Below are 57,671 nucleotides of genomic sequence, written 5' to 3'. Positions count from 1 at the left end.
TGGTATGCCACGATGGTGCGTGATGGGGAGGGGGGCTCTCAAAACAAAGAAGAAGCCCGGGAATACCTTAAGCTTGCCGCAGATAAAGAAAACATGAAGGCGCAACGTGAGTATGCTAAGATGCTTTATCATGGCGAAGGTGGGGCTAAAGATCTAAAAAATGCCTATAAATACTTTAAATGGGCGGCTGACAAAGGGGATTCGGAGGCGCAGATTGGTCTTGCCAGAATGATGTATTATGGTGAATATGGATCGATTAACTTAGAGGGTGCTCGAAAATACAGCAAATTATCTGCGGATCAGGGAAATGCATCGGCGCAGAATGGTTATGCTATGATGCTTTGTGACGGAGAGGGTGGTCCTAAAAACCAAGCGGAAGCCCGTGCCTATTTTCAAAAGGCGGCTGATAACAATCATGTTCAGGCACAATTTAATTATGCCACGGTGATGCGTGATGGAATCGGTGGGGCTATAGATCTTGGGAACGCCATCAAATATTTTAAAATGGCCGCTGATCAGGGGGATTTGGATGCAAAAAATGATTATGATGCTCTTGTTGCGAAGAGCAAACCAAACCTCTATTAAGAAAAAATAAAAGGCGTTTATAGTGTTTTTCTACGTGATCAATAGAGAGATAGATTTCTGGATGGCCACACTCTCTTCGTTCGTTCGCCATGACGTCATAGCGAGGAGGGCAAGGCCCGATGGGACCATCCAAAAATCTATCCTGTTGTCTATTGACTTTTCAGGAAAATACTATAGTGAGTAAGCAAGATCAAACTTTATCGTTTACACGACGCGCAATGATGCTGCTTTCGATGCAGGGCGTGCTGACTTTGGGTTTGGTGGGTCGTTTGTATTATTTGCAAATTGCACAGGGGAAAAATTTCAAAATATTGTCCGACAAAAATCGGATCCAGACAATTTATACACCGCCCCGTCGTGGTTTTATTTATGATCGTTCTGGTATTATATTGGCCAACAATCGCATTACATATCGCAGTGTTTTGGATCCGGATGAAAAAGAAAACAGCAGGGAAATTCTTGAAAAGCTCAGGGGAATTCTGCAGTACGACGATGCGACGATTGCTGCCTTGTGGGAACAAATTAAAAAATCTAAACGGCGTTTGCCCATTTCCCTTAAGGATAACTTGTCGTGGGATGAGCTGGCTCAACTAGAACTTCACGCACCAGACCTTTTGGGTGTCACAGTTGAAAAGGATCAATCGCGTTTTTATCCCTATCCCCTTGAAACATGCCATGTCATAGGATACGTTGCGGCCGCATCGGAACGCGAGGTGGACACTGATCCAACAATCGGCATTACGGGGAATCGCATTGGGAAAAATGGGTTGGAAAAAACGTACGACACACACCTTCGGGGAAAGCATGGCCTGAAACAGGTGGAGGTTAACGCAACCCGGCGGGTGGTTCGCGACATCAGTTCCATTCCCAGTATTAGCGGGGACGACATCACCCTGACGATTGATTTTCCCCTGCAACAAGCTGTTCATGATATTTTGCAACGCGAAATCAGCGGAACCGGCATTGTCCTTGATGTCCATACGGGGGCCGTTTTGGCGGCCGTGTCCCATCCAGGGTTTGATTGTAATTTGATGACAACGCAAATTTCAAAGGGTGATTGGCAAAAAATTGTCCAACAACAGGGAAAGCCCCTTAATAATAAAATAATTTCGGGTCAATATTCGCCCGGGTCAACCTTTAAAATGATGGTGGCGCTGGCTGGATTGACCGCTGGCGTTATTGATGAGGATACTCAATTTTTTTGCCCAGGGCATTATGATGCGCATGGCCATCGATTTCATTGCTGGAATTGGAAACAAGGGGGGCATGGAACGATGGATTTGCAGCACGCATTGGCGGCATCTTGTGATGTTTATTTTTATTCCTTGGCCAGTCTTTTAGGGGTTGATAAAATTGCTGCCGTGGCCCAGGCGTTTGGATTTGGTGACTGCACAGGCATAGAATTAAATGGCGAAAAAAAAGGGCTTGTTCCCACAAAAAACTGGAAACGAATCGTTAAACAACAGGCCTGGTCACCGGGTGAGACGATCAATGTATCGATTGGCCAGGGATATGTTTTATCAACCCCTCTGCAGCTTGTTAAAATGATGGCGCAACTTGTCAATGGATTGCATCCGGTCACGCCGCATTTGCTAAAGGATCGCAAGAATCCGATCTTGCCCCGTTTACCCTATGATCCAGAACACATAAAAATCATTTTGGATGGCATGGAACAAACTGTGAACAGCCCCTGGGGAACGGCCTATGCGTCGCGTATTGCGACGCCCGGACAGGAAATGGGCGGAAAAACGGGCAGTACGCAGGTCAGCCGCATATCCCAACAGCAGCGCCAGGCGGGGACTGTGAACGATCGCCCCTATCATCTAAAGGAGCATTCTTTGTTTGTTGGGTATGCCCCCATTCAGTTACCCCGATTTGCTGTATCGGTTCTGGTCGAACACGGCGGTGGCGGCGCAAAGGTGGCGGCTCCACTAGCCAAGGAAATTATGATTGCTGCCCAACGCCTTGTACCTGTGGGTGTGTGATGAAATTCCGTCGCCTTTGTGCCCTCAACCCCTGGATTTTACTGCTGATTAGCACGATTGTCGGCGTTGGAATATTGATGCTCTATTCGGCGGCAGATGGCAGCATGCACCCCTGGGGCATTCGGCAATTGGGGCGCTTTGGTATTGGTTTTTTCGTTATGATCATTGTTTCTGTGACGGACATTCGCGGATGGTATGCTAGTGCCTATTTACTATATTTTATAGCGCTGGCTCTGTTGGTGGCGGTGGAGGTTTTGGGTTTCGTTGGCATGGGGGCGCAGCGTTGGATTGATTTGTATGTGTTTAATCTACAGCCGTCGGAATTAATGCGGGTTTGTTTGATCCTGGCGTTGGCGCGTTATTTTCATGATTGCACCTTGCAGGATGTTGCCCGTGTCCAAACCCTATTATTGCCGGCAGCGCTAATTATTGTGCCAACCCTATTTGTTTTACGACAGCCGGATTTGGGGACAGCCTTTATGTTGGTGCTAAGCGGGGCGGCCCTGTTTTTTGTGGCGGGCGTTAAAATCTGGAAATTTATTGTCGTTGGTGTTGGTGGCATCGCGGCCGTTCCAATCTTGTGGCCATTTCTCCATACGTATCAACAAAAAAGAATTCTGATTTTCCTTGATCCGGCAAGTGATCCAACAAATACGGGATATCATCTGACTCAATCAAAAATCGCCCTGGGATCGGGTGGATTATGGGGCAAGGGGTTTTTATGCGGCACCCAAAGCCATTTGAATTTCCTGCCCGAAAAGCAAACCGATTTTATATTCACCATGTTTTGCGAGGAATTCGGCATGATCGGGGCCATTGTCTTGCTGTGCCTTTATGCGACGTTGATTGTTTATAATTTCAATGTTGCCCAGGCTTCCCGAACACAGTTTGGAAAGTTGATTGCTATCGGCCTTGCGACGACGTTTTTTCTGTATGTTTTTATCAACACAGCCATGGTTATGGGGTTGTTGCCTGTTGTTGGGATCCCCCTTCCGCTGATTTCTTATGGCGGGACAGCCATGATCACGCTGTTGTTCAGCCAGGGCCTTATTTTTTCGGTGAAATTGCACAATGACATTCGTGTTGGGGGCTAGGCTTTTTTTGCTGCTGTGTTAACTGGTTTTTAATCTTTCGACGTTTACAATGAACCTAGGACAAAGTTTATTTAAACAAAGGAAACATATTATGTGCTGGAGCGGAGAAGCATCAACAGTATTAGCAACCATAGGGCTTAGCTCGTGTGCCTATGCGGCGTACAAAAAAGAACCAGCCGCGATATGGGTTTGTTTGGGATATTTTTCATTGATGGAGGCGCTGCAGGCGTATACATATTCAGTCATCGATCAATGTTCGTTGCCATCGAATCAAATCGCCACGCTTTTGGGGTATTTACATATCGCCTTTCAGCCATTCTTTATTAATAGTATTTCAATGTATTTCGTTCCGGATGCGGTTCGAAAGAAAATCCAAGGACCTGTCTTTTGCCTTTGTTTTGCAGCAGCCATCATTATGATTCTGCAGGTCTATCCATTCGATTGGGCCGGGACGTGCGCCCCATCAAGGGTTTTATGTGGAAAAAGTTTATGTTCCTTTCATGGAAATTGGCACATTGCGTGGGATGTTCCGGTTAATGGTATCTGGAATCAGGTGCTCGATATTCCTATTCTTAAACATATCCTTCATCATGGCTATCCATATATGCTTGTTGCTTTTTTCTTGCCTGTTATTTATGGATCATGGCGCATGACATTGTATCATCTGATTGCTGGGCCGACCCTTGCGCATTTGTTGACAAACAACAAGAATGAACAGCCTGCCGTTTGGTGTTTGTTATCCATTGGTTTTCTACTCATTCTTGTGGAAACACCACTTCGCAGAATCCTACATGTCAAAAAGTGGCCATTCTATCCAAAGCAGGCATAAAACATTGTGACAAAATAGTTTCCTGGATGGCCACGCTCGTTTCACTCGCTCGCCATGAACGCCACTGTTGTCATGGCGAGGAGGACGAAGTCCGATGGGACCATCCAGAAAATGTAATGGAGTCTATTGATCTGATGCCGAAGTGTTATAATTCGATTATGCACACAAATATTTCAGCGCCTCTACCCGATCATCAAAGGGGTGAATTATATCGCCAATAATTTGCCCCTGCTCGTGTCCCTTGCCGGCAATTAACAATACATCGCCTATCGCAAGATTTGTAATCGCATAGTGTATCGCATCGCTTCTGTTTTCAATATTTTTTGCCAGGGGACAAGATTTCAGGATCTGATCCCGAATGTCGTCAGCATTTTCATGTCGTGGATTATCATTTGTGACAATAACCATATCAGCAAGGGCGGCGGCAATGGCACCCATTTTGGGGCGTTTGGATGCATCCCGATTGCCCCCGCAGCCAAAGACTACCCATAATTTACCAAGGGTATGACGGCGTAGGCTTTTCAGGACATTTTCCAGGGCATCGGGCGTGTGGGCATAATCCACATAAACGGGGGCGTTATTTTTGCTGCCCACATATTCTAAACGCCCGGGGACAGTTAAAAGGGTCGACAGGGTTTTAAGGATTGCGGAAACTGGCAGCCCCGTTGCAATGGCCAACCCCATCGCACACAAAACATTTTCCAATTGAAAAAGACCAACCAGGGGAATGGCTTGTGTCGGATAAAATATTCCATCGATCGACAAATCAAATGAAATGGAGTGTTCGGTGGTTGCAATGTTTGTCGCCTGTAAAAACGCAGATCTGGTCAAGCTATACGAAATAACCCTGTGGTTCCTCCCCAAACAAAGTGTCGATAGCTTTTCATAAAATGGGGAATCTTGGTTCAAAACAACGGGGCTTCCATCGGGCAGAATCTCGGTAAACAGCTTGGCTTTTGCGGCGAAATACGCATCCAACGTCCCATGATAATCCAGATGATCGTGACTTAGGTTCGTAAAGGCAGCGGCCGACAGCGTAACACCATGCAGGCGGTATTGATCCAGGCCGTGGCTTGATGCCTCCAGCGCCAGATGCTGAATATCCCTAGTATATAATTCGGCCAGGGTTTTATGTAGAGTAAGCGGGTCTAGTGTTGTCAGGGATGGCAACGATATATCCAAATTTTTTGACGCAAGACCCAAGGTCCCAAGGCTTGCCGCACTGAATCCAGCCCCCTCCCAAAACTGACGAAGCATGTTCACAACGGAACTTTTTCCATTCGTCCCCGTTACAGCAACAAGGATGCGGGGTTGCTTTTTATAAAAAGCACCAGCCAACAGTGATAAAGCTAAACGTGGATTATCTGTTTTGATGAATCGGATTGTGGGATTTGATGCGGCCAAAGAATCGCACAGGGAAGGCACCGCCACGATTGTGGTTGCCCCTGCCTTGATTGCATCCTGTGCATTAGAAAGGTTCCGCGCACATGGAATCACCACAAACAAATCGGACGGCGACACAAGACGGGAATCACACGTGATGGTTTGTTTATGTGTTTCCATCAAGAATCCTGTTAAGTCGATCTGCTGACAATCCCGTTATTTGCGAGATGACAGTTTTCTCTAGGCCAGAATCGAACATCTTTTGGGCCATGGCTTGTTGAGCGCGCTTTTCGCCTTCCTCTCGACCTTCCTCTCGACCTTCCTCTCGACCCTTCTCAATACCCTTCTCAATACCTTCCTCTATTCCCTTTGCCATGCCCTGTCTGAATCTTTGATTCATAATGTTCCAATAGTCGGCTTCTATTTTTTCAGCCCGTTCATAGGCCTGCAATTCATCCTCGCTCCAGTCAAAGCTGTTCAATTCATGATATGCGCGCTGCAAGATTGCATAATCGGCAATAATCTTGGCTGTCTCATTCTTTGGTGCTGTGTCTGCATTGTTAAAGAAATAGGCCCATTTTTCGATCATTGTCATTGATTCATCAAAGGTTTTATTTTTTAGCTTTGGCAATTCTAGAAACGTAAAAGAAAAATCCCTCAGATCATGTTCGTGACTATTGCGGTCCAAAATAACATGGTCAGACTTATATGCCTTCTTGTGGGGAAACATAATAAAATCGGTGATGGCCAAAAAAATCACCTCTTTTAGATTGTGATATTCAGCTTTGATTGCCATTTGGGCGATGTATGCCTTTGCTGCATAATATTGGGCGCGCTTTTTAAAGCTCTCGTCCCAGGCTACCTGCATTTCAACGATCCATTTGTTGCCTTGTGGATCCTCGCACAGAATATCAACAATGCTTGTTTTTTGGATGGCGATCTCTGGTTCCTGGATCGTTTTTAGGAAAGTGACATTGGTCACAGGTCCGCCACCCCTGAAATCAATCATGTCATTCAGAAAGGCGATCAAGATATCCTTGTTCTTTTCTGTGCCAAAGATGCGCTTAAAAGCAATATCGTTTTTGGGGTTTAGGTATCTTGCGAACATAATGCCTCCCTAGTTTGTCAATTTATGACTTGTGTTAACCCATTGTGCCATGTTGGATGCCAGAGGATTTATGACCTCCTCGTAATCAGGTTGAACCCCCAAGATGGGGCCCATTCTGGCAATAATTTTACCGGCAGTTGGTGCCGCATTCCACCCGGCCGTTGCGTAACCATGTGTTGTTTTGGTGGGTTTTGGATCATCAAGCGTGATCAAAAGAACATACTGGGGTTCATCCAATGGGAATCCGCCAATAAACGTGGTCCAGCGAGATTTATCTTTGTAGCTTTTCCCCTTGGCCTGATAGGCGGTTCCTGTTTTGCCAAAAACGGAATACCCTTCGATGTCTGCTTTTTTGGCTGTTCCTTCGCCAACGACAAGTCGCATCAAATTGCGGATGGTTTTCGATGTTTTTTCTGACACGATTCGTTCTTTTTGTTGGTTGGCCGCAATCACTGCCTGGCGATCTGATGCATTTTTATACACAAAGGTTGGCTGACACGGAATTCCATTTCCCACAATATTATTAACCGTGGACAAAAGCTGAAGCGGGGTCACAGACACGCCATACCCATAAGATACTGTCATTGCGGTGACATCGGTCCAGTTTGCCGGAATCAGGGGCTGACCGATCTCTGGAACCTCTATGGTTGTGGGGGTTAGAATACCAAACTTTTTCATATAGGATTTTTGGGTTTTTGTTCCAAATTCCTGGGCAATTTTAATGGCCGCGATATTGGATGAATACACAAATGCTTCTGTTAGGGACAATTCACGGCCTTTCCCCTTGAAATCATTGACCTTAAAACGACCAATTTGAACCGCATGACGGGCATCATACCGACTGTTGGTTGTGGCGCTTCCGGCCTCTAACGCGATCGCAATATTCAGGATTTTAAAGGTGGAGCCCGGTTCGTATACACCAAGGGTATTTCGATTGTATGTATCTTTTGATGCCGCTTTATTATTCGCCGTATCTTGATTGGGCATGTTCGGATCAATGCCGGGCAATGACACCATCGCCAACATTTCCCCCGTTTTGGCATCCATAACCATGGCATGTCCACCGATAGCATTGAATTCGGCCATCGCATTGGTCAGTTCATCGTGAACAATATGCTGAACACGAATATCCAGGGATATTTTGAGCGGTTCTTTGTTTTTGCGGAGCTTAACATCAAAGAATTTTTCTGTGCCAGAAAGACCATTGCTGTCCACCCCGCACATTCCCAAAACATGGGACGCCAACGCCCCATAGGGATAAACACGCTTATGATCTTTTTGTAAATAAACACCCGGGATGCCCAGATGGTTGATTTGGTCCTGGAGCTTTGGGGGAACATGACGGGAAAGCCACACGAACCCCTTGTTTGATGTCAGCCGTTGAAACAACGTTTCGACCGTCACATTGGGCAGAACCTTGGCCAGTTTTTGGGCGGCTTCTTTGGCATTAATGATAACCTTTGGATTCGCATACAGCGATGCCGTCACCAAATGTGTTGCCAGAATTTCACCATTTCGATCAACAATGTCAGCGCGGGGCAACGTATTTTCATGCGTGATTGGCGCCTCATCAAAGGTCTTTTTATCGCGAAAAACCATCACATCGACAAGCCGAACGCATATTAATAAAAAGGCCAACGACATCAAGCCACTGGCAACAAGCATCCGCTGGCGCGCCATATCAAGCAGACCCCGATGGTGCAATGCCTCATGCCACAGGTTAAGATGTTTCGACAGTCGAACAAACGGACGTTTGATAAGATATTTCATTGAAAACGCCTAATCTTTATCATGTTTTGCTTGCGCATCATTGTTAATCGTGGCCTCTGCGATAAGGTCTTCCAGTGCAGCTTTGTCATATCCAGCCTCGCCCCCCAATAAGTCGTCGAACGAAATCAACTGCGCACTTTTCAGGGGCTTCATCCCTGGTAAATACTTTACAGCTAATCGTTGCAAGCGTGCCGGTTCGTTTAACAGGGCCCATTCGGCCTTTAAAATGTGGAGCGTTTCTTTTGTTTCCTGGATCGTTCGATTGATTTGACGATGCTGCAGTTCCAGGGCCATAACCTCGTACTTAACGCGAAATAAAATAAGCGCAATAAACAAACATAACCCTGTAACAAAAATCGTCGAACTCCGAATCATTTTATGCCACCACCAAATCGTGTGGGTACAAGGTGTGCAACACGCAATTTTGCCGATCGGCTGCGTGGATTGATCGTCATTTCGGCATCCGATGGGCGAACGACCTTGGTGATCAGTGGCTTTAATTCAAAGGATGCTTGTTCTACAGTCAGGACGCAACCGGACCGTATCCAATTTTTTACCAATCGGTCTTCTAAGGCATGAAAAGCGACCGTCACGATTTTTCCTCCGACAGCTAGCAGGGATGGGGTTTTTTTTAGGGCCTTATCTATCTCCATTAACTCATTATTTACAAAGATTCGCAAGCCCTGAAAGGTTAACGTGGCAGGATCTAAGCCATCTTTGCGTCTAACGATGCGTCTGACCAGTTCGGCCAATTCCAAAGTAGTCTCAAATAGTTTTTCTTGTCTTTTCTCCACAATGGCAGCTGCAATACGACGGGATTTTTGTTCCTCGCCATACGTCCAAAGAATGGCAGCTATGTCTTCCTGAGTGAACGTATTGACAACATCAGCGGCGGTTATGCCAGTGTCGGACATGCGCATATCAAGGGGGCCGGAAAAACGGAAAGAAAATCCCCGGTCTGGATCATCAAGCTGAAAAGATGACACCCCAAAATCAAAGACAAAGCCATTATATTTTTGGACTGGCAGAATTTGATCCAAATCCCCAAAGCAACCCGAAACAAAGTCAAATCGGTCACCGTACTGATCGCGAAACTGATTCGCGCGCTGTGCGGCTGCTGGGTCCCGATCGACGGCAACGACTTTGCAATCAGCAGCGTCCAAAATGGCGCGGGTGTAACTGCCACCCCCAAATGTTGCATCCACATAGGTTTCCCCCACAGTCGGCTGAAGCGCCGAAAGCATTTCTTTTAATAAAACAGGGATATGAGAAGTGGATACAATTTTAGTCAAAATATTACGAAGCCTTTACTTTATTCTTATGAATTATGGATGAACACCTGTGCCTAACATTTTTTTGGATAAAAGTCAAGAAATTTCCAAGTTTACCGCCCAGTCCATCCAAGCCCATGACTCTGACAGATAGGGCATAATTGGTGTACGTTTTGTTTTTTTTCAGGTATGCTTTTTACATTAACCATTTTAATTTGGAAGTTTTTATATGTTTTTTGCACATCTTATTCACCCTGAAGGCTGGCGTTTTGTTGCTATTTTTGCTGGTATCACCATATTGTTCTCTCTGTTCTCTCCGACTCTGGGATGGATTGGGGCGATCCTAACGGGATGGTGTTTTTATTTCTTTCGCAATCCTGCACGCGTTACACCGGCACGGGATGGCCTTATTATCAGCCCCGCAGACGGTAAAATTGTGGCCGTAAAGGAAATAGTCCCGCCGGAAGATTGGGACATCGGAACCGATCCACTTGTTCGCGTTAGTATTTTTCTGAATGTTTTCGATGTTCATATTAACCGCATCCCAATCAAGGGAACAGTTCGCAAGGTCCTTTATCATGCAGGAAAATTTTTCAACGCATCATTGGATAAAGCAAGCGACCTCAATGAAAGAAACGTGATTGTTCTTGATTTGGATGATGTAACAGATTGTGTAACCCTGGGTGCTGAAAAAATCCCTGCGGCCCCATCCAAGAAGTCAAAGAAAGCATCGGAGGCCCTAGTAGAACAAAAATCCGGAACAGAAGGCGATGATACATTGAACCAGTTCCTGAATTTAAACGATGGCGATGCGTCACAATCATTCGTCAGTGCAGAAACTGGACGCAGGTCTATGGCTTTTGTTCAAATAGCAGGCCTTATTGCACGCCGCATTCGATGCGATGCAAAAGAGGGCGACAAGGTCAACACTGGCGCCATTTATGGACTGATTCGATTTGGCAGCCGGATGGATGTTTATCTTCCAAAAGGTGCGAACCCGCTTGTCATAGAAGGGCAAAGAGTTCTAGCCGGAGAAACGGTTTTGGCCGACCTTCAAAGCAGTGAACCCGCACGACAAGGTCTTATTGTATAATGAGCAAAAAACACCGCCAGCACAACAGTGAGGGGCACAAAGGTCAAAGCGACCACGTGCCCGGTCATTTTAAACAGCGATTCAATCAAGCACAACAGTCGAAATACTTGTCTTTGGCTGCTATTGCACCAAATATGGTTACGGTCTTGGCGTTGTGTTGTGGAATGACCTCTATTTCCCTGGCGCTTTCAGAACGTTGGGATTTGGCCGTCATTGTTATATTGCTGGCTGGTTTTTTTGATGGCGTTGACGGACGTGTTGCCCGTTTATTGGGTAGCACAAGCCGCTTTGGGGCGGAATTGGATTCCTTGTCAGACCTACTGAATTTTGGGGCAGCGCCAGCCCTTGTTATCTATTTGCGCGGCCTTAATCAATTGGGGCGTGTGGGATGGGGAATCGTATTATTTTTTACGGTTTGCATGGCGCTTAGGCTTGCCCGTTTTAATACCCGCGATATAGAGGGTAATGCCCCAACCTGGTCACATGAATTTGCTACAGGTGTGCCGGCACCAGCGGGGGCGTTTCTTGCCCTGATGCCGATCATTATCCAGCAGGAATTCACGACTCCCTTTTTGTATTCACCCTATTTTTATGCAGTTTTTTTGGTTGCCACCGGTGGATTATTGGTAAGCCGAATCCCAACCTTTGCGTTTAAAAAAGTCCAAGTGCCGCACAGACTTGTTTTGCCGCTTATGTTGACCGTGTTGGTTGTGGCTGTATCGTTCTATAGTCAGCCTTGGCTTACATTGTTCGCCATTGGGTTGGCCTATGTTGGCCTGATCCCCGCAAGCATTCATGCCTATGGCAAGGTAAAGAAAGAAATGGAATCGGGGGAAGATAGTAAAATACCTGAACAAATGGTCGGGCAAATGGTCGGAACGGCGGGATTCGAACCCACGACCCCTATCCCCCCAGAATAGTGCGCTACCAGGCTGCGCTACGTTCCGACAGTGTTTAAATACTATCCTGAACGTTTAAGAAAGGCAAGCCTGTCTTTTCTGCTGCATTGGTCTTTTGCTTTACCCCTTGACGATTTTTAGCCAATCATCCTCTGTCAATACGCTGACCCCTAATTGTTGGGCTGTTTTTAGCTTGCTCCCCGAATCACTACCGGCCACAACATAATCCGTTTTCTTGGAAACCGACCCTGTAACCTTTGCGCCAAGGCGTTCGGCTTGTGCTTTGGCTTCGCCCCGGCTTAGGGTTTCTAGGCTCCCCGTAAACACGATAATCTTTCCGGCAATAGGGGATTCCGTCTGGCGTGTTTCTTGGAATGGCTGAATCACTATCAGGCTTTGCAAGTTATCAACAACAGTCCGTTGTTCCGGGCTTTGAAGAAAGGCCGCAATATCGTCGGCCATGTTTGGGCCAATCCCCTCGATCGTGAGCAGGTCATCGTGATCGGACGCCAAAAAAATATCCAGCGCCCCATAATGCTTCGCCAACAGTTTAGCTGTAACGTGCCCAATTTGGGGGATCCCCAGTGCATAAATAAACCGATCGAGGCTAATTTTGCGACGCTGATTAATGGCGTTAAACAGGTTGGCGCTTGATAAATCCCCCCACCCCTCGACAGTGGAAAGCGGCGTTTTGGACAGCTTATCCCGGTCCTCTAGGGTAAAAATGTCAACGGGTGTTCGAATCAAGCCGGCATTATAAAAATTTTCGATATGCTTTCCACCCAGACCATCAATATCGAATGCATCGCGACTGACGAAATGCTTTAGCTTTTGGATGGCTTGTGCCGGGCACATAAAACTGTTGCCGCACCTTTTGGCAACCTGACCATCGGCCTGGATCACATGTCCGCCGCATTCGGGGCAAAGGGTCGGAAACTGAAATGGCACGCTGGTTGGTGGGCGTTTGGCCAGAATCACCTGAACAACCTGCGGAATCACATCGCCGGCCCGTTGCACGATAACGGCATCACCAACCCGAACATCTTTCCGGTGGATTTCATCATCGTTATGCAGCGTTGCGCGACTGACCATGACGCCCCCAACAAATACGGGCTCCAGAATCGCCACCGGCGTCAAAACACCAGTTCGGCCGACCTGTATAATAATGTCTGTTAAAATTGTTTCAGCTTGTTCGGCAGCGAATTTATGCGCGATCGAATGGCGTGGCGATCGACCAACTGTCCCCAATCGATTCTGCAGGCCAAAATCGTTTATTTTATAAACAACTCCATCAATTTCATAGGGCAATTGGGGACGACGTTCCTGCATCTTTTCATAATAAGTTATCAGATCTGATTGTTGGTCACAAAGGGCGACATCGGTACACGTTTGAAACCCCCACCGTTTCAGGGATTGTAGGCAGTTCGTCTGCGTCCCATCGGGCAGCTGCGCGGCATCGTACGCATAAGCAAAAAAACGCAAGGGGCGCTGGGCTGTGATATGCGGATCCAGCTGACGCAGTGACCCCGCAGCCGCATTCCGCGGATTGGCAAAGGGGGGTTCGTCATCCGCCACGCGTCGTGTGTTTAAGGCCTGAAAATCCTGAAGCGTCATGTAAACTTCGCCCCGAACTTCTAGAGTTGCTGGATAATCATCCCCCTGTAAAATGAGCGGGATATCGCGTACCGTTTTTAAATTAGCCGTGATGTTTTCGCCCACGTACCCATCCCCGCGGGTAGCCCCCAATACGAATTGGCCATTTTGATAGTGAAGCGACGCTGATAGCCCATCGATTTTAGGTTCGGCTGAAATAGGCAGTGGATGGTCATCTGGAAGCCGTAAAAAGCGGCGTGCGCGGTCAATAAAATCACCAACATCCTGGGCCGAAAATGCATTGTCCAGTGACAGCATCGGTTTAGGATGGGTCACCTTTTCGAATTCAGGCGCGGGCGGGGCACCAACGCGATGACTTGGGCTATCGGGGCGAATCAGGTCGGGAAAACGATTTTCAATGTCTGTGTTGCGCCGCCTGAGGGCATCGTACGCATTGTCCGCAAGCAGAGGAACAGCCAGTATATAATACAAATAATCATGGCGGGAAATTTCTTTGGCAAGATGCTCTAGCTCGAGCTTGGCTTCTTCCGGAGAGACTTGATCAACATTTTTATAAACCATTCTAGTCACCATAATAAGACCGATACCAATCCACAAATCGAGAAATCCCATCAACCATAGACGTTTTTGGTGAATATCCCAAATCTTTTTCAGCCAACGAAATATCACTTAGGGTTTCCAGGACATCCCCAGCCTGGGGTGGGAGCATAGTCTTTATGGCCTTTTTCCCCAAGGCATTTTCCAGCATGGCGATAAAGGAAAGCAGGGTCTCTTTCTTATGGTTGCCCAAATTATAGATTGGGTGATGGATGCCATGCTTGGATTGCGCCGGCCGATGTTGCAATGCAAGCAAGACACCCTGAACGATATCATCAATATAGGTATAATCACGGGTCATGTTTCCATAATTATAAACGTCAATGGGTTGGTCGTCTAAAATAGCCTTTGTAAACTTAAATAAGGCCATATCTGGGCGTCCCCAGGGGCCATACACAGTAAAAAAGCGTAGCCCCGTAACGGGAAGATTGTATAAATGATGGCATGACTGTGCCATCAATTCATTCGCGCTTTTGGTTGCCGCATAGAACGACAGGGGTAAATCGATTCGCTGACCCTCGTGAAAGGGGATAACCTGATTAGCGCCATAAACGGACGATGAGCTTGCATAAACAAGGTGCGAAAAATTCGATTGATGCCGGCACTGTTCCAGGATAACCGTGAATCCCAGCAGGTTGCTTTGGACATAGGCATACGGATCAATCAATGAATATCGAACGCCCGCTTGGCCGGCTAAATGAACAACCTGCGTGATATCCCTTTCTGCATCCCAAAGATTGGCAATCGAATCCTTGTCACTGATGTCCGCCTTGTGGAATCGAAAATTTGGAAAGCGATGCAAAAGATCAAGGCGGTCCTGCTTTAATGCAACATCATAATAGGCATTAAGATTATCAACGCCGACGACGTCCCGCCCTTGTTCCAGCAAAGCCTTGGCAACATGGAACCCAATAAAACCAGCGACCCCTGTTACCAAGACTTTTAACAATAATCCATTATCGACCCTTTCCTGCGACTCCTCCTCCCCGTCACCCCGTGGCTTGACCACGGGGCCCATGCTGAAATTCGTAGATCCCGCGATCAAGTCGCGGGATGACGTGGGGGGAGAGTCATGTGAAAAGGACACAATGCTTTCCTTTTATTAGTCAAACTTCAGATTCTTAAATTGTTCCAACGATTCTGGGTTTGCCAACGATTCGCTATTTTTGATGGCTTGTCCATGGATGACTTGGCGCACGGCAATCTCTGTTAATTTTCCATTTTTTGTTCTGGGCAGATCGTTAACCTGGAAAATTTTTGCCGGCACATGGCGTGGCGTTGTGTGCGTTCGAATTTGATATTTGATTTTTAACGTCAATTCATCTGTTAGTGCCACACCAGAACGCAACACAACAAACAGAATAATTCGTGTATCGTCATCCCAATTTTGCCCAACGGCCAGACTTTCCATAACCTCGTCCATTTGTTCCACTTGGCGATAAATCTCCGCCGTTCCAATCCGGACACCGCCAGGTTTTAAAACAGCATCTGAACGCCCATGAACAATAAATCCATCCTCGGCTGTGTGTTCCACAAAATCCCCATGATGCCATACATTGGGATACCGATTGTAATAGGCTTTGAAATATTTTCTACGGTCAGCATCATTCCAAAAACCAATGGGCCGCGATGGGAACGGGGCTGTGCAAACCAATTCACCTTGGCCGCTTTTCATTGGATTCGCGTCATCATCAAACACGTCGACCTTAAACCCCAAGCCTGCCCCCTGTAATTGTCCGCGATAGACAGGACGCGTTGGGTTGCCAATCATAAAACAAGCGATGATGTCTGTGCCACCCGATACGGATTCCACATGCACATCTGATTTGATATCAGCGTAAATATAATCAAAGGTTTCCTCTGATAATGCTGAACCTGTTGAGGCAATTGTCTTGATGGCGCTTAAATCATTTTTTGGTTTAAAGACAGCCTTATGAAGGGCGCTTAGATATTTGGCGGACGTTCCAAACAGGGTCATGCCGGTTTCTTCGGCAATTTCGAACAACCGGTCATTGGTTGGGTACATGGGGGATCCGTCGTACAGTATCAGCTGGGCATTGCTGGCCAAGGCACTGATCTGCCAGTTCCACATCATCCAACTGCAGGTTGCAAAATAGAAAACGCGATCATCGGGCTTGATATCGCTTTGTAATTGATGTTCCTTTAAGTGCTGCAACAACGTACCGCCGGCACCATGCACAATGCATTTTGGAACGCCCGTCGTGCCCGAAGAATACAGGATAAACAAGGGATGATTAAAGGGAAGCTGTTCGAACTGAATGTCGTTCGACGTTTGTGATTGTAATACAGTATTCCAGTCCAAATAAGGATGATCAAAACCCCCAACATAAGGAACGATGATGGTATGCTGAACAGTTGGCAGGGATTTCAGAATTTCCGGCAGCCGTTCTGTACAATTAAAAACTTTCCCATGATAAAAATATCCATCTGCAGAAAACAAAATCTTTGGCTCGATCTGGGAAAATCGATCGATAACCCCTTTTTCCCCAAAATCTGGCGAACAGGATGACCATATCGCCCCGACAGCACTGGTTGCCAGGGTCGCAATGATTGCTTCTGGCATATTGGGAAGGTATCCTGCAATACGATCCCCTGGCTGTATTCCCCAATCGCGAAGCTGTTGCGCCAATTGGCTGACCTGGTTATAAAGGGATTTATAGCTGATTTCTTGCTTTCGCTGAGTTTCCCCATAAAAAACAATCGCTGTTTCATCGTCACGTCTGCGTAAAAGATTTTCGGCATAGTTTAGACGGGCATCTGGGAAAAATTCGGCATTCATTATGTCGCCAGGATTTTTCAAGACAATATCACCGCGATTGGATGCAATAACACCACAGAAATCCCATACGTTTATCCAGAAATCTTCGATTAATGCGATGGACCATTGATGTAACGAATCATAGTCCGCATGGCCGCAATGCTGCATAAATTTATACATCAGGCTATCTTTAATGCGCTGTTCTGACGGCTGCCATAAAGGATAAGATTTTGATTGCTCTGTCACGATGGCGCTCTCTCTTGTTGATTGTAAAATTCACCTATTCAATAGATTACTCAAAAGAAACCATGAACGTCAATAATGGAATTTTAATAAAAATAATGATAATTTCAATAATATTAACGATTTATTAACCTTTCTTCATTGGGGGTTTATCGGCAAGTGGCACATGAATGTCGTTCCCTTTCCGGGTGCCGATGTTAACGTCATCGACCCGCCATGCAGCTCTATTAGGCTTTTGACCAAGGGCAGCCCAAGCCCGGCCCCCATCTGCATATTTTGCGTGTTTGCACCATGTTCGAATAAGTTAAATATTTTTTCCTGATCGTCATCATTAATGCCGATTCCGTTGTCCTGAATCGCTATGGAAAACCAATCCTTTTGGTCGCCGCTTTTTTGGGCAATAATGCTGATTTTCCCACCGGGATTGGTGAATTTAATGGCATTGGTCAGCAGGTTAAAAATGGCATGCTTTAGCCTTTTTCGATCAATGAAAACAGCCTCAATTTGACTGTCATTAATGACCTCAATGTCAAAGCCCTTGTCTTGGGCGCGACTATGGACCAGATCCGTCAGCCCCGTTAAAAAAATATCCAGGGGAGTTTCTTGATAATTGAGGCTAAGCTTTCCAGCTTCAATATTAGCTAGGTCGATCATATCATTGACCAGGCTTCGCAAACGCTCCGCCGATTCCACAACTCCTTTGCAGTAATCAAGCTGACGTTCATTCAGGGTCCCAAAATACTGATTAGACAGAATATCCATAAAACCAGAAATCGTATTCAGGGGGGATCGCAATTCATAGGAAACATGGGATATAAAATCTGATTTTATTCGGTCCGCCCGTTCCAATGTTTCTGTCCGTTCCTTGAGTGCTTGTTCAAAACGCCAACGGTCCGAAACATCCACAAAGGTCATCAAATGGGATCCATCAGGCAAGGGGACATATGAATATTCCAACCGACGGTCGCCTTTAAACGCGAACCGCCCATTAACAGATTGGCGCATGCTGATAATATCCAACATTTCTTTGCGCCAAATTTGACTTTCATTGCGATCATTAAAAAGGTGCTCTGCCTTTTCAAGGATATCATTGATATGACTGCTGGGGGACCGTTCCTCGTCAGTTAGGCGCCATATTTGCCCAATAGCCGGGTTGGTTAACCGCACACGATTATCGCTGCCGAACACAACGATCCCCTCGTAAAGATGATCGAGTGTTTCTTTTTGCACGGCGACCAACGTGTTGTACCCCTGCTCCAGGGCAAGCTTGTCTGTGACATTTTCAAACATATAAAGTAATCCCCCCAATGGATGAGGGGCAATCATTAACCTGAAAATCGTCCCATTGGGAATGTGCATCATTTCATAAAGGGGATATATCAAGTTATTGAACAGACTTAACCTTGATCGTTTATGTTCCGGAAAATTAGAATACTCAGATAGCATTCGATTTTCACGCAAACGTTCCAAAATCTCACCAAAGGTGGGCTTGCTATAAAGCCAATTCTCGTCCAGATTAAATTGCTTCACATAGGCATTGTTAAAAAATTCCAATCGTGTATCTGCCCCATAAATGGCAATGGGGGACGAAACTTGATCCAGTACTTCGTGATGGGCGTGTGTGTGAGTTAATAATTCATTCGCGGCTTCCTCGACCTCTGTCAGATCCAGTGCATATCCAACGGTTACGTGCCCTGCCGTTGCATGGTGGCCCAGAATGGGAATTTCTGCGATCTCAAGAAAACGCCTATGCCCTGCAACCACAACATGCGTTCTGATCGTTTGCTTTTGGTTTGTCCGAAGGGCTTTTTGCGACAAAGCATACGTATTGTTCGCGTGCGATATATCGATGAGTTCTTGTTTTTCTGCAATAACACGGCTAGCGCTACTTTCCAAAGCGCCCGCATAGGCCAGATTGCAGTATTGAATTCGTCCAACTGTATCCCGATACCACAAAGCAAGCGGACAAGCATCGGCCAATATGTGCAACATTTCCAGTTCATCATGGTTTTCTTTTTGAATGGTTTGGGAATGGATCTTTTCAATCAGAGTTTGTGTTATATCCGCCAAGGTCAGGATGATAAGCCTTTGTTCTGGTAATTTTTCTTCATCATGAAGGGAAAGCGCGATGCGCCCCTTTAATTCCAAATGAATGTGGGGATCATGATGCGCGGTATAATCCTGCAGGGATTGGGCGGGAATCGAAATCTGCACTGTAAAATCCCCCCCAAAATTTTGAAGGTGGCTGATTGCCTGTTGAAAGGGACTAAAAGGGGAATCTCCAAAGATTTTCTGAATGTTTGTAACGTGTACCGGATATTCAGGATCAAGGCACAAAAGCCGATAAAATGCCGGAGAGCAGTGAACAAGAGTATCGCCATCATGCCAGGCGCACCAAGGAAGCGGAAAAGATTCCAGGATTGCTTTGCTAAGGCGATTTTGTATTTGTAAGTGCTGATTATGAATACGCAACTCTGTATACTTCATGTGAGCATACAAAATAAGGAACAAGACAATAAAAACAAGAGCAATAAGGTAAATGAACCAAAGTGTCGTCATGCAACTGTGTACTATAAATGACCTGGTGCCATTGTAGCAGTGCAAAAAATTTTTGACAAATGATAACGTCTGTCGCAAAAAAACTTGAATTATAATGCGTATCGTTATATATCAAGCTGGGGTTAGCTAACCCGAGCTCGACATAAGAGCCGTATTAAAACAAGACCCCACCGTAGTTTTCCTCCGGCTTGACCGGAGGATCCAGTTGATAAAGATCAATTTCTTTCTCTGGACCCTATGGTCAAGCCATAGGGAAACTTGCTTTTGTCTGAGTTTTATTGACTTGTTGCATCGAACTGGGGTTAACCAGTATCGACTTTGTTTTGTATGGCAAGATGGCCATTCTTACTTTGTTGAAATACAGTATTTTCCTGTGTGATTAATAGAGAGATATTTTGGATGGCCATGTCGGGTTTCACCCTCCTCGCCATGACGTCATGGCGAGCCGACGAAGGCGGCGTGGCCATCCAGAAAGCCATTTTGTCGCCTATGGACTTTGCAGGAAAATATTATCATTGAAAGGGCATCACATGATTTGGAACATTCATCCAGGGGAAATTTTACGCGAAGACTATATGAAACCATTGGCGCTGAGCTCTAGGAAGCTTGCGGGCCTGTTGGGGGTTCCGGCTCCTCGTATTAACGACATTGTCCTCGAGAGAAGAGGGATTAGCGCAGAGACAGCAATAAAGCTTGCGCATCATTTTAACACAACGCCAAAGTTTTGGATGAACATGCAGGTTTCTTATGAACTCAGAAGGGCAGAAATTCAACTTGAATTAGGCTCTCAACCCGCAGCCCCCGGGAATGGCCTTGGGTCTGGAACATAGGACCGGATAAGCCGTTGGTCTGCCGCATCCGGGGCGGAGGCTGTTTCTAATATTTTAACCTGCAGCAGGATGACCAATTCCACAACCTCGTCCCCTTGCATGTGGGCGCTAAATAGGTCTTTTACGATATCGCCCAAAACCGGCAATTTCGTTGTATCTTGTCGTGAACGAACCTCCATCAATCCCCCAAGGACTGCGATTTCTTCATTCTTTAAACGCAGGACAGAATCAATCTCCTTGACCTCTACCACCGGAATTAGGGATGGCTTAACCTCCATCAGATTGGACGTGTTTGTTGTATTGCTGACATTGGCATTGTACGCGATGCTAACGGCGGGATCAGCGACGGACCGGGTCATTCTGGATACTGTCGGCCGCAAAAATAAAATCACCTCGCCGGTTTCATGGTCAATGGATGGCTGCACCGACATCACCAAACCAATCGGAACAGTCTGGATATCGCTTGAAACGCTGGTGTTTTCCCGTTGGACATTGGCGCTGTATTGTTTGTCATAATTCAATCGGAAATAAACCTGGTTTTGGGCAACTTTCAGAATCGCCGTTTGATTATTCATCACGGTTAAGCGTGGACTTGATAGCGTTCGGGAGCTGCCAAATTCCTGCAGGGCATTCAAGATCGCTGAAAATGTTTGCCCCTTTGCACCCAGGCTGATCATGTCTGCGTGGGCAGATGTTGGGTCAATAAAGTGACCCTTTTTGGCAAGGGCGCCGAATTCCCCATTAAAATACCAGTCCCCACGATTGCCGATTTTTTTCCAATCAACACCGCTTTTGAATTCATCGGTCAGGGTGACTTCGATGATTTTGGCTTCGATTAAAACCTGGCTGGTCACCGCTTTTCGAAGTTTATCCAAATAGCTTGAAACCAGCTTTTGCTGTTTCGCTGTGCCATGAATCGTGATAATCCCCCCTTGTTTATGCAGGGAATAGGTTGCATTGTGAGTGGCGGTACCTGAATCAGAATTCAGATTTTGACCCAGCAGGATTTTTAGATTTCCTTCTAGTTCTGTCCAGAAATCATTGTTACCAGTAACCGTTACGGCACTGTTAGACCCATTGTCGATCGCCGCTTTTTGTGAATTCGTATTGGAAAAAACGTCTGTCGCGATCGATATTTTGTTTTGACTGTTCCGGGACAAGTTCAAAAATTGGATGCTGTAATTTTCGGCATAGGGTTGATCAATCTCAATCTTTAGGGACTGGTCGATAATTTTGTACCGCAACCCTGCTAGGTTACAAATACTTTCGATGACCTGAATAAATGGTTTTTGGTGGGCTGAAAAAATGATGGCATTGTTTATGTTGGGGTCAAGCTGAAGATCAACATTGGCTTGACGGGCCAATTCAATAAAAATGGATTTAAGGGGTGCATTTTCGCTGATGGAAACAGAAACGGGCTGCAAAAAAGACTGGGGAAGATCTGGTTCTGATGGAATTTTTTTGACGGTAACGGGTAGGGATGCCGAAGGTTCCGCCGGCGCTGTCGTCAGTGTCTTCATATCCTTTGGCCCCAGAAGCGGGTTCAGAGACTGATTCTGAGCCAAATCTTGGCAGCTTGTTAGAAAAAAGACAAGGATGAGATAAATAAAAATAGGCAAAATAAAGGGTGATTTAACGGTGATTTGTCATTAATTTTAGATAAAAAAATTACACAAAGATATAGGTTTTATGATGTCGTGGATTTTTACCTTTCTTCTTCGCATATAGATTGGGTATGCTATCATAAATTGAATATATTGGGAATTAAGGGTTTGCAAAACAGACTTTCGTTCATAGCTAAATCGCAAGAAATTTTCAGCATGCTATTAATGATTCTGATCCTATCATCCTGTCAGCATGCCACCCAAAAAGATGTTTTGCTGTCTGCTGCCCAACGGGCAAAATCCGAAAAAAAATATGATGCGGCTTTAAATTTATACTCCCAAGTTTTACACAACAATCCCAATGATTTCGATGCCTTGATGGATGCGGGTGATGTTTGTCTGGCTTTGGGGCAAGCGGGTGAATCCATCGGTTTTTTTGAACGGGCGGCCTCCCTTGATACGGAATTTCATGCAAAGCAAAAACTGGGAAAGGCCTATCTGCTGACGTACAAAAGCAAGGAGGCACAGACCACATTCCAATCTATTCTTAAAAATCAACCAAACGATAAGGATGCATTGAATGGCCTGGCTGTCAGCTATGATCAGCAGGGTGATCATAAGGCGGCGCAAAAGCAGTACCATCAGATTCTGCAGCAGGACCCAAATGATATTTTGATAAAAAGCAATCTGGGCCTGTCTTTGGCATTTTCTGGTGATTACGATCGATCTCTTGCGCTGCTCGAGCCGATTGGATTGGCTGATTGGGCAACAAAACAACAGCGTCACAACCTGGCGCTGGCCTATACGGTGGCCAACAAACGAGACAAGGCTCAGTCCCTGCTAGACGCGGATAAAATCCTATGAAACGGTACCTAATCTCTATAAATTCAGTTCTTTTATGGTTGTTCCTGTTTATGGGCTTTGCGTCGTCTTCGGCCCTGTTTCCAGCAACGCAAAAACAAGGCGAAGGCCAGCAAAAGATGGACCTGCAAAAGGATCCCTTAAAAAAAGAAATCAACGAACCAAAGTTTGATTTTGCAAGATTTGATCCCATAAAAATCGAACCAAGGGTCATAAAGAACATAACGCAACAAACCCAATCAACGCTCGATTCACTGATCCACAATGACCAAAGCAATTTATTGAATCACCAAAACATTGCTGAACAAACAGCGGAAATCGAAGTCATTCATAGGGAAACATCCATCTTTCAACAGGACAGTGAAATTGACGAGGTTTTTATAACCGATCCAAAGACTGCCGATGTTCAAATTATCGATAGCCGAAGCCTGTATATATTTGGCGTCAATCCCGGATCAACAAGTATTTTATGCCTTTCAAAGGACAAGCGAACCCTTAAAAAACTGACTGTTTATGTTAAGGCATCCAATGGACAGCCAGGTCAGTTACAGGCCATTATAAAGAAGATTGTTCCAACCGCGAAGGTGGAGGTTGTCCAGCTGCCAACGGGAATTTTGCTGAAAGGATCAATAGAATCAACAAAAGACGGGGAATTGATCCAAGATATCGCGGAAAAAACTATCGAGGGCAGGTTGCAGATTTTAAATTACATGACCATTAGCAGGAGCATGCAAATCAATTTGCGGGTCAAGATTGCAGAGGTCAGTCGTTCAGTTTCCACAAGCCTTGGGGTTAATTGGCAGGCAAACGCGACACAGGGAAATTTCGCCTTTGGCATAATACCAGAGGCTGGCAGTTCGCAAACGGGTCCTTTTTTGAATTTTCAAAAGGGTGCCTTAAAGCTCAATGCCATTTTTCAAACTCTGGAAAATGAAGGGCTGGCAACCATTTTGGCGGAACCAAATTTAATTGCCCTTTCTGGAAAATCGGCCAGCTTTTCGGTGGGCGGGGAAATTCCCTATCAAACAGCGGCTGGATCTTTGGGGACATCAAGCGTTGAATTCAAGAAGTATGGAATTAACTTGGCATTCACACCGACTGTTGTGGGCGACACCATTCATTTGAAACTATCAACCGAGGTCAGCGGCCCCGATGGCACGACATCAGGTGGGGCAACAGCATTACCGGGATTATCCACAAAAAACGCGGAAACATCCGTTGCATTGGGAAATGGGCAAAGCCTGATGATTGCAGGACTTTTGTACAAAGAAACTGATGGCAACGAAAATGGGTATGCAGGCCTTGGGGATATTCCTATTTTTGGCAGGTTATTCCGCACCAATTCATTGAAAGATTCCAGGCGTGAGCTAGTCATTATTGTGACGCCCTATCTGGTGGAACCCATTTCAGCAAGCGAGAAATTTTCAGATCCGACCAGTGCCATTAAATTCGTCAACATGGTCGAACGACTTTTAAGCAAGCATGTGGCCTATTATACGGATGATCATCCTGATGAAAAATTGGGTGAAAACCCAGGCCAACAAAGTAATAAATTTGACTCCGCTGGCTTTTATTTTTAGGGAGGGTGGTTTTTGTGAAAATCATTAATTGGGCGATTTTTGTTTCTTTGTTTTCTGTGTTGGTGTTGGTGGCTGGCTGCAATGTTAGCCCTCCATCAAAAATCCAACGCAACGAATTAATCCACACCCAACAAGAAGTCAGCTTGTTTTACGCAGCATCAAATGTCGTGCCAGAAAAAGAAAGCGTATTGGCCATTAAAGACGCCCTAAAAAGAAAGCTGTCCGGTCGATCATCGTTGCATATCCATTTTGAAATCTCAAAAAAAGGCGCGATGCAGGATGCCCGGGTTGAATGGATTAAGGCTCAGCTGGCTGATTTTAGCAAAGAACGTGTTTATAGCGACGGTCAGAAAATAATTGATAACCTGCCGGCAAATGAAATCAAGATTGTCATCGACCGTTACCAGACTGTTTCACCAAAGTGCAAAAATAGCTTGGGTGGGGAAATGGTGGATTTTGGATGTTCTGTTGAAAACAATCTGTCGGCAATGATTTCGGATCAAGCTATATTCTTTAAGGGGGAAAATCACGGAGAATTCAATGCAGACGAACAAGTAAAAGCGATTAAAATACGCAAAGACATTGATACCGATAAAAAAACATCGGTGCAATCGTGGGGATCGCCTGGGATTTCTCCGGTTGGTTCTGGCATGCCAGGGGATTCAATTTGGAAATAACGCGCGTTTTTTTTGGAGCTCATCTTTACGATTTATTAATCTTATTAAGATAATCTAAAAGATAATGATACGTTTTGCCCGTGAGGTTACCATGCTTTTCCTTCGCCTATTTATGTTTATGGGACTATTTTGGGGCGCAGGCGACGCGTTTGCTGCTTCTGATGTTGATGTAAATCCGCCAGCAGAGGTCGCGGTTGACCCGATGCTGCTCCCTCCGCCCATGATTCGGCCCCCCTTGGTGCGCCAGAATGGGTATATCATTGAGCATGATGATGACGAGTCCGATGGCAATGACGATCTGTGGCCGGGTGCTATGAGCATAGATGACGGAGAGGAATAAATTTTCCAGTCATCCCGGGCATATTGTTCTATGAAAGATACGGCAATCTGATAAACTGACAATAAATGCGGCTAGATTGAGCCCATAATTCTTATTGTATCAGAGCGGTATGACTGACTATATTTTACGTCGTTTGTTGTTAATGATCCCGACCGTGTTTGGGATTTTGCTGGTTAATTTTGTCATTATCCAGGCGGCCCCGGGTGGACCAATACAGCAGATTATTGCAAAGGTTCGGGGGCAATCATCCGACGTGGACAGTCGCATCGGCGGGGCAGGGTCGGATACATTTGGACAAGATCAGTCTTTTCAACAAGAAAATTCTTACCGCGGATCCCAAGGGATAGACCCCGAGTTTATCAAGGAATTGGAAATTCAATTCGGCTTTGACAAACCTGCCCACGTTCGTTTTTTCAAAATGCTTGGAAATTATCTGACGCTTGATTTTGGCAAAAGCTATTTTAAGGACCAAAGTGTTGCATCATTGATTGCGGCAAAGATGCCGGTATCAATATCCCTTGGGTTATGGACAACACTGTTCGTTTATCTTTTTTCCATTCCATTGGGTGTTGCAAAAGCCGTTAGAAATGGCACACCGTTTGACATATGGACCAGCGTGGTTGTGATTATCGCCTATGCTGTCCCCAGCTTTTTGTTCGCCCTTTTCCTGATTATTATTTTTGCTGGCGGAAGCTTTTGGAGCATTTTCCCACTGAGGGGATTAACATCGGAAAACTGGGCTAACTTAAGCTTGTGTGGTAAAGCGCTGGATTATCTTTGGCATCTTGCATTGCCCATTACGGCGATGGTGATGTGTGGGTTTGCCAAATTAACATTGCTGACAAAGAATTCCTTTATGGAGGAAATCAATAAACAGTACGTGACAACTGCGCGGGCCAAGGGATTGGGTGCTACTCAGGTTCTTTATGGGCATGTTTTTCGGAATGCGATGCTGATCGTGATTGCGGGTTTTCCGGCGGCATTTATTCATATTTTATTTACGGCATCATTGTTGATCGAGGTTCTTTTTTCCCTAGATGGGCTGGGCCTTTTGGGGTTTGAGGCTGCCATGAACCGGGATTATCCTGTTATGTTTGGGACGTTGTATATGTTCACGATCCTTGGGATGGTGCTGCATTTGGTCGGTGATCTGATGTATACATTGGTTGATCGACGAATTGATCTAAGCTCGAGCCGGGGGTAAGAATACATGACGTTAAGCCCCCTAACACAGCGGCGATTACAGCAATTTAAAGCCAATAAACGCGGATATTGGTCATTTTGGATCTTTGTTGTTGTTTTCCTGCTAACGCTTGGCGCTGAATTTATTGCGAATGATAAGCCCCTGGTCGTATCGTATAATGGTCATTTTTATTATCCAACTTTTAACGCCTATCCCGAAACAACCTTTGGCGGCACATTTGAAACAGATACAAATTACAGGGATCCAACCATTCAGGGCATCATTTGTGAAAGTGGATGGATGATATTCCCCCCGATTGCGTTTGGGATTAACACCGTTAATTATAATTTGCCTGTACCGGCGCCAGCTCCGCCATCTCTGGAAAACTGGCTTGGGACAGATGATCAGGGGCGCGATGTTTTGGCCCGGCTGATTTATGGGTTTCGCGTGTCAATTTTATTTGGGTTGGTTTTGACATTTTCATCGGCCATCATCGGGATTATTGCGGGCGCAACACAGGGTTATTTTGGTGGAAAGGTTGATTTAATCTTTCAACGCGTTATAGAGGTTTGGAGCGGCCTTCCTGTCTTATATCTGTTAATTATCTTGTCCAGTATGATAGAACCGCATTTTTGGTGGCTTTTAGGGATCATGCTTTTGTTTAGTTGGATGGCCTTGGTTGGCGTTGTCAGGGCGGAGTTTTTTCGGGCACGCACCCTTGATTATGTTCGTGCAGCGGAGGCTTTGGGCGTTCCAACGTTTCGAATTATTGTTCGCCACATGTTCCCCAATGCGATGGTTGCAGTGATAACATATTTGCCTTTTATTTTGAATGGATCCATCACGACGCTGACGTCCCTTGATTTTCTTGGGTTTGGTTTGCCACCGGGGGCGGCGTCGTTGGGGGAATTATTGATACAGGGTAAAAACAATATCCATGCCCCCTGGTTGGGGTTGACGGCATTTTTCTCAATCTCTTTTTTGTTAAGCTTGTTGATTTTTATTGGGGAGGCCGTTCGTGATGCCTTTGACCCAAGACAACAGGGTGTTACGGGGCAAAGCATACTATGACATTGCTTGTTGTGGATAATTTGGGCGTTTCGTTTCGTCAGCTTGATCAAGATTCCCTGTTCCAGGAAAATGTCGCGGTTAAGGGGATTTCGTTTAGCCTGGGTCAGGGGGAAACTCTGGCGCTGGTTGGGGAAAGTGGGTCTGGAAAATCGGTAACGGCGCTGTCTGTTTTGGGATTATTGCCGTATCCAACAGCCTATCACCCCAGTGGATCGATCCAGTTTCAGGGAATGGAATTGTTGGGGCAGCCTGAATCGACCTTGCAAAAGGTTCGCGGCAAAGACATTGCCATGATTTTTCAGGAACCGATGACGGCGCTCAATCCATTGCATACAATTGAAACGCAAATTGGCGAACCGCTTGAAATTCATTTCGGGTTAACGCGAAAACAAACCCATGCGCGGGTTTTGGATCTTTTGAATTTGGTGGGGTTTGCAGATGGCGCTGATCGGTTAAAGGCCTATCCGCATCAACTTTCCGGGGGGCAACGTCAGCGTGTCATGATTGCGATGGCATTGGCGTGCGAACCTAAATTGCTGATTGCTGATGAACCGACAACGGCGCTGGACGTAACCATTCAAGCGAATATTCTTGGCCTGATTAAGTCATTGCAACGGCAATTCAACATGGCCCTTTTGTTGATCAGCCATGATCTGGGGATGGTTATGCGTATGTCCAATCGTATTGCCGTGATGAAGGCTGGGGAGATTGTCGAACAGGGAGAAACCCAGGCGGTTTTTGCCATGCCACAGCATCCTTATACGATTCATTTGTTGGATTCTGAACCCTCTGGGGTGCCGTCCCCATTGCCACCGCATGCCGATACGATTCTGGACGCAAAAGGGATTAAGGCTTATTTCAGGAAAAAGCAGCCATTTTTGTCATTTCAACCAGTTGAAGAATTGAGGGCAGTTGATGATGTCAGTTTGTCCCTTAAACGGGGAGAGACTTTGGGCATCGTTGGGGAAAGCGGATCCGGGAAAAGCACGCTGGCCTATGCGTTGCTTCGGCTGACGGAATTGCAAGGAGGGGCCATTCGATTTGACGGCATAACTGATTTGCATGCCTTGACAATGAAGCAATTGCGACCCTTTCGTCGGCACATACAAATTATTTTCCAGGATCCGTTTGGGTCTTTGAATCCGCGCCTGTCGATTGAACAGATTATTGCCGAGGGGCTGACCGTTCATAGTTCCCATCTGACGCCCGACAAAAGGGCGCGCATGGTCCTTGATATCCTAGAGGAGGTGGGGCTGAATCCCGATTGGCGACATCGATATCCACATGAATTTTCAGGGGGACAACGGCAACGAATTGCGATTGCGCGTGCCCTGGTTTTGCATCCAAAGTTGCTGGTGTTGGATGAGCCGACCTCAGCCCTGGATCGATCAATTCAGGCAGAGATTATTGATTTGTTGCGCAGCCTTCAGACCCGTCATCAGTTGAGTTATCTTTTTATTAGTCACGATTTAAAAGTGATCCGCGCCATGAGCCATCGGATTGCCGTGATGAAAGACGGTAAGATTGTCGAGGCCGGGGATGTGGAGAAAATTTTCTGTCATCCAGAAACGCCTTACACACAGACATTGATACAGTCAGCTTTTGATTTGACGCCGTTTTGATTGGTCTCGGTTTGGCGTGGGGGGCGAAATAGAGCCCGATGTAGTTTTCATCATGCTTGACCGGAGTATCTAAGGGAAAAATAGACATGGTTTAAAACTAGCGAACACTCTTCCTCCCAACAGATGGTCCTTTTTAAGGGCATTCGTTCACACGAGATGATCTGTGATGTATTGTCTCCACCGATACGGACACCAGAAGACTCATAAAACCTATAGAAATTTATGTTTCTGTGTGATATTTTCCTACTGTGTATAATAAACGCACAAATATTAAAGACTTATTTTTCTTCATATATAAAAATCGAACATAAGGAACGTTTAAGTGAAATTTTTGAAATTCTTCTCTATGCTGATCACAATTTTTGGCGCCAGGCTTTTGTGTGCGGCGCAGCCATTAGAAACTTGCAAGAATCCTTCTTTTGGCAATGTGCCTGTTTTGCAGCAAGATTGTGAGAACAAAGCATTGCATGCGGCTGCAAAAATAGTGGTGGGTATAGGGAAGCCGGAGTTTGAAGCGCAAATAAAACAGATTGGGCTTGATATACCGGATTTTGTATCGAACGCGTCGGATTCTGATATAGAGTCTATTGGAAAAACATTGGATGGATTAAAGACGTGCGCACAACATGCAGGGTTATTGATAAAAAGAATTGAAGAGGAAGAGAAAAAACAACGTATTACTGGCAATGCGACACTTCAGATAACTGATGTAAAAACCAAATTGGGGAGGTCCCTGGATAGTTCTGAGATTGGTCTGTGGACTATTGCAGGTAGCAAATTTAGCACATATTTTTGCGAGACTTGGCAAAAAAACCGTGCAGACGCAATAGAGGAATTGGCGCTAAAAACAGACACCGCAAATATGTCTGTTGGTGATTTTTTGTATGAATTTAGACATACCCTGGCGATGGATCGAAAAAAAATCCGCACTAAGGCACCATTATTAATGATTGATTACATACATCAATATTTGCTCAGCAATCATCATTATAATTATAATGCTGCAAAAAAACTTTTCGATTTGGCCTTAAGGGATGACCTTTATGAGGGTAAACTTAGTAGTGGCGATCGTGTTGAATTATTGTTCCGCCAAGGGAATGCAGAATTGGACAGATATTGCCAATATATCAATAATGACGTGCGGGGCTTGCTTGCTGATTTGTTAAATCGTATTAATGAAATTGACAGAATTTTTAAAGAACTCGGTGCAATACCTTTGGGTTTAGATGATGGGATTGGGAAAATTCGTCAGGAATTTGGCTTGGAGATTAATGCTGAGCGAATAAAACAACGGATACAATGTTGGCACGTTGCTGTGGATCGGTTAAGGGAAATGGGACTGCTTGATGCAGTGGCGGTAAAGGTTCAGATTGGCATTCAGGGTGATTCTCCTAAAGTTCAGATTGATATTCTGGAGGATGTTCAAACCATCAAGATTAATGCGATGATGTCAAGATTATCGTATGTCAAATCCGCACTTAATCAAACAACGCAATATGATGGTTCTGATACTGCAGACAATATGGCACGAATATTGGTGCAGCTAGGATTTATTGGTACATCCGAATACAAAAAACCATATAAAAAAATAAACAAGCAGCATGATTGGTTTGATTCTGACAACAAAATTATGGTGCGCATCAAGGAAGATGGGAAATATACAATTGAATTGTGCTATCTTGATGTATATGAAAGAAATGGAAACCAAGTACAATTAAAATTTAACGGTAATAAGCCCGTAATTTTCGATCAAGAAAATGCCGTCATAAAATACAACGCAGATGGGAAAATTGAGTACGTGCACCCATCGAGATGTGCAGAAGAATTCTTGAAGAATTGGTATGCATGCAGCAAGGGAGGAATCATGGATGGTATTATGAAAACATCTCATTATGAGAAAAAAAACGTCAAACTTGGTGAGGCGATTGGATTTCTAACTTTTCTACCAGAATATTTTAAAGAAGAATATGATGGAAAGGGGCCACATATTCTGAAGTCAGAATATAAAGATACCTATATTCCAATTAAGACGTCATCATTTGCATTGCCGACACCATGCAGTTCTAATGATTCATCATGTTCTTCTACCACAACAACCACATCTGGATCTGCGTTCTACAGTAATGATGCTGATGATATTGCTTTAGCTGTTGGTATTGATGAAAGCCTCAAACTTCCGGCATATGCATATGATCCAACTAAAGCTGCAACAGCGGCTGTTTCGATTAATGGGTCTTCTTACATATAGGCCTAAAAGTTTCGCTTATCCAAGAAGTATTTTTTGTGGGGTAACGAAGCCTCAGGCCCTCGCGTTTATTAGGGGGCCAAACAAGAACAATGGCATTTGGTTAGTATGAAATTCACATCAGACAACACCCACCCCCGTCGTCCCGCGACTTGACCACGGGATGATGGGGGTGTTCTTTGGGCGACAAATTAGCAAATAATAGATAACCTGATACCATTGTCAATAAATCTTCATGAGTTTGAAGTGATTTCTGGATTGCTTTGTCGGGCTGCGCCCTCCGCGCAATGACGTCGTCATGGCGAGCCGACGAAGGCGGCGTGGTCATCCAGGAAACTCATAATAATTTATGAAAATGGCATGAGTCCGACGTAAGAAAGACCGGAAATGCCCAAATTACCCAGGACAATCCTGGGTTGCTGCGTCGCTACGGCTCCTTGCAATTGACGTCGCGGCGTGCAGGGCAAAGCCCGACAAAGCAACTCAGATTCCAAGACATCAGGCCCAATAAGGCTTTTGATAGAGGCTCCTGCTCTTACGTCAAGCTCGGGTTAATCCGTTTTGCGACTGACTAAAAAAAGCCCACCGATGACCAGGGGGATGGACAAAAGTTGCCCCGTTGTCAGCAGGATCATGCCAACAGAATGGATTCCGTCTGGTTCTTTCACGTATTCAACCAAAAATCGGACGATGCCGTATCCCAGTAAAAATAATCCACTGATGCGTCCGGGTTTTTGCAATAAATTCGTCCATCGGCACAGGCAAAATAACAAAATCCATAATAAAAACCCTTCTAGAGCGGCCTCGTACAGTTGGGTTGGATGACGGGGGATGTGGCCACCTTGGGGGAATTCAACGGCCCAGGGAACAGTTGTGATGGTTCCATAAAGTTCGCCGTTAATAAAATTGGCGACCCGGCCGAATCCAATCCCGATGGGGGCTGCAGCGCACACGATGTCGGTAAACTGTAACGGCGGGACGCGATGTTTGGCGCAGTAAAATACTGTTGCCGTCATGACTCCCAGCAATCCGCCATGAAATGACATCCCACCGCGCCAGGTCATGAGTATCTCCAGGGGGTGGTGGATATAGTACGGTAAGTCGTAAAAAATGACATGTCCCAGACGCCCGCCAACGACAATTCCGATGATGATCCAGGTGATGAAGGTGTCAAAGGTTTTGACATCGAGGCTGGGTAAATAATTCTTAATCAGATGTGCTGCGTATTTCCATCCCAGAACAATCCCAACGACATAGGCAACGCCGTACCAATGAACCTTGAGCGGGCCCATGTGAAGCAGGACAGGGTCAATATTCGGAAAGGCAAAAGACATCATGATTGGAAAAACTTCCTTACTTTATGGATGGGGACCACGAGCAATCCGACGCGTGTGTGTCTGGTGGCGTAATGGCGCGTTGATGGCGCCCCGTTAGATCCATCATGTAAACCTGGCTTCTGCCGGCCCCTTGTTCCTTTGTAAAGATTAAATAGCGACCGTTTGGTGCCCAGTCTGCCCCTTCGACCAAATAGCCTTGGGCGATCAGGCGTTCATCTGTTCCATCGGGTTTGATCACGCCAATATAGAATTGACCGGCAACTTGTTTTGTAAAGGCGATCCAGTCTCCGCGGGGTGACCAAACAGGTTGGGAATATTTCCCATCCCCATAACTGATGCGACGGACGTTTTGCCCCTGATGATTCATCACGTAAAGCTGTTCTTTTCCGCCACGATCAGATGTAAAGACGATTTGTTGGCCATCTGGCGAAAAACAAGGGGATGTATCGATTGAAACATGGTCCGTCAGGCGCGTTAATTTTTTGGTTTGCAGGTTTTGTGCGTAAATGGCACTGCTCCCCTTTTTGACCAGGCTCATGACGACTTCGGTGCTGTCGGCTGAAAAGCGTGGGGCAAAGCTCATCCCGAATCCCATTTGACCAAAATCATTGACCAGCGTGCTGTGGCGTGATGCCAAATCCAGCATATAAACATGGGCTTTGCCATCGACATAGGCCAGGTAAACGATCTTTTTTCCATCGGCGGAATACCGTGGTGTTAGCACCAAATATTTTCCATCTGTCAGCGATTCCATGCCATCGCCATCCTGGTCAACGCGCATGATTTGTTTGCGGCGTTCTTTGCTTTTGGGGTTGAGGAGTTTTGCAAAGGCGATCTGTGTGCAAAAATAACCGGCTTCATTGGTAACGCGGGTATAGATTTCGTCAGCCACTTTGTGGGCAATTTTTCGCCATTTGCTTTGTTCACCGCTGACGGCCAAGGCTAGTAATTTTTCACCCTTGATCACGTCGTACAGGCGAAATTCTATGGTGATTTTATTACCGCCGTCGCTTTTGATCGATCCCGCCACCAAAAAACGTGCACTAATAACGCGCCAGTCCGCGAATCGGGGGCCATCCTTGATGACGGATTCATCTTTTTGGATATAGGATACCTTGGAAAGCAGGGCGAATAAACCCGATCCTTCGAGGTCCGATCCAACCACGTCGGCAATGCTTTTCCCCTCGCTTTGCAGGCTGGAATCCTCCGCATGAAAGTCCGTAATGGCAATGGGGTCGGGTCTGACTTCGCCTTTTGTGATTTCGATTTTCAGCGCGTGACAGGTGGTTGCGCACAGGGTGATGATAAGGCACAGGGTGACGAGGGTAATTTTTCTCATTTATTAAATGTCCTTCTCGGCAATGTTTTTTTAAATATTGGATGGCCACGCCGCCTTCGTCGGCTCGCCATGACTAAAATACACTAATTTGACAGGAAAAATCCGACGTCATGGCGAGCCGACGAAGGCGGCGTCATGGCGAGCCGACGAAGGCGGCGTGGCCATCCAGTCAGGGGGAGAGCGTCTCGTACAAATCATCCCACCCGGGGTTCAATGTTTCTATTAGTGCAATTTTCTTTGCTCTGGGGCCTGCTTGAATTTGTTTTTCTCTTAAAATAGCTTGCTCCATAGTGTCTGATGCTTCGTAGTAAACGCAGAGATGACATCCATATTTTTTCGTGAATCCATCAATTATTCCTGTCTTGTGTTGATATATACGTTGGATTAAATTCGACGTAACTCCTGTATATAATGTGCCATTCTTTTTGTTTGTCATAATGTATACTGCAGGATTCTTTGTGTACATTTTATTCCCTGGATGGCCACGCCGCCTTCGTCGGCTCGCCATGACTATACTAATCAATATTTAAAGTTGTGGCAATAATTTTTAAGTTAAAACATGTTTTTTGGATTAAAGCTTAATTCTAGATCTTTCCATTGTTCGTATTTTTCTTTTGACAGCGGTAACGGGTTGCAGTTTGGATCAAGAACGGCGCGTTGCGCATTTTCGGCGGCGGTCCTGAATGCTGTATCCTGGTTTGCGCGTGCTTTATCGACAATATCTGCTTTTGTGACGGTGCCATCCTTTGCAATTTCCATGCGGATATCAACGACCATGTCCTTGGCTCCTTTGACCCCGGCTGGCACAATCCAACATTTGCGGATTTTTTGGCGAATCGCATCAATTTCCGTTGCGGTCACAACAGGCCCAACAGTTTCTGCGGGCGCCCCATGATCGGCAGAGGAATCCGAATCGTTGCTGACTTTTTTCAATAAATCATCCAGTGCATTGGCTGGTTTCTTGTCCTTTTTTAAATTGATTTGCGCCTTGTCATTTGCTGCTTTTTCAGTCTTTTTGGGCTTGTCTTTTTTCTTTGGATCCGCTTTTTTGTCATCTTTTGGATCGGGTTTCTTGTCGGGCTTCTTCGGTGGCTCTGGTTTCTTTTCGGGTTTCTTTTCTGGTTCCTTTTTCGGAATTGGCGCGGGTTCTGGTTTTGGTTCGGGTTCCGGTTCTTTGACCGGTTCGACCTTTTCAGCTGGTTTTTCTTGCAGTGGTTCTGGCTTTTTTGGCAAGACTTCCTCTGTCTGCTCGGTAGGTGTTTCAGGCTTTTTTGGTTCTGGTTCCGGCTCTTTTTTTGTCGGCTCTTTTAGTTCTTTGTTGGCGGGGGATAATTTTGGCGCCGCTGATTTTTCGCCTATTTGAACGAACTCAATTAATAATGGGTGTTGATCCGTGATTGTTTTTTCAAATGGATTTTTCATCCCTATGGCAAATAAAGTCACAAGAAGGATATGGAAAACCAACGATGCAATAGCAGCATTTTTCATGGGATATAAGTACTAATTTCTTTTTAGAGATTTACTCTCGGTGTCTTTTTGTGAAACTTTCTTGGTCGGCATCGCCTTGGTTGACATTTCTGCAATCAATGAAACTTTGGAAAATCCACCAGCTGCAATCGCCCCCATAATTTCCATAACCTGTCCGTATGCCAGTTTTTTGTCACCCTGAACATAAATTTTGGCATCCGGATTATTTCCCGTAACGGCAATCAATTTGCCAACCAATTCATCAATGGGTAATTCTGTTTCCTGCAAAAAAGTTCGCCCGGTAGCATCGACGGAAACGATCAATGGATCTGCCTGATCATCCATTTGAGCGGCATGCGTTTTTGGCAAGTCCACCGGAACACCCACCATGACTATGGGGGCCGTTACCATAAAAATCACCAACAACACCAACATCACATCCACCAACGGGGTAATGTTGATATCGCTGCTTGGTTTAAATGTGCGACGCTGACGCCCACGTCCGCCGGAATTTTGATTAATTTGCATCAGTGTTTACGCGTGCTCTTCTAGTTGTCGTGATATAATGCTGCCAAATTCACTTGTGAAGGCATCCAATCGATTCGCATACCGATTGAGGTCTGTTGAGATTTTGTTATACGCAATTGCTGCTGGAATACTGGCGACAAGGCCGATCGCTGTTGCGAACAAAGCTTCTGCCATGCCGGGACCAACAACGGCGAGGCTCGCGCTGTGCTGTCCGGCAATGGCTTCAAAACTATCAATAATACCAAGGACCGTCCCGAACAATCCAATAGTAACACCGCTGGTCCCAAGGGATGCCAAAAATCCCATATGGCGCTCCAGTAAATCCATTTCACGGCTGACTGTTAGCTGCATGACGCGGTCGATGCGTTGTTCAAGGGTTCCGCGTTCTGCTGTGCGGATGATCCCCTTGGAAATGGACCGACGCCATTCTTTCATGGCTGTGCAAAAAACGGCTGACAGGGGATCCTGGGGGCGGCCCTGAATCCGATCATAAAGATCATCCAGCGCGCCGCCTGACCAAAATGCATCCTCGAACTGATCGGCGGCTGTATTGAGCTGCCGCACCTTGTAAAGTTTGTGTAAAATAATTGTCCAGGACCAAATTGATGCAATGATCAATCCCATCATCACCAGCTTAATGACAGGGCTAGCCCCCCAGAACAGGTCCCACATGGACATCCCATGGACAACGGGGGCCACAATATTTTGCCCTGTGACTGAAAGTTGTGTTGCGGCAGCTTGTAAAGTTGAGTGATCCATAAATACCTTATTATTCCGATAGGAGAGAGTTTACAATGACGGATGGAATCCGGACGGGCTTTCGTTCTGTCAAATTAATGCACGCTAAAACTATATCTGCTTTTACCAGAACTTGGCCATCCATTACAATAGATTGTTTTATTTTAAGTCGTGCGCCTGTTATTTCGGTGATTTCTGTATAGATAGACACGATGTCACCAAATCGGGCAGGGCCATAATAATCAACGGTACATTTCCGCATCACAAGCATGATTTTATGCTCTGCAATCAGCTGGGCATGGTCAATCCCTTTGTCATGCAGAACCATCGTTCGGGCACGTTCCATGTATTTCATGTAATTGGCAAAATAAACAATTCCGCCGGCGTCTGTGTCTTCGAGGAAAACTCGGATCTCATAGGGCTCATTAATCATGTGGGGAAACCTCCTGTTGTGTTAAGGCTTTTGCAAAAACAGCCGGCATCCGAACGGGTTTTCTGTTTTTCAGGCTAATGCTGACTACGCCTACGGTTGCAGTTACCAGGACGGTGCTATCCCTGACAATCGAATGTTTTATTTTGAGGCGTGCCCCAACTGCGTCAGTTATTTCAGAATATATGGTTAATTTATCGCCCAAAAGACCTGGGTTGTGATAAGAAAGGGAAACTTCATTAACGAAAAATGTAATCCCCTCGTCCTTCATGAGCTGGAAAAAATCAATCCCAAAATGGTACAGTGTCATTGTTCGTGCACGTTCCATGTATTTGAGGTAGTTTGAATGATAAACAACCCCACTGCTGTCTGTGTCTTCGATAAATATTTGCATTTCATAGGGATAGTTAGACGTGTTACGCATTCGATTTTTCTTTGTTTTTTTTATGGTTTGTTTTTTTACGGCAAAACCACAGGCATCCCAACCCATAAAAATTGTTGTAAGCTTTTCTATTCTAAAAGATATTGCCCAGGAAATCACTAAGGGATTGCCCGGGATTACAATTTTTTCCATTGTTCCGCCAAAATGTGATCCGCATACCTATCAACCAACACCAAACGATTCCAGGGCCATTGCTGAATCGGATATCATTTTACTGAATGGGCTTAATTTTGAACCGGGAATTACCCGGATGATTCAGTGTGCTGAATCAAAGGCGCGCGTTAGTCATGTGACCAAGGAAATAAAGCCCCGGCCCGATTTAGGCGATCCCCATGCTTGGCATGATGTGAGAAACGCGATTCTTTATGTCAAGGAAATCACCGCGACGCTGTGTGCGCATGATCCGTCACGATCAGCGCAGTATAAAAAGAATGCAGAAGAGTATAGTCGGCAATTGGATTCGCTTCATCATTGGGTTGGGGAACAATTCCGCGCCATTCCGGTTGCCATGCGATATGTTGTCACCACGCATGATGCATTTTGGTATTTTGGAAAGGCATATGATATTCAGTTCTTATCCCCCGTTGGCATTAGTACAGAAGCAGAAGCATCAGCATCCACCGTTGCGCAGATTATCGATTTTATACGCGCAAAAAATGTTAAGGCAGTCTTTGTTGAAAATCTTGCCAATTCTAAATTATTGGAACAAATTGCCCAGGAAACAGGACGGGCTGTGCGGGGGATTCTTTATGCCGATTCCCTGTCGGAGGCGGGCGGTAATGCGGACACGTACATTAAAATGATTCGGCATAATGTTGGGGTGATGCGCGATGCATTTTGATCATAACTTTCTTGTCGCATCGGCGTGGGATCTTTTGGAACAACGGGGGCTGAACGGATTAAGTGCCGATTCTTTGTCGCAACTGTCGGGGATTCCCCTGACGGATGTGCTTGGGCTTTGTCCGACACCCGTATCCATTCTTTTGCTGCTATGGAACGATATCGAAGAAAAAGCCGCGACACAACCAGCGCATAATCTGTCTGTTCATGATTATTTATTTGAATCCCTGATGAATCATTTGGATCAGGCGCTTTCCCATAAGGTTGCTATCAATCGTGTATTGGATGAGCTGCTTTTGTCGCCGTGCTGGGTTGTGGATCTAAAGCCACAAGCACTGAAATGGTCCAGGTCTGTGTTGATGAATGCCAATGCGGATTTGGGTGGCTTGTTGGGGGAAATCAAGCCGTTTGTTTTTGGTGTATTTTGTCTTTATGTCCTTAAAGTTTGGGGGGCGGATCAGACGCTTGATCACAGTGAAACAATGGCCAAGCTTGATCTGGGGCTAAGGAAACTGGAGGAATGGCAATCATGGTGTTGGTGACTGGCTGCTCCTGAAAATATCCACAAACTTTCTTATTATCGCTATCCGCATTCCTTGACAGATGAATGGCTATTTGTTTCCATTATTATAGAGCCTTTTATTTAATTATTTTTTTTGGATGGTGGGATATGCGTACAAGTTATGGTTTTTTGTTTTTAGTAGCGGGATTTTTTGTTGTTTCTGTTGGTGCGGGGCATAGTAGCGATAATTCATGGGAAGCGTATCGTGATGATTATAGTGATGACTATTATGACTATAAGGGGCGACATAGACAGAATTACATGAACAAACTGGATAAGAAACGCAAATTACATGAAAAACATGAGCAAAAAAATCCCATCACTGCTGAGATTGATGTGACCGTCGATAGTGAGCAAGATATAAGTTTTCGTGTTCATCCTGCTCAATTACTGCAAAGACAAAAAAATACCAAGGGCGGAAGACACCTCAAGGAAGAATTATCGATCACTATTACATTGGCTGATGGCAGTCGTTATGCATTTGACGCCAGGGAGGGTGGCGCTATCGTGAATCCATTTTCCTTTACCTCTCATGGAAATAAAAAGAAGAACCGTATTCAGATACATCTGGAAGACAAAACAAGTGGTGGGCACATTCTTGGGGCAGGTAAAAACCGAAGGAAATTTGCAGAAACAAAAATCGAACGATTTTCTGAGGTTGAAAACTATGCGCTTGAAATGGAATATGATAGTCTTTACAAAAGATTTTTGCCTAAGGTCTGTTCTTGAACCCTGCAAGATCACCCTCCCGTCATCCCGCGACTTGATCGTAGGGTCCATGTATTCCGTTGTGGATCCCGTGGTCAAGCCACGGGATGACGGGGGATATCTTGTGTGATGACGGGGCGTGGTTTTGTGTGATGTGGGGTTTAAGGATAGAGCCTAAATTATACGCACAATTAAGTAGATGACAACCAATCGAGGAGCCCAATGAATACGCCAAACAAACAGAACCAAACACTGGCGGATATCCGTCGTACGTTTATCGACTTTTTTGTGAAGAATGGGCATGAAAACGTCAGTTCCAGCCCATTGGTGCCACAGAATGACCCAACGTTGCTATTTACCAATGCGGGGATGGTTCAGTTCAAGGATGTATTCACGGGCAAAGAAAGGCGGCCCTATAACCGCGCGGTAACATCCCAGAAATGTCTTCGGGCGGGGGGGAAGCACAACGATTTGGATAATGTTGGCTATACTGCGCGGCATCATACGTTTTTTGAAATGCTGGGTAATTTTTCTTTTGGTGATTATTTCAAGGAACAAGCCATTGCGTATGCGTGGGATCTGGTCACAAAGGAACTATGTTTGGATCCAAAGCGGTTGCTTGTGACTGTGTACGCAGATGATACGGAGGCTGCAACCCTTTGGCGGAAAATTGCCGGGTTCAGTGATGACCGTATTATTCGTATTGCCACGTCCGATAACTTTTGGTCGATGGGTGATACGGGGCCGTGCGGTCCGTGTTCGGAAATTTTTTATGACCATGGGGATGGCGTTGCTGGGGGCCCTCCTGGATCGGCGGACCAGGATGGGGATCGTTTTGTTGAGATTTGGAACCTTGTGTTCATGCAGTTTGATCAGCAAGCCGATGGATCGCGTATGTCGTTGCCCAATCCGTCAATTGATACCGGCATGGGGTTGGAACGTGTCGCTGCGGTATTGCAGGGGGTTCACAACAATTACGATACGGATTTGTTTCGGGAAATTATTGCGGCCATTGTTGATTTAACGGGGCAATCGCGTCCGGAAAGCCGCCATTCATATAATGTGATCGCGGATCATTTGCGGGCCAGTTGTTTTTTGATGGCCGATGGGGTTTTACCATCCAACGATGGGCGGGGGTATGTGTTGCGTCGTATTATGCGCCGCGGTATGCGTCATGCCCATTTGTTGGGCGCGCGGGATCCGCTGTTTTGGCAATTGGTGCCTACGCTGATTCGGTTGATGGGCGATGCCTATCCTGAACTTTTGCGGGCCCAGGCTTTGATCCAGCAAACATTAAAGCAAGAAGAGGAAAAATTCCATCAAACCCTGGATCGTGGATTAAAGCTGCTGAATGAATCGACGGTCAGTTTGCCGCAGGGGGCACCGCTTTCGGGAGAGGTCGCGTTTAAGTTGTATGATACGTATGGTTTCCCGCTTGATTTGACCCAGGATGTTTTAAAGGCCGAGGGGCGATTGGTTGATGTTGATGGGTTTCAGGACAGCATGAATCAACAAAAAGCACAGGCCCGATCTGGTTGGGTTGGGTCCGGCGATGCGATGCAGGATAAGGTTTGGTTTGATCTGAAAGAAAAATTGGGGGCAACTGAATTTTTAGGATATGCCACGTTGCAAGCCGAGGGTGTCATCACGGCGATCCTGGGGCAGGCTGATCAAACGATTTTGGACGAGGCTGGCGTTGGCGCGACTGTTATGATTGTGACCAATCAGACTCCGTTTTATGCGGAATCAGGGGGGCAAGCTGGCGATCAGGGGGTTTTGGAAACGGATTCTGGTGCCATGGTAAGGGTTAGCAACACGCAAAAAAAGGTCGGGTCGCTTTTTGTTCATGTGGGCTATGTTATGGCGGGTTCGGTACATCTGGGGGATGCGGTTACGTTGAGGGTTGATTCTGAAAATCGTCGATTAATTGCGGCCAACCATTCGGCCACGCATTTGCTGCATGCGGCATTGCGGCAGATTTTGGGACAGCATGTTGCCCAAAAAGGATCGCTTGTGTCAGCGGACCGGTTGCGTTTCGATTTTACGCATCCAAGGGCTGTTACTGCTGACGAATTAAAGGCTGTTCAGGATCTGGTTAATGGCGCGATACGCACTGCGTTGCCGGCGCAAACACGATTAATGACACCCGATCAGGCCGTAGCCGAGGGAGCCATGGCCCTGTTTGGGGAACGATATGGTGACGAGGTTCGCGTTGTGAGTATGGGTGATTTTTCGGTGGAGCTTTGTGGTGGGACCCATGTCCAAAATACGGGCGACATTGGGTTGTACATGGTTGTGTCGGAAAATGGCGTATCGTCGGGCGTGCGCCGGATAGAGGCGATCACCGGAACGGCCATCATTGAGTTGCTAAATCAGACCCAAGGTTCTTTGTTGCTGGAACGCGATAATGCGAAAAAGCAAGTGACCGATTTGCAAAAACAAGTGGCGGATTTAAAGCGGTCATTGGCGTTAAAACCGGCGGGGACTGCGGCGGAACAATCCGTGACGACCCTTGGGGCTTATCGGGCGGCGATTCGGCATTTGACGGGTGTGGCTGCGCGTGATTTAAAGGCTGTGGTTGATGACCTGAAAAAGGAAATTCAGTCTGGAATTGTGATCGTCACCAGCGTGTGTGATGACAAGGTATCGCTGGTCGTTGGGGTGACGGATGATTTGACCGATCGTATCAGCGCCGTTGATTTGGCCCGAATTGGCGCCGAAACCCTGGGTGGAAAAGGCGGCGGCGGGCGTCCCGATTTGGCGCAGGCTGGGGGCAATGATTTGGGGGCTATTTCCCGGTTGATACGGGTGTTTCAAAAATTCGTCGGATAGGTGTGTGTACCTCTTCCCGATCATTTTTCAGGGAAACACCCCATTGTCAATCCTCGGGCTTGACCCGAGGATCTCCTAATGCCATTTTCAAAAATGATTAGTGAGTTTCCTGGATGGCCACGCCACCTTCGTCGGCTCGCCATGACGACGTCATTGCGCGGAGGGCGAAGCCCCGACAAAGCAATCCAGAAAGCATCCCGAACTCATGAAGATTTATTGAAAATGGTATAAGTAAAATACATAGATTTTCGTGTCAAGCACGAGAATGACAATAGAGTTGTGTTGGGGAAAATTATTGGGAATGATCTATAGGGTCACGGGGGCTATCCGTTGACTTCTTGAATAAAGGAAATCGGCATCAGCATCGGCATGTTTGTCGAATAGAGTTGTCGGGCATAGGGCGTTGACAGATCGACGGGTATGGGATTGTTATCGGATTGGGTATCGTCGTCTTCCTCGTTTGTGTTGCCTTCGGTATTGTTTTCATCCTTCTTTTGGGCAGGCACATTTTGCATGGGAAGAGTGCTATAATGAACGACTCGCTTTATTTTAACGGGAAGTTGTTTTGCCCTGACTGAATCACCAACCATGGCTTCTTTTACGGACCGATCTCCGTTCGAGGGGGTCATTGCAATGGATGCCTTGTGGTCAGATTTTCCCTGATAAAATGAATTTTCTGTGTCAGCAGCCGTTTCTGCCAATACTGCGGTTATCCCAATGCTTAAAAATAGGACATATATTCCCTTGCTTTTCATGTCCAATCCCCTTATTTGATACTCTGTTCTAGATATAAATATATCATCCGAAAGGTTAATAAATAGTTTACAGGGATAATTATTTTGCGTATTCAGGATTTATAAAATGATTACAAGGCCGATCATTGTATACGATTTTTGTGCGAGATCTGTTTTCTATTATTGCTTTGCCATTTATGCCAGTCTATAGTAAGTATTATGACTTTTTATATATTTGTATTGACGCGATATTATGAATGAATTTCTTTGGCAAACGTTTATAACGCTGTTTGTTGTTATTGATCCCTTTGCGATTGTGCCTGTTTTTATATCTTTGACGTGCTCTGATAAAAAGGAGGTTAAGGTCAAAACGGCTAAGAAAGCCTGCTTTATCAGCCTTGTTCTGCTGCTGTCGTTTGCTTTTTTGGGGGAAAAACTTCTTGATGTGATGAATATATCAGAATCCGCCTTTCGTATTGCCTGGGGATTTTTGTTATTTTTGGCGGCCCTTGATATGGTTATTTCCCAAAACACAGGAATGCGTGCGCCGACTGGCGATGAAACAAAGGAAGCCGCCCAACGTGACGACATCAGTGTATTTCCGTTGGCCATTCCCTTGATTGCGGGGCCTGGTGCGCTAACGTCCACGGTTGTTCTGATGCGCCAAGCAGAAGGGGTGAGCCTTCTAGCCCAGACCAGCGTTGTTGCGCTGTTGGTGATCGTCTTGCTGATTGTCTATATCTGTCTTAGGGCCGGGGATCCCATTATGCGCATTCTGGGTGTGACGGGGACGAACGTTTTGACGCGTGTTTTTGGTATTATTTTATCGGCCCTTGCGGTTCAAAGTATGCTGACGGGTATAACGATGGCGATTAAAGCAGCATGCGCTCCCTAGGGGCTGCCTCAACACTAACGGGGTGATTTTCGATCTGAGGGGCGGCCTTTCGTATCCAGATTCTTTTGTCTTTAAAGCTAATGTACAGTTGATGGTGCTTTAAAAAATCGCACCCAAGAATCAAATGAACATCCGGCTTTGGAAAATGTTTATGTATGACCGTCAGTGGATCCAAAAGCAACTTTCCAATCTGTAATCCTGTAAGGATAATTTTTTGGGCGAATTCCCGTCGGTGATGGTGATCGGAAAAAATGGATGGGTCCTGTATCAACAATGAACGACTGGCCCCTGTATCCAAAATGGCTTGAACTGTGGATCCCTCTAATTTTAAGGGAAATTCAATCCCGCTGGCTGTGACTGTGAATGGAATTTCGGTCCAGTCCGCCATCCCTGTTGGTGAAAAGGATGGCGGATAAAGACGGAGATCATTTTTTGAAAAATCAAGGAACAGGGTATAGTGTTTTAAAAGGCGCAACCCAATATAGGCTGGCTTTAGACCCAGCGAATCATAGGGTTTTTGACCCATTGTGAATCCCCATTCCTTGAATTCCTGAATGGATGTTTTTATTGGGGCGTTGACCCCAAGGGTAAGAAAGGCATCGTATTCTGGGGATGCATGAGCCATCCCGCCTAATCCAAAGAATCGTGTTACCTTGCCATTCGGGTGGGCACCCAGTCTTTCTATGTCTTGTTTGGGCAAGCAGACCCTAAGGAAATTAGCCCCCGTATCGACATAGGCCAGCATAGTTTCCCCGTTAATGCCAATATTAACCAGGGGCAGGCCATAATCCGGATGAAAGGTAACGGGCAATGAATTGTCCGACGAGGTGTTCTGGCAGCCGGATAGTGCCAGGGCAAGAATAAGAAGAAGTGCATGCATTTGTGATTGTTTTCCTTTTGTCATAAGGACCAGGCCCGTTAATCGTATGATAAAATCCATGATGTGGGGTGTGCCTTTCTGGTTGGGGGTTTGAGGGTGTTTATTAGGTGCCGGGGAATATGGCGGCCTTTAATGTGAGACCAGTTATGGGCGATGGCGTTGTGTCATTTTGAACCATGGTCCCAAATTCGTATGACCCAGTAAAATCCCTTAACATGTCTAGATAATTATTGCGTGCTGTTAATTCCCCGTACACGACATCGGATGATTCAGGGTTTCTGCACAATACTGATCGGTAGGCATTGACCACATCTTGCACTGCTAATACACCGTTTGTGGATATCCCGGGGCCTGGATAATGATAAGTGGTGTTTGATGGTGAACTTGCTGCTAAGGCAGCTGCGGACATGACATTGATTTGGGGCAACATCACTGTTGTGAATTCCTGTGATGTTATTAAATAGGCGCGGAGTTGTAAATTAGTCCAGCTATTTACGTTAGAATTTGCGTAGGAGTCCGAGTGAATTGATGAAGAATAGGGTCGATTCAATAATATCTGAATGCTGGCTTTTAGATCGTCTGTTGTGGCGGGTACATTGCCAATATATGCGCCATCATAACTTGCGGAATTCGCGATATTCACCATGCCGATATTGGCAATGAAGAGGGTGATGAGGGCCGAAAAATAGAATTTGCGTTGTTGTGTCATGATGGCGGATTCCTTTTGGCTTTGTTGGTGCTGGTTTTGTAGCGCCTAGATAACCCCAGTTCGACGTAAGAGCCGTATCAAAACAGAGCCCACCGAAGTTTTCCCCAGTTGATAAAGATCAATTTCTTTCTCTGGACCCTATGGTCAAGCCATAGGGAAACTCGCTTTTGCCGGGGTCTTATTGACTTGTTATATTGAGCTCAGGTTAAATAGTGTTATCTTTGTTATTATTATGCATGGTGAGTTATTAACGGGAGGTTAAAATAACTAAATTTAAATTTACTAAACAATAGGTAGGTTTATTTAAAAGTTGATTTAAGTTTAACATAGCGCCATTTTTTATGAATGATTGGGGGTTCTGTCCCCGAACTCTCAATACCGCAGAAATCCGAGTGATATGCCCATTTTTTCTTGTCGGTTTATAGAAACACCCCCGTCATCCCGCGACTTGATCGCGGGATCCACAACGGAATACATGGGTCCCGTGGTCAAGCCACGGGATGACGGAGGGTGGGTGTTGTGTGATGACGGGAGTGGTCTTGTGTGCAGGGTTCAAGCCTAGGTTTCCCGGATGGCCACGCTTTCTTTGTTCGTTCGCCATGACGTCACGATATCCATTCAAAATTCTTTTCATGGGACATTTTAAAGTTTGCCTTTCGTCGCAAATATATAGTATAAAAAATATAGAATTGATGTTGGTGTGAATAAACAGCACCTAAAATCTCCTCAATTCTTCATTTCAAATCAAAAAATTTCATTTTACTTTATTTTAATCAGGGGAAAACTATGTCGATTGATAGTATCGCATCGTGGATGGGTCGTTTTGCGCCTGCATCCCGGAATAAGGATCAAGCCGTTCCATTACAAAAAGCGAGCAGCGTTGGGGCGATGGTTGCGTGTGCAACATTGGGGCAACCCGTGTGGACTCCGCGGCGATATGATGCCCTGGCGGAGGAGGGATACCAAAAAAATGTGATCGTGTACCGATGCGTGACTGTGATTGCACGTGGATTGGCCAGCGTTCCATGGCTGCTGTATGAGCGAAAAGGATCCGGGGAGCACGAGGTGGATCATCATCCATTGTTAATGTTGCTGAACTCCCCCAGTCCAAAACAGGCGGGGTCGGCCTTTATCGAGGCGGTCGTTGGGTATTTATTGCTGTCGGGCAATGCCTATATCGAAGCCGTTTTAAATGCCCAGGGCCAGCCAATGGAATTATATCCCCTGCGCCCTGATCGGGTGAAAGTTGTCCCAGGATTGGGTGGCGTTCCAGCAGCGTTTGAGTATGCGGCAGGGGCCCATAAAAAGCGATTGTCTGTGGATGCAGTGTCGGGGGAATCGTCGGTTTTGCATTTGAAATTATTCAACCCCTTGAATGATTGGTACGGGATGAGCCCGCTTGAGGCATCAAGCTGTTCCATTGATCAACACAATGCGGTGGCGGCACATAATTTGGCATTGTTGCAAAACGGGGGGCGGCCGTCGGGGGCATTGTTGGTAAAGCCGGCGCCACATGGGTATCCGCTGACGGAGGAGCAGAGGCAAACCCTGCGTGAGGATTTAAGGGTGACGTACGAGGGGACCAAAAACGCGGGTCGCATTATGGTTTTGGAGGGGGATTTTGAGTGGAAGGAAATGGGGATGTCGCTTAAGGATCTGGATTTTGTTGAGGGGAAAAATATGTCCGCGCGTGAGATTACGCAGGCATTTGGGGTGCCACCCATGCTGGCGGGGGTGCCGGGGGATGCGACGTTTGCCAATTACAAGGAGGCGCGATTCCATTTGTGGGAGGACACGATTCTGCCGCTGTTGGAATTTTTGGTTGCGGAATTTAATTTGTGGTTGGTGCCGTATTTTGGAGAGGGTTTTCGGATTGGATATGATCTGGATTCAATTCCAGCGCTGGCGCCACGGCGAGAAGCTGCATGGGCCAAGATTGTTGGGGCTGATTTTTTGACCGTGAATGAGAAACGCCAAGCCGTGGGGTACAGTCCGATCGAGGGTGGGGATGTTGTGGGGTGAGGGATGGGGAGAGAATTGATGAAAAAAATTTAAATTAACTAGATATTAAGAATTGAGTGATAGGTTAATACTATGGATGATTAATCCATATTTGCTAATATTCACAAAGAAAAGGTAATGAATCATGAAGATTAAAAGTTTAACAGGATTTTTTAGTATTGTAGCGCAGGCAACAGTTGTTGTTGTATTATTGACCCCTTGCAGTTATGCCGATACACAAGCTGAAATCGATGCAAAAGCGGATGCGATCTATAAAGAGTGCAAAGAAAAGGCAGTTTCCAATATGGCTGTTTGTAAAAAAACATCCAAGAAATCCGGCCAATGCGAATATTTTTATGATGAAGCCAAGGCTAAATGCAAAGCAGAAAGTGGTCACCGTTCTAATACTCAGAAATTTTTGGGGTTGGGCAAGAAATAACTAGGCCATCGATTCGTGAATGAATGTGAGTATCATGGTTATATGTGAAAAATTGGTCAATCTTGATAGGGATAGTCATAAACCATTCCGCGAGGTTTTTGATAGAGTTGAGAGCAGAATGCGTAATGGTTTTTCCTGCGGCAGTAAGATTTTTGATTATGCCCATGCCGTGATTCCCTTTATTGATTTTGAATAGGTGATCCTCGTAAGCGACCTAAGTTTGAGGCTGTAAGCCCCAAAAAATCATTCTGAAATGACAACCAAAAAGCCCTGTATAGATTTTCTGTGCAGGGCTTTTTGTTGTTTTGCTGGCCCGTTTTATGCATTCCCAATCGTTTTTCATCCAATACCGTCATAATGTGCAGAGTTTCGGGAGAGACTAGAAAAGGAGGAATGATGATTGTGAAATCATAATATTGTTGCTGTGATAAATCAATTTCAAAAATATTGACAAAAGGAGTTTCAATGAAAATAATATTTGTACTGTTACTGAGTATTTTAAATTTGTGCGCGTCATCAATGGATGCATCGGTTCCTGTTGATGAGGGGCTGCATAATGAGGTTGCTGGACTGATTCTGGTATATTGGGCCGGAATAGGGGATTTGTACGGGAATGGTTGTCACAATCCGGATTTTGGGTGTGAAAAAGATATTTCAAGGGCACAAGCTAATCAATATAATATGCCAATGCAAAATAAATTACGAGATAATGTCCACTGTTTCAAACAAAGTCTGAATCAGTTGATCGGGACAAATCAACCAGGCCTTTCTGATTTAGTAACGACAGTCTATTGTCAGTTAGATTGGTTGCATAAAGTCAGAAGTCATAATGATTCAACCCAAAATTCGAACCGAAAAACTGCTTTGACAAATCTCAAAAAACTTTATGATGAGTTGGATCAAAGGCGGTTTTAAAGATTGTTTCTTGGAAGTCTCCAATTTATAATAAATTTTAGATATTATCAATTGGAGAACGCCTATGAAAAAATTAATTCAAACTTTGGCTATGGTTATGGCATTAACCGGCGCAGTGGTTGCGGCACACTGTGATGAATCGTCCACAGAAAAATTATCCAATGATGCTAGGCTTTCTTTTCCAATGGAATATAAGCCTGTTTTTGAGTTAATGGATAAAGTGCAAGATCCCACTATAACTTATGGTCAGGCAAGGGAATTGATTCTTTCTCAAAGACCTTTGCTTCGAAAGTATTTTTTTAATGCAGCATTATTGAGCAATGATTGTGTGTTGAAACATAGACGGATAATAGAAGATGAGTTGACTCGTTTATCAGGAGTCATAGCGTTAGAAGAAGAAAAACCAGAGGAGCAACGGTACTCAGAATTTAATTATCTTTGTAGAATAAAAAAATATATAGGCAACATTATGTTGTGGGCGAGTGAGCCCCTTCAGGAGATAACGAATGATCAATTAAAAACATTCGAAAATTTTATACTTACGGATAAAACAGATATCAAGATATATAGCAGATTTGTTCGTTCGATGTCGGATGCCAAATGCGTTACAGATTTTTTTTCTGGGCTTTCCCGTCCAGAGCCATTTTTTTCGCAAGCGGTTATATCACAAAATATGCATAAATTGTTATTTGTACTGTGCAGTGGTGGCTTATCGAGCGAATTGATTCAAATGGTTACTGGATTTGGCGTAAATAGGAAGGATCTGGGAGGCTATGTATGTGGTGGGCATTGGGTCGATGTAGATCGCGACAAAGACATGTCATTTCGGGATGTTTATGATAGGGTAAAAAAGCATTCGACAGAATTCACCCCTTTTCTGTGCGGCAGTAAAATTTTTGATTATGCCAGTGCCGTGATTCCGTTTATTGATTTTGAGTAAGCAGTAGCAAATAATGTGAATGTGAGAGGCGCGACCCTCAAAAAAACTATCTTAGAAATACTCTAAAATAATACCAAAAAGCCTTGTATAGATTTTCTGTGCAGGGCTTTTTGTTGTTTTATCGGTCCGTTTGTTCACGGTAATCACAGAACAATCCAAAATCAAAATTCCAAAAATTATATTTTAATTAAAATAAATAGGGAGAGTTATATGGACTATATCGATCATTCGCTAATTTTAAAAAGCTGTCAGGACGATGGAATATTCGAGGGGTATGCCAGCGTTTTTGACGTCATTGACCACCATCAGGAGGCCGTGTCCAAGGGGGCATTTGTAACCAGCTTGACAAATTGGCAATCAAAACGGCAACTGCCAAAAATGCTGTGGCAGCATGATCCCAAGATACCCGTCGGAACATGGGAGGAGATTCGCGAAGATGACCACGGTTTGTTTGTGCGGGGGCGGTTGTTGTTGGATATCCGCCAGGGGAGGGAGGCTTATGCATTATTAAAGGCGGGAATTGTTGATGGGCTGTCCATTGGGTTTCATTTGATTCAGTCGGACCGGCTTCCCAGGGGGAGGGTTTTAAAGGAGGTTGATTTGCGGGAAATCTCCCTGGTTACGTTTGCGGCAAATCCAAAGGCGAAGATAACGGCCTATAAGCAGATGCAGGCTCCGCCCGATCTTATGGGGCATTTTTTGGGGAGATTATATTCCCTGGGGGAGGTGATCTGCAATCAATAACAATAAAAAACATAATCATTAAATCAAAATGACATCAAATCAAAAGGAATAAAACATGAATACAGTTGAAAAAATTGACCAGGCTATCGATTCATTAGAAGGATCTTTTAAGGCATTCCAAGAAAAACAAGAACACCGATTTCAGCAATTTTATACGGCGGCAAATCGACCAAAGCTGGGCGAGGGGGTGTCGGATTATGTTGATGGGCAGAAAAAGCAAGCATTCTTGGACTACATAACAAAGGGGAGTGAAGGCGGGATGATCCAAAAGGCGCTGACGGCTCAGGAGGGGCGAACAGGTGGATATTTTATCCCGGCGCCGATGGTGGATTTGGTTCAACAGCGTTTGTCGACGACATCGTATTTGCGATCTTTGGCGCGCGTCACAACAGTTTCAACCGATACGTTGGAATTATTGCTGGACAAGGGAAATGCCGATGTCGGGTGGGTTGGGGAGCTTGATGATCGGGCGGAAACGGGGGTGCCGGAATTAACAAAGGTGCGTATTTCGGTGCACCAGATTTATGCCAAACCGCGCGCCAGTCAGAAAATTTTGGATGATACCAGTATTGATGTTGAGCAATGGTTGGTTAATAAGGTCAGCGAAAAGATGAGCGCATGCGAAAATGCAGCGTTTATTCATGGGGATGGGGATGGAAAACCAAAGGGGTTTTTGAGTTACCCGTGTGTTCCGTTGCGTCAGGTGGAATGGGGAAAGTTTGAAGCCCTAAAAACGGGGGTCAATGGTGGATTGTCGGACAGCGATGCGCTGATTAACACGCTGTATGCGATGAAGCCCGAATATTTGCGGGGTGCTGTTTGGTTTATGTCAAGAAGTGCGATGGCATCCATACGACGGCTAAAGGATGAATCCACAGGGCATTATTTATGGCAACCCGGATTGTTGGCAGGGGCGCCAGATACGTTGTTGGGGCACCCGGTTATGATTGCTGATGAGATGCCGCCCTTGGTTAGTGGGGTGGCGAGTTCGTCAGTTGTTTTGGCGAATTTTTACGAAGCGTATCAAATTGTGGATCGGGCCGGAATTCATGTGCTGCGGGATCCATATAGCGCGAAACCGTACGTGGAATTTTATGCCACAAAACGCGTTGGTGGGGATGTGGTGAATTTTGACGCGATTAAAGTCATTCGTTTTGAGGAGTAAATATATGCTGACATTGATTAAACCTGCGGGAATTGAGGTTGTGAGTTTGGAGGAGGTTAAGGCGCAATTGCGCCTTGATCACGTATACGAGGATGAGTATTTGTTGTCGTTAATTCAGGCGTCAACCAATTTGGTTGAAGACTATTTGGGGCGGTCGTTGATTTCGCAGACATGGCAATTGATTCATCACCAGTTGATCGAAGATGGCCAAAAGGAGTTGACGGAAATTTACTTGCCGCGGCCGTCCTTGATTGAGGTCCTGAGTGTTTGTAGCGTGCGGCCCAATAACATTAAGCATCCGATCAAACGATACATGATCGAGACGGCGCATTCGTTGCCAAAGTTGGTGTGCCAGCGGAGCTTGGGCGTGGTGGAGGTGATTTATCGCGCCGGCTATGGCGATTATCCAAAGCACATTCCGTCCAGTATTCGGCAGGCGATTTTGCTGAGTGTGGCGGATTTTTATGAAAACAGGGCGAACAGCAGCATTCAAAATCAAACCGTGTTTCAGGCGCTGCTGGCCCCGCATCGTATTATAAGAATGGGGTGAGGGGGCATAACGATTGCCCTGGAAAATCCCTTGCAAAACAGATCAATATACACCCACAATATTATCTATTAGACTACCACTGTGGATGTTAAAATGAATCGTTATAAAAATGCAAGGGAAATTTTGCAACGCTATTTGTTAGGTGTGATTTCTTTCGGTTTTATTGCGGGTTTGGGTGTGGTGCCCGCATTTTGCGCAATCGAAGAGTTGTATGCCCTCATGCCCACGCTTGTAACGGCAAGAAATATCATCACAAATCAAGATATTTCTGTGCAAGAATTTGAACAGATTTACAGGGAGGCAAAAGATAATCCCGATAGTGATTTAAGCTTATTGTTGCCTTTGTGTGTTACGATAACCCAGAAAAGTTCTGGCAAAACAACAGTTCTTGAGTGGGCCGCCCTTAGGGGGGATGCCAATCTTGTTGAGCGATTATTTGCATATGATCCCGATATTATGAAACAATGTGAAGGTGAAAGTGCTTTACTCCATTATGCAACACGTCAAAATCATGTAAATGTGGCAAAGATTTTGTTTCGGCATGGTATAGCGCTTGATGCCGTTAAGAATGGTTTGACTCCGCTCCATATTTCTGCATGTTATGGCTGCACAGAGGTTGCGGAGTTTTTGTTGGATAATGGTGCGATGGTTGACTTGATGGGCGACAAGGGATGGACGCCTCTTTATCTGGCTTCAGTCAAAAATCATCTAGGTGTCATGTTTCAATTATTGCACCATGGTGCAAAGGTTGATTTGGGTTGTGGTGACATTGGCTATTCTGCCCTTCATATGGCAGTGGTTGCGAAGAGTGTTGATGGCATTAATCTTTTATTAGATCATCATGCAACGATAGATGTGGGTAGTGATGGCGTGGGGATAAGGCCACTTCTTGTCGCCGTTGAAAACAATTTTTTAAAAGGCGCAGAAGTCTTGCTGAAACGTGGGGCGGTGGTTGATCATACCTATGGTGGAAGAACAGCTCTTTTTATGGCGACTCAATATGATTATGCCGATATGGCTAGGCTTTTATTGAAGTATGGTGCGAACGTCAATTTTATTGGGGAGATGGGATCAAGCCCGCTTCATATGGCTGCATGGTTCGATAGTGCGGATGTGGCCGTGGCCCTAATCCAAGGTGGGGCAGCGATTGATCATCCGGATGAGGATGGATTAACCCCTCTGCATTGGGCGGTGATGCGTGGGAAGGAAAAGATGGTTGGGGTTTTGTTGGATCATCTGGCGGCAGTTGATTTGGCCAGCAATAAGGGATTGACACCCCTGTATTATGCTGTGGATAAGAATTATTTACCCATTGCGCGGCTTTTGTTGGATAAGGGTGCGGATGTATCAAAACCAAGCACGAGTTATGCGTTGTCGACCCCACTGGTTCATGCGTTTGGGGTGACAACCATGGATATGTTTAGGTTGCTGTGGGGATATAAGCGATGATGGGGAGGGGGTTGTGAGTAAGCTGTACTTTTAACCTACATCCCGAATCCCCCCTCTAATTGCCCTGTGCTTTCGATTCATCATCGGACACGGGGTATTTTTTTGCCTGAACCAATACCATTTTCAATAAATCTTCATGAGTTTCCTGGATGGCCACACTTCACTTCGTTCGTTCGCCATGACGACGTCATTGCGCGGAGGGAGGAAGCCCCGACAAAGCAATCCAGAAATTGCCTCGAACTCATGAAGATTTATTGAAAATGGTATAATTCTTTCAGAAAGCGAGGAGCGGTATGTGATATGGAATGAGGCTCTATTTAATGAATCAATTAACAAATCAATATTGGAGAGTGCAGAATGATGATAAATAAATATATAGTAAAAATGGTTTTTGTTGCTGGGATTTTATTGGCAGCGGGTGATGGATATTCGGCGGATGAATCTGGAGATCTTGTGCTTAAGCCAGTTAGGGAATTTTTTGAAAAAGTTATGGGTGGCGGCGTTGTGGAGGAATCTAGTTTTATTGCGGAGGGACTTCAGTTGCTGGAAGAAAAAAAGAGAATAATTATGGCCAGGCCTACAGGCTTTTTTAAAGAAGCCTCTCTATGTTTAGATGTGCTTGGTTATAATTACAAGGTAAGTCTGTATAGAATTCCGGAAATTATAAGGATTCAGATGTTTTATATTAGACCTGATGATTTGGTGTATTAGTTTACGCGGTGCCATTCATAAAAAATATTGATTTTTGAGACAAAAAATACCCATAATATCAGTACAAGAACTTATCAAGTGGATATTACTGTGCTCTATAGAAAGAATGCAAGGAAAATTTTTCAGCTATTTTTGTTTATTGTGACGTTGTTTGGATCAAGTGTGGGCTTGGAGGCATCATACATATCATCACGTGAAGAAGTGAAGTTGGGGTTCCATGAGAAACCAATGCTTATTAAAATGACGAACAGTATTACAAAAGAAAATGTTTCGTTGCAGGAATTTGAACGTCTTTACAAAAATGCAGATGATGGTGACTTGGGTAGCCTGGACCTTTTGTTGTCCCTTAACATTCTTACAAGCGATGGGAGTTATACTATTTCAGCTCTTCATGTGGCTTCAATGCGCAATAGTGCCAATTTGGTGGAGGCCTTGTGCAAGGGTGGGGCGAAAGTTGATCAAATTGATGGGGTAGCAGCGCTTCATATGGGGGCGATATATGGGGGCATGGAAGGGGTTGAGGCTTTGTTGCGATGTGGTGCGACAGTTGATTTAAAGGCGGGAAAGATTAAAACAAGTGCGCTTCAATTTTCTGCTGCTCGTGGCGATGTGGGCATTACAGAAATTTTATTGAAATATGGTGCAAAGGTTGATTCGGTTAGTCCTATTAATGGGCTCTCGGCCCTTCATATGGCTGTAGATTATAATCATGCAGATGTTGCGGAAGTTTTGCTGCGTCATCATGCAAATGTTAGTCTTCCTGGGTATCAAGGATTGACAGCACTTCAGATGACGGCAATGTCTGATAGCCCCGATTTGGTAGATGTTTTGGTACGATGGGGCGCAAAGATTGATGAGTTTGGTGTAGGGTGTGCGAGACTGTCAGCATTGCATTTGTCCGCAATGTTGAATAAGCCAGCTGTGGCAAAGGCATTATTGGATCATGGCGCGACGGTCGATTTGATCCTTAAGGATGGATCCCCCCTTGAAGTGGCGGCATTGTACGGCAGTGCAGATGTGATAAAGACTTTAATCCAGGGTGGGGCTGATATTAATCGTGTGGATTCCAAGGGATTAACGGCCCTGCATTGGGCAGCGGCAAGCGGCCGTATAAAAGTTGTGGAGGTTTTGCTGGACCATCTGGCGGTGGTGGACCTGGTGAGTAGTGATGGGATGACTCCGCTGCATTATGCTGTGGATAAGGGTTCTCTGCCCATTGCGCGGCTTTTGTTGGATAAGGGTGCGGATGTATCAAAACCAAGCACGAGCAATGCATTTTCCACCCCATTGATGTATGCGTTTGGGGTGACAACCATGGATATGTTTTGGTTGCTGTGGGGATATAAGCGATGATGTGGAGTAGGCATGAGTAAGCTGCTTCCTTGTACTTTTTAGCCTCTGTCCTGTAAGAGAGCCTCTCTCTAATTGCCCTGTGCTTCGATTCATCATCGGACACGGGGTATTTTTTTGCCTGAACCAATACCATTTTCAATAAATCTTCATGAGTTTCCTGGATGGCCACACTTCACTTCGTTCGTTCGTCATGACGACGTCATTGCGCGGAGGGCGAAGCCCGAAGAAGCAATCCAGAAATTGCCTCGAACTCATGAAGATTTATTGAAAATGGTATAATTCTTTCAGAAAGCGAGGGGCAGTATGTGATATGGAATGAGGCTCTATTTAATGAATCAATTAACAAATCAATATTGGAGAGTGCAGAATGATGATAAATAAATATAAGTATATGATGAAAGCTGTTTTTGTTGCGGGTTTTTTGTTGGCGGCGGGCGATGGATATTCAATGGGAGAGTACGAAGAAAATGGATGCGGGATGGGAAGGGTTTGGGATCAATTTCGTGAGAGAGGGGCTGAGATTTATCAGAGAGGCATGAGTGATGTGAATAAGTTTTGTGAATCCGCTGAGAGGAAGTTTGGTCTGATCGTAGAAAAAATTGATGATTTGATTAAAAATTTCAGTCTAGGGGGAATCACTGATACGATAAGCGACAAACTTCAAGTAACATTTAATGAAGTTGAGGTATTTGAAATACGGGTTGATCAACTTCTAAGATAGATGATGAACCAATAACGGAGCTTAAAAAATATAGTCAAACTGTGAACGAACGAAACTCGGCAACACAGAATCCTTATTGCCATTCATTTTGGGTATGGCAATACTGCTTGAAATTTAGAAAAATAACATCCACACTATCAGTAAGTCAACTTACTAAATTGGATATTAGGATGAATAATTACAGAAATGCAAGGGAAATCTTTCAACGCCGATTGTCTATGTTTATTGGAAATGAGGGCGCTGGATTGCCGGGTTCATTTCGTTCGTTCGCAAAGATCATTGATGAACGACAACTAGAATTCCCTTCTAACGACAACTAGAATTACCGTTTTTTGGGGCGTTTTGGCTGCCTGAATCTTACCTGTTTTTCTCCTTTTTTTGTAACATTTTTTGGCTTTGAGGGGGCTTCTATAGTGCGCT

The 57,671-nt window shown here is 45.4% G+C and carries 54 protein-coding genes and 1 tRNA gene (1 of these 55 running past the window's edge); 31 read left to right on the top strand and 24 right to left on the bottom strand.

What is annotated here, in order from left to right; genetic code table 11:
- The 4 genes from NTX76_03360 to NTX76_03345 form a co-directional block, all read left to right on the top strand.
- Nucleotides 1-585: the 3' end of a tetratricopeptide repeat protein gene (locus tag NTX76_03360; GenBank protein ID MCX7338306.1), read on the top strand. 1,155 nt of this gene lie to the left of the window's left edge; the window shows 585 of its 1,740 coding nt (coding positions 1,156-1,740); the start codon falls outside the window, past its left edge; it ends in the stop codon at nt 583-585.
- Nucleotides 586-761: 176 nt separating this feature from the next.
- Nucleotides 762-2,570, top strand: coding sequence for a penicillin-binding protein 2 (gene mrdA / locus NTX76_03355; GenBank protein MCX7338305.1), 1,809 nt, complete (start codon nt 762-764; stop codon nt 2,568-2,570).
- On the top strand, nt 2,570-3,664 hold the full coding sequence (rodA, locus tag NTX76_03350) for a rod shape-determining protein RodA (GenBank protein ID MCX7338304.1): 1,095 nt from the start codon (nt 2,570-2,572) through the stop codon (nt 3,662-3,664). The genes mrdA and rodA overlap by 1 nt, the downstream gene beginning before the upstream one ends.
- 91 nt (nt 3,665-3,755) lie before the next feature.
- Nucleotides 3,756-4,493 (top strand): DUF5765 domain-containing protein, encoded by a 738-nt coding sequence (locus NTX76_03345; GenBank protein MCX7338303.1) that lies wholly within the window; start codon nt 3,756-3,758, stop codon nt 4,491-4,493.
- A 156-nt stretch (nt 4,494-4,649) separates the two neighbouring features.
- Here the strand turns inward: NTX76_03345 and NTX76_03340 are convergent, their stop codons facing one another.
- The 5 genes from NTX76_03340 to rsmH are packed head-to-tail and all read right to left on the bottom strand — an operon-like array spanning nt 4,650 to nt 10,037.
- On the bottom strand, nt 4,650-6,056 hold the full coding sequence (locus tag NTX76_03340) for a UDP-N-acetylmuramoyl-L-alanyl-D-glutamate--2,6-diaminopimelate ligase (GenBank protein MCX7338302.1): 1,407 nt from the start codon (nt 6,054-6,056) through the stop codon (nt 4,650-4,652).
- The gene (locus NTX76_03335; GenBank protein ID MCX7338301.1) at nt 6,043-6,984 is read right to left on the bottom strand and encodes an Rpn family recombination-promoting nuclease/putative transposase; all 942 of its coding nucleotides are present in this window, start codon (nt 6,982-6,984) and stop codon (nt 6,043-6,045) included. The genes NTX76_03340 and NTX76_03335 overlap by 14 nt, the downstream gene beginning before the upstream one ends.
- A 9-nt stretch (nt 6,985-6,993) precedes the next feature.
- A complete protein-coding gene (locus tag NTX76_03330; protein MCX7338300.1) occupies nt 6,994-8,754 on the bottom strand; it encodes a penicillin-binding protein 2 in 1,761 nt (586 codons plus the stop codon).
- Nucleotides 8,755-8,763: 9 nt separating this feature from the next.
- Entirely contained in the window at nt 8,764-9,129 is a 366-nt protein-coding gene (locus NTX76_03325; GenBank protein MCX7338299.1) for a hypothetical protein, read from the bottom strand.
- Nucleotides 9,126-10,037 carry a 16S rRNA (cytosine(1402)-N(4))-methyltransferase RsmH gene (rsmH, locus tag NTX76_03320; GenBank protein ID MCX7338298.1) on the bottom strand — a complete coding sequence of 304 codons (912 nt, stop codon included), beginning with the start codon at nt 10,035-10,037 and terminating at the stop codon, nt 9,126-9,128. The genes NTX76_03325 and rsmH overlap by 4 nt, the downstream gene beginning before the upstream one ends.
- A gap of 217 nt (nt 10,038-10,254) precedes the next feature.
- Here rsmH and NTX76_03315 point away from each other — a divergent pair, with 217 nt between their 5' ends.
- Nucleotides 10,255-11,118, top strand: a complete 864-nt coding sequence (locus NTX76_03315) for a phosphatidylserine decarboxylase (GenBank protein ID MCX7338297.1) — start codon at nt 10,255-10,257, stop codon at nt 11,116-11,118.
- 85 nt (nt 11,119-11,203) lie between these two features.
- Here NTX76_03315 and NTX76_03310 read toward each other — a convergent pair whose 3' ends face one another.
- The 7 genes from NTX76_03310 to NTX76_03280 all read right to left on the bottom strand — a co-directional run bounded on the left by NTX76_03310 (nt 11,204) and on the right by NTX76_03280 (nt 19,809).
- A complete protein-coding gene (locus tag NTX76_03310) occupies nt 11,204-11,398 on the bottom strand; it encodes a hypothetical protein (GenBank protein MCX7338296.1) in 195 nt (64 codons plus the stop codon).
- A 90-nt stretch (nt 11,399-11,488) separates the two neighbouring features.
- The gene (locus NTX76_03305; GenBank protein MCX7338295.1) at nt 11,489-11,662 is read right to left on the bottom strand and encodes a hypothetical protein; all 174 of its coding nucleotides are present in this window, start codon (nt 11,660-11,662) and stop codon (nt 11,489-11,491) included.
- A 326-nt stretch (nt 11,663-11,988) separates the two neighbouring features.
- A tRNA-Pro gene (locus NTX76_03300) sits at nt 11,989-12,065 on the bottom strand.
- Nucleotides 12,066-12,137: 72 nt separating this feature from the next.
- The gene (ligA, locus tag NTX76_03295; GenBank protein MCX7338294.1) at nt 12,138-14,192 is read right to left on the bottom strand and encodes an NAD-dependent DNA ligase LigA; all 2,055 of its coding nucleotides are present in this window, start codon (nt 14,190-14,192) and stop codon (nt 12,138-12,140) included.
- Nucleotide 14,193: 1 nt separating this feature from the next.
- Nucleotides 14,194-15,315, bottom strand: a complete 1,122-nt coding sequence (locus tag NTX76_03290; protein MCX7338293.1) for an NAD-dependent epimerase/dehydratase family protein — start codon at nt 15,313-15,315, stop codon at nt 14,194-14,196.
- A gap of 15 nt (nt 15,316-15,330) precedes the next feature.
- On the bottom strand, nt 15,331-17,253 hold the full coding sequence (locus NTX76_03285) for an acetoacetate--CoA ligase (GenBank protein MCX7338292.1): 1,923 nt from the start codon (nt 17,251-17,253) through the stop codon (nt 15,331-15,333).
- 135 nt (nt 17,254-17,388) lie between these two features.
- Nucleotides 17,389-19,809, bottom strand: a complete 2,421-nt coding sequence (locus NTX76_03280) for an ATP-binding protein (protein ID MCX7338291.1) — start codon at nt 19,807-19,809, stop codon at nt 17,389-17,391.
- A 530-nt stretch (nt 19,810-20,339) separates the two neighbouring features.
- On the opposite strand from NTX76_03280, the gene NTX76_03275 reads away from it, so the two are divergent.
- Nucleotides 20,340-20,639, top strand: a complete 300-nt coding sequence (locus NTX76_03275) for a HigA family addiction module antitoxin (protein MCX7338290.1) — start codon at nt 20,340-20,342, stop codon at nt 20,637-20,639.
- On the opposite strand, the gene NTX76_03270 is transcribed toward NTX76_03275, so the two are convergent.
- Entirely contained in the window at nt 20,597-22,159 is a 1,563-nt protein-coding gene (locus NTX76_03270; GenBank protein ID MCX7338289.1) for a hypothetical protein, read from the bottom strand. The genes NTX76_03275 and NTX76_03270 overlap by 43 nt on opposite strands.
- Nucleotides 22,160-22,459: 300 nt before the next feature.
- Here NTX76_03270 and NTX76_03265 point away from each other — a divergent pair, with 300 nt between their 5' ends.
- The 8 genes from NTX76_03265 to NTX76_03230 all read left to right on the top strand — a co-directional run bounded on the left by NTX76_03265 (nt 22,460) and on the right by NTX76_03230 (nt 31,825).
- Nucleotides 22,460-23,107 carry a tetratricopeptide repeat protein gene (locus NTX76_03265; GenBank protein ID MCX7338288.1) on the top strand — a complete coding sequence of 216 codons (648 nt, stop codon included), beginning with the start codon at nt 22,460-22,462 and terminating at the stop codon, nt 23,105-23,107.
- A gap of 50 nt (nt 23,108-23,157) precedes the next feature.
- Nucleotides 23,158-24,684: a type II and III secretion system protein family protein gene (locus tag NTX76_03260; GenBank protein MCX7338287.1), complete on the top strand. Its 1,527-nt coding sequence runs from the start codon at nt 23,158-23,160 to the stop codon at nt 24,682-24,684.
- 14 nt (nt 24,685-24,698) lie between these two features.
- Nucleotides 24,699-25,361, top strand: coding sequence for a hypothetical protein (locus NTX76_03255; protein MCX7338286.1), 663 nt, complete (start codon nt 24,699-24,701; stop codon nt 25,359-25,361).
- A gap of 64 nt (nt 25,362-25,425) precedes the next feature.
- Complete coding sequence (locus tag NTX76_03250; protein ID MCX7338285.1) at nt 25,426-25,701, top strand: hypothetical protein; 276 nt, start codon at nt 25,426-25,428, stop codon at nt 25,699-25,701.
- Nucleotides 25,702-25,810: 109 nt separating this feature from the next.
- Nucleotides 25,811-26,905 (top strand): microcin C ABC transporter permease YejB, encoded by a 1,095-nt coding sequence (gene yejB, locus NTX76_03245; GenBank protein MCX7338284.1) that lies wholly within the window; start codon nt 25,811-25,813, stop codon nt 26,903-26,905.
- Between the two features lie 6 nt (nt 26,906-26,911).
- Nucleotides 26,912-27,955: an ABC transporter permease gene (locus NTX76_03240; protein MCX7338283.1), complete on the top strand. Its 1,044-nt coding sequence runs from the start codon at nt 26,912-26,914 to the stop codon at nt 27,953-27,955.
- Complete coding sequence (locus tag NTX76_03235; GenBank protein ID MCX7338282.1) at nt 27,952-29,577, top strand: ABC transporter ATP-binding protein; 1,626 nt, start codon at nt 27,952-27,954, stop codon at nt 29,575-29,577. The genes NTX76_03240 and NTX76_03235 overlap by 4 nt, the downstream gene beginning before the upstream one ends.
- Before the next feature lie 322 nt (nt 29,578-29,899).
- Entirely contained in the window at nt 29,900-31,825 is a 1,926-nt protein-coding gene (locus tag NTX76_03230) for a hypothetical protein (GenBank protein MCX7338281.1), read from the top strand.
- 548 nt (nt 31,826-32,373) lie between these two features.
- On the opposite strand, the gene lgt is transcribed toward NTX76_03230, so the two are convergent.
- The 8 genes from lgt to NTX76_03190 all read right to left on the bottom strand — a co-directional run bounded on the left by lgt (nt 32,374) and on the right by NTX76_03190 (nt 38,085).
- Nucleotides 32,374-33,159 (bottom strand): prolipoprotein diacylglyceryl transferase, encoded by a 786-nt coding sequence (gene lgt / locus NTX76_03225; GenBank protein MCX7338280.1) that lies wholly within the window; start codon nt 33,157-33,159, stop codon nt 32,374-32,376.
- Between the two features lie 16 nt (nt 33,160-33,175).
- Entirely contained in the window at nt 33,176-34,498 is a 1,323-nt protein-coding gene (gene tolB, locus NTX76_03220; protein ID MCX7338279.1) for a Tol-Pal system beta propeller repeat protein TolB, read from the bottom strand.
- Nucleotides 34,499-34,667: 169 nt separating this feature from the next.
- On the bottom strand, nt 34,668-34,964 hold the full coding sequence (locus NTX76_03215; protein ID MCX7338278.1) for a GIY-YIG nuclease family protein: 297 nt from the start codon (nt 34,962-34,964) through the stop codon (nt 34,668-34,670).
- A gap of 86 nt (nt 34,965-35,050) precedes the next feature.
- A complete protein-coding gene (locus tag NTX76_03210) occupies nt 35,051-35,986 on the bottom strand; it encodes a hypothetical protein (GenBank protein ID MCX7338277.1) in 936 nt (311 codons plus the stop codon).
- Nucleotides 35,987-35,998: 12 nt separating this feature from the next.
- Nucleotides 35,999-36,493: a biopolymer transporter ExbD gene (locus NTX76_03205; GenBank protein MCX7338276.1), complete on the bottom strand. Its 495-nt coding sequence runs from the start codon at nt 36,491-36,493 to the stop codon at nt 35,999-36,001.
- A gap of 6 nt (nt 36,494-36,499) precedes the next feature.
- Nucleotides 36,500-37,252: a protein TolQ gene (gene tolQ / locus NTX76_03200; protein ID MCX7338275.1), complete on the bottom strand. Its 753-nt coding sequence runs from the start codon at nt 37,250-37,252 to the stop codon at nt 36,500-36,502.
- Nucleotides 37,253-37,262: 10 nt separating this feature from the next.
- Entirely contained in the window at nt 37,263-37,664 is a 402-nt protein-coding gene (locus NTX76_03195) for a YbgC/FadM family acyl-CoA thioesterase (GenBank protein MCX7338274.1), read from the bottom strand.
- Entirely contained in the window at nt 37,657-38,085 is a 429-nt protein-coding gene (locus NTX76_03190; GenBank protein ID MCX7338273.1) for a YbgC/FadM family acyl-CoA thioesterase, read from the bottom strand. Before NTX76_03190 ends, NTX76_03195 begins: the two co-directional genes overlap by 8 nt.
- Here NTX76_03190 and NTX76_03185 point away from each other — a divergent pair.
- From NTX76_03185 to alaS, 4 genes are all read left to right on the top strand, one after another.
- On the top strand, nt 38,075-38,944 hold the full coding sequence (locus NTX76_03185) for a zinc ABC transporter substrate-binding protein (GenBank protein MCX7338272.1): 870 nt from the start codon (nt 38,075-38,077) through the stop codon (nt 38,942-38,944). The two genes, NTX76_03190 and NTX76_03185, sit on opposite strands and share 11 nt — an antisense overlap.
- On the top strand, nt 38,934-39,485 hold the full coding sequence (locus NTX76_03180; GenBank protein ID MCX7338271.1) for a hypothetical protein: 552 nt from the start codon (nt 38,934-38,936) through the stop codon (nt 39,483-39,485). Before NTX76_03185 ends, NTX76_03180 begins: the two co-directional genes overlap by 11 nt.
- Before the next feature lie 128 nt (nt 39,486-39,613).
- Nucleotides 39,614-40,234, top strand: coding sequence for a hypothetical protein (locus tag NTX76_03175; GenBank protein MCX7338270.1), 621 nt, complete (start codon nt 39,614-39,616; stop codon nt 40,232-40,234).
- A 201-nt stretch (nt 40,235-40,435) separates the two neighbouring features.
- Complete coding sequence (gene alaS, locus NTX76_03170; GenBank protein MCX7338269.1) at nt 40,436-43,045, top strand: alanine--tRNA ligase; 2,610 nt, start codon at nt 40,436-40,438, stop codon at nt 43,043-43,045.
- Nucleotides 43,046-43,368: 323 nt separating this feature from the next.
- Here the strand turns inward: alaS and NTX76_03165 are convergent, their stop codons facing one another.
- Nucleotides 43,369-43,800 (bottom strand): hypothetical protein, encoded by a 432-nt coding sequence (locus NTX76_03165; GenBank protein ID MCX7338268.1) that lies wholly within the window; start codon nt 43,798-43,800, stop codon nt 43,369-43,371.
- Nucleotides 43,801-44,032: 232 nt separating this feature from the next.
- Between NTX76_03165 and NTX76_03160 the strand changes: the two genes are divergently transcribed.
- Nucleotides 44,033-44,674: an NAAT family transporter gene (locus tag NTX76_03160; GenBank protein MCX7338267.1), complete on the top strand. Its 642-nt coding sequence runs from the start codon at nt 44,033-44,035 to the stop codon at nt 44,672-44,674.
- On the opposite strand, the gene NTX76_03155 is transcribed toward NTX76_03160, so the two are convergent.
- Both NTX76_03155 and NTX76_03150 read right to left on the bottom strand, forming a co-directional pair.
- Nucleotides 44,652-45,614, bottom strand: a complete 963-nt coding sequence (locus tag NTX76_03155; GenBank protein ID MCX7338266.1) for a hypothetical protein — start codon at nt 45,612-45,614, stop codon at nt 44,652-44,654. The genes NTX76_03160 and NTX76_03155 overlap by 23 nt on opposite strands.
- Before the next feature lie 43 nt (nt 45,615-45,657).
- Complete coding sequence (locus NTX76_03150; protein ID MCX7338265.1) at nt 45,658-46,263, bottom strand: hypothetical protein; 606 nt, start codon at nt 46,261-46,263, stop codon at nt 45,658-45,660.
- Nucleotides 46,264-47,049: 786 nt separating this feature from the next.
- Here NTX76_03150 and NTX76_03145 point away from each other — a divergent pair.
- The 12 genes from NTX76_03145 (at nt 47,050) to NTX76_03090 (ending at nt 57,251) form a co-directional block, all read left to right on the top strand.
- Complete coding sequence (locus tag NTX76_03145) at nt 47,050-48,285, top strand: phage portal protein (GenBank protein MCX7338264.1); 1,236 nt, start codon at nt 47,050-47,052, stop codon at nt 48,283-48,285.
- A gap of 124 nt (nt 48,286-48,409) precedes the next feature.
- Nucleotides 48,410-48,703, top strand: coding sequence for a hypothetical protein (locus NTX76_03140; protein MCX7338263.1), 294 nt, complete (start codon nt 48,410-48,412; stop codon nt 48,701-48,703).
- 34 nt (nt 48,704-48,737) lie between these two features.
- Entirely contained in the window at nt 48,738-48,899 is a 162-nt protein-coding gene (locus NTX76_03135; GenBank protein ID MCX7338262.1) for a hypothetical protein, read from the top strand.
- A gap of 269 nt (nt 48,900-49,168) precedes the next feature.
- A complete protein-coding gene (locus NTX76_03130) occupies nt 49,169-49,618 on the top strand; it encodes a hypothetical protein (GenBank protein ID MCX7338261.1) in 450 nt (149 codons plus the stop codon).
- A 64-nt stretch (nt 49,619-49,682) separates the two neighbouring features.
- Nucleotides 49,683-50,558, top strand: coding sequence for a hypothetical protein (locus NTX76_03125; GenBank protein MCX7338260.1), 876 nt, complete (start codon nt 49,683-49,685; stop codon nt 50,556-50,558).
- 210 nt (nt 50,559-50,768) lie between these two features.
- The gene (locus NTX76_03120; GenBank protein MCX7338259.1) at nt 50,769-51,302 is read left to right on the top strand and encodes an HK97 family phage prohead protease; all 534 of its coding nucleotides are present in this window, start codon (nt 50,769-50,771) and stop codon (nt 51,300-51,302) included.
- 55 nt (nt 51,303-51,357) lie between these two features.
- The gene (locus tag NTX76_03115) at nt 51,358-52,467 is read left to right on the top strand and encodes a phage major capsid protein (protein MCX7338258.1); all 1,110 of its coding nucleotides are present in this window, start codon (nt 51,358-51,360) and stop codon (nt 52,465-52,467) included.
- 4 nt (nt 52,468-52,471) lie between these two features.
- A complete protein-coding gene (locus NTX76_03110) occupies nt 52,472-53,017 on the top strand; it encodes a head-tail connector protein (GenBank protein ID MCX7338257.1) in 546 nt (181 codons plus the stop codon).
- A 93-nt stretch (nt 53,018-53,110) separates the two neighbouring features.
- Nucleotides 53,111-54,466: an ankyrin repeat domain-containing protein gene (locus NTX76_03105; protein ID MCX7338256.1), complete on the top strand. Its 1,356-nt coding sequence runs from the start codon at nt 53,111-53,113 to the stop codon at nt 54,464-54,466.
- 357 nt (nt 54,467-54,823) lie between these two features.
- Entirely contained in the window at nt 54,824-55,177 is a 354-nt protein-coding gene (locus NTX76_03100) for a hypothetical protein (protein MCX7338255.1), read from the top strand.
- A 228-nt stretch (nt 55,178-55,405) separates the two neighbouring features.
- The gene (locus NTX76_03095; protein MCX7338254.1) at nt 55,406-56,530 is read left to right on the top strand and encodes an ankyrin repeat domain-containing protein; all 1,125 of its coding nucleotides are present in this window, start codon (nt 55,406-55,408) and stop codon (nt 56,528-56,530) included.
- 367 nt (nt 56,531-56,897) lie between these two features.
- Nucleotides 56,898-57,251, top strand: coding sequence for a hypothetical protein (locus NTX76_03090; protein ID MCX7338253.1), 354 nt, complete (start codon nt 56,898-56,900; stop codon nt 57,249-57,251).
- Nucleotides 57,252-57,671 lie beyond the last annotated feature (420 nt).

The organism is Alphaproteobacteria bacterium, from assembly GCA_026400645.1.
Taxonomy (GTDB): domain Bacteria; phylum Pseudomonadota; class Alphaproteobacteria; order Paracaedibacterales; family CAIULA01; genus JAPLOP01.
This window is presented reverse-complemented; position numbering and strand designations above follow the sequence as displayed.

Bases quoted from the DNA above. Each gene is read 5' to 3' on its own strand.
- rodA (MCX7338304.1), top strand. From the start codon at position 2,570: ATGAAATTCCGTCGCCTTTGTGCCCTCAACCCCTGGATTTTACTGCTG.
- NTX76_03345 (MCX7338303.1), top strand. From the start codon at position 3,756: ATGTGCTGGAGCGGAGAAGCATCAACAGTATTAGCAACCATAGGGCTT.
- NTX76_03340 (MCX7338302.1), bottom strand. From the start codon at position 6,056: ATGGAAACACATAAACAAACCATCACGTGTGATTCCCGTCTTGTGTCG.
- NTX76_03335 (MCX7338301.1), bottom strand. From the start codon at position 6,984: ATGTTCGCAAGATACCTAAACCCCAAAAACGATATTGCTTTTAAGCGC.
- NTX76_03330 (MCX7338300.1), bottom strand. From the start codon at position 8,754: ATGAAATATCTTATCAAACGTCCGTTTGTTCGACTGTCGAAACATCTT.
- NTX76_03325 (MCX7338299.1), bottom strand. From the start codon at position 9,129: ATGATTCGGAGTTCGACGATTTTTGTTACAGGGTTATGTTTGTTTATT.
- NTX76_03315 (MCX7338297.1), top strand. From the start codon at position 10,255: ATGTTTTTTGCACATCTTATTCACCCTGAAGGCTGGCGTTTTGTTGCT.
- NTX76_03305 (MCX7338295.1), bottom strand. From the start codon at position 11,662: ATGATCGGCATCAGGGCAAGAAACGCCCCCGCTGGTGCCGGCACACCT.
- ligA (MCX7338294.1), bottom strand. From the start codon at position 14,192: ATGGTTTATAAAAATGTTGATCAAGTCTCTCCGGAAGAAGCCAAGCTC.
- NTX76_03280 (MCX7338291.1), bottom strand. From the start codon at position 19,809: ATGACGACACTTTGGTTCATTTACCTTATTGCTCTTGTTTTTATTGTC.
- NTX76_03275 (MCX7338290.1), top strand. From the start codon at position 20,340: ATGATTTGGAACATTCATCCAGGGGAAATTTTACGCGAAGACTATATG.
- NTX76_03270 (MCX7338289.1), bottom strand. From the start codon at position 22,159: ATGAAGACACTGACGACAGCGCCGGCGGAACCTTCGGCATCCCTACCC.
- NTX76_03265 (MCX7338288.1), top strand. From the start codon at position 22,460: ATGCTATTAATGATTCTGATCCTATCATCCTGTCAGCATGCCACCCAA.
- NTX76_03260 (MCX7338287.1), top strand. From the start codon at position 23,158: ATGGGCTTTGCGTCGTCTTCGGCCCTGTTTCCAGCAACGCAAAAACAA.
- NTX76_03250 (MCX7338285.1), top strand. From the start codon at position 25,426: ATGATACGTTTTGCCCGTGAGGTTACCATGCTTTTCCTTCGCCTATTT.
- yejB (MCX7338284.1), top strand. From the start codon at position 25,811: ATGACTGACTATATTTTACGTCGTTTGTTGTTAATGATCCCGACCGTG.
- NTX76_03240 (MCX7338283.1), top strand. From the start codon at position 26,912: ATGACGTTAAGCCCCCTAACACAGCGGCGATTACAGCAATTTAAAGCC.
- NTX76_03235 (MCX7338282.1), top strand. From the start codon at position 27,952: ATGACATTGCTTGTTGTGGATAATTTGGGCGTTTCGTTTCGTCAGCTT.
- lgt (MCX7338280.1), bottom strand. From the start codon at position 33,159: ATGATGTCTTTTGCCTTTCCGAATATTGACCCTGTCCTGCTTCACATG.
- tolB (MCX7338279.1), bottom strand. From the start codon at position 34,498: ATGAGAAAAATTACCCTCGTCACCCTGTGCCTTATCATCACCCTGTGC.
- NTX76_03215 (MCX7338278.1), bottom strand. From the start codon at position 34,964: ATGTACACAAAGAATCCTGCAGTATACATTATGACAAACAAAAAGAAT.
- NTX76_03210 (MCX7338277.1), bottom strand. From the start codon at position 35,986: ATGAAAAATGCTGCTATTGCATCGTTGGTTTTCCATATCCTTCTTGTG.
- NTX76_03205 (MCX7338276.1), bottom strand. From the start codon at position 36,493: ATGCAAATTAATCAAAATTCCGGCGGACGTGGGCGTCAGCGTCGCACA.
- tolQ (MCX7338275.1), bottom strand. From the start codon at position 37,252: ATGGATCACTCAACTTTACAAGCTGCCGCAACACAACTTTCAGTCACA.
- NTX76_03195 (MCX7338274.1), bottom strand. From the start codon at position 37,664: ATGATTAATGAGCCCTATGAGATCCGAGTTTTCCTCGAAGACACAGAC.
- NTX76_03190 (MCX7338273.1), bottom strand. From the start codon at position 38,085: ATGCGTAACACGTCTAACTATCCCTATGAAATGCAAATATTTATCGAA.
- NTX76_03180 (MCX7338271.1), top strand. From the start codon at position 38,934: ATGCATTTTGATCATAACTTTCTTGTCGCATCGGCGTGGGATCTTTTG.
- NTX76_03175 (MCX7338270.1), top strand. From the start codon at position 39,614: ATGCGTACAAGTTATGGTTTTTTGTTTTTAGTAGCGGGATTTTTTGTT.
- alaS (MCX7338269.1), top strand. From the start codon at position 40,436: ATGAATACGCCAAACAAACAGAACCAAACACTGGCGGATATCCGTCGT.
- NTX76_03165 (MCX7338268.1), bottom strand. From the start codon at position 43,800: ATGAAAAGCAAGGGAATATATGTCCTATTTTTAAGCATTGGGATAACC.
- NTX76_03160 (MCX7338267.1), top strand. From the start codon at position 44,033: ATGAATGAATTTCTTTGGCAAACGTTTATAACGCTGTTTGTTGTTATT.
- NTX76_03155 (MCX7338266.1), bottom strand. From the start codon at position 45,614: ATGGATTTTATCATACGATTAACGGGCCTGGTCCTTATGACAAAAGGA.
- NTX76_03150 (MCX7338265.1), bottom strand. From the start codon at position 46,263: ATGACACAACAACGCAAATTCTATTTTTCGGCCCTCATCACCCTCTTC.
- NTX76_03145 (MCX7338264.1), top strand. From the start codon at position 47,050: ATGTCGATTGATAGTATCGCATCGTGGATGGGTCGTTTTGCGCCTGCA.
- NTX76_03140 (MCX7338263.1), top strand. From the start codon at position 48,410: ATGAAGATTAAAAGTTTAACAGGATTTTTTAGTATTGTAGCGCAGGCA.
- NTX76_03135 (MCX7338262.1), top strand. From the start codon at position 48,738: ATGGTTATATGTGAAAAATTGGTCAATCTTGATAGGGATAGTCATAAA.
- NTX76_03130 (MCX7338261.1), top strand. From the start codon at position 49,169: ATGAAAATAATATTTGTACTGTTACTGAGTATTTTAAATTTGTGCGCG.
- NTX76_03125 (MCX7338260.1), top strand. From the start codon at position 49,683: ATGAAAAAATTAATTCAAACTTTGGCTATGGTTATGGCATTAACCGGC.
- NTX76_03120 (MCX7338259.1), top strand. From the start codon at position 50,769: ATGGACTATATCGATCATTCGCTAATTTTAAAAAGCTGTCAGGACGAT.
- NTX76_03115 (MCX7338258.1), top strand. From the start codon at position 51,358: ATGAATACAGTTGAAAAAATTGACCAGGCTATCGATTCATTAGAAGGA.
- NTX76_03110 (MCX7338257.1), top strand. From the start codon at position 52,472: ATGCTGACATTGATTAAACCTGCGGGAATTGAGGTTGTGAGTTTGGAG.
- NTX76_03105 (MCX7338256.1), top strand. From the start codon at position 53,111: ATGAATCGTTATAAAAATGCAAGGGAAATTTTGCAACGCTATTTGTTA.
- NTX76_03100 (MCX7338255.1), top strand. From the start codon at position 54,824: ATGATGATAAATAAATATATAGTAAAAATGGTTTTTGTTGCTGGGATT.
- NTX76_03095 (MCX7338254.1), top strand. From the start codon at position 55,406: ATGCTTATTAAAATGACGAACAGTATTACAAAAGAAAATGTTTCGTTG.
- NTX76_03090 (MCX7338253.1), top strand. From the start codon at position 56,898: ATGATGATAAATAAATATAAGTATATGATGAAAGCTGTTTTTGTTGCG.